At 34.2% G+C, this 57671-nt stretch carries 56 protein-coding genes, 1 riboswitch and 1 other annotated feature (1 of these 58 running past the window's edge); of the genes, 8 read left to right on the top strand and 48 right to left on the bottom strand.

Features of this window, described 5'->3' with window-relative positions:
• The 11 genes from EDD63_RS04545 to EDD63_RS04495 all read right to left on the bottom strand — a co-directional run.
• A protein-coding gene (locus EDD63_RS04545) for a glycoside hydrolase family 3 N-terminal domain-containing protein (protein ID WP_134168928.1) crosses the window boundary here: on the bottom strand, positions 1 to 1009 show its start. It extends 1904 nt beyond the left edge of the window; the window shows 1009 of its 2913 coding nt (coding positions 1-1009); it begins with the start codon at positions 1007 to 1009; its stop codon lies off the left edge, out of view.
• Positions 1010 to 1349: 340 nt separating this feature from the next.
• Positions 1350 to 1883 (bottom strand): ribosome hibernation-promoting factor, HPF/YfiA family, encoded by a 534-nt coding sequence (hpf, locus tag EDD63_RS04540; RefSeq protein ID WP_134168926.1) that lies wholly within the window; start codon positions 1881 to 1883, stop codon positions 1350 to 1352.
• A gap of 141 nt (positions 1884 to 2024) precedes the next feature.
• A complete protein-coding gene (locus EDD63_RS04535) occupies positions 2025 to 2684 on the bottom strand; it encodes an NUDIX hydrolase (protein ID WP_134168924.1) in 660 nt (219 codons plus the stop codon).
• Positions 2685 to 2736: 52 nt separating this feature from the next.
• On the bottom strand, positions 2737 to 3912 hold the full coding sequence (locus EDD63_RS04530) for an iron-containing alcohol dehydrogenase (protein ID WP_134168922.1): 1176 nt from the start codon (positions 3910 to 3912) through the stop codon (positions 2737 to 2739).
• 108 nt (positions 3913 to 4020) lie between these two features.
• Positions 4021 to 4995: a zinc dependent phospholipase C family protein gene (locus tag EDD63_RS04525; protein WP_134168920.1), complete on the bottom strand. Its 975-nt coding sequence runs from the start codon at positions 4993 to 4995 to the stop codon at positions 4021 to 4023.
• Positions 4996 to 5031: 36 nt separating this feature from the next.
• Positions 5032 to 6492, bottom strand: coding sequence for a DUF2779 domain-containing protein (locus EDD63_RS04520; RefSeq protein ID WP_134168918.1), 1461 nt, complete (start codon positions 6490 to 6492; stop codon positions 5032 to 5034).
• Between the two features lie 14 nt (positions 6493 to 6506).
• Positions 6507 to 7451, bottom strand: a complete 945-nt coding sequence (locus tag EDD63_RS04515) for a helix-turn-helix transcriptional regulator (RefSeq protein ID WP_134168916.1) — start codon at positions 7449 to 7451, stop codon at positions 6507 to 6509.
• A 21-nt stretch (positions 7452 to 7472) separates the two neighbouring features.
• Positions 7473 to 7832, bottom strand: coding sequence for an ankyrin repeat domain-containing protein (locus tag EDD63_RS04510; RefSeq protein ID WP_134168914.1), 360 nt, complete (start codon positions 7830 to 7832; stop codon positions 7473 to 7475).
• A gap of 92 nt (positions 7833 to 7924) precedes the next feature.
• On the bottom strand, positions 7925 to 8416 hold the full coding sequence (gene coaD / locus EDD63_RS04505; RefSeq protein ID WP_134168912.1) for a pantetheine-phosphate adenylyltransferase: 492 nt from the start codon (positions 8414 to 8416) through the stop codon (positions 7925 to 7927).
• Positions 8413 to 8964 carry a 16S rRNA (guanine(966)-N(2))-methyltransferase RsmD gene (rsmD, locus tag EDD63_RS04500; RefSeq protein ID WP_134168910.1) on the bottom strand — a complete coding sequence of 184 codons (552 nt, stop codon included), beginning with the start codon at positions 8962 to 8964 and terminating at the stop codon, positions 8413 to 8415. The genes coaD and rsmD overlap by 4 nt, the downstream gene beginning before the upstream one ends.
• The gene (locus tag EDD63_RS04495) at positions 8964 to 10133 is read right to left on the bottom strand and encodes an FtsW/RodA/SpoVE family cell cycle protein (protein ID WP_166667542.1); all 1170 of its coding nucleotides are present in this window, start codon (positions 10131 to 10133) and stop codon (positions 8964 to 8966) included. Before EDD63_RS04495 ends, rsmD begins: the two co-directional genes overlap by 1 nt.
• A gap of 156 nt (positions 10134 to 10289) precedes the next feature.
• Between EDD63_RS04495 and def the strand changes: the two genes are divergently transcribed.
• Entirely contained in the window at positions 10290 to 10850 is a 561-nt protein-coding gene (gene def / locus EDD63_RS04490; RefSeq protein WP_134168906.1) for a peptide deformylase, read from the top strand.
• A gap of 127 nt (positions 10851 to 10977) precedes the next feature.
• Positions 10978 to 12801, top strand: a complete 1824-nt coding sequence (locus EDD63_RS04485; RefSeq protein ID WP_134168904.1) for a ribonuclease J — start codon at positions 10978 to 10980, stop codon at positions 12799 to 12801.
• An 8-nt stretch (positions 12802 to 12809) separates the two neighbouring features.
• Here the strand turns inward: EDD63_RS04485 and EDD63_RS04480 are convergent, their stop codons facing one another.
• The 15 genes from EDD63_RS04480 to EDD63_RS04410 form a co-directional block, all read right to left on the bottom strand.
• Positions 12810 to 13361 (bottom strand): RNA polymerase sigma factor, encoded by a 552-nt coding sequence (locus tag EDD63_RS04480; RefSeq protein WP_134168902.1) that lies wholly within the window; start codon positions 13359 to 13361, stop codon positions 12810 to 12812.
• A gap of 176 nt (positions 13362 to 13537) precedes the next feature.
• A complete protein-coding gene (gene dapD / locus EDD63_RS04475) occupies positions 13538 to 14245 on the bottom strand; it encodes a 2,3,4,5-tetrahydropyridine-2,6-dicarboxylate N-acetyltransferase (protein WP_243833735.1) in 708 nt (235 codons plus the stop codon).
• Between the two features lie 11 nt (positions 14246 to 14256).
• Complete coding sequence (dapB, locus tag EDD63_RS04470; RefSeq protein WP_134168898.1) at positions 14257 to 14970, bottom strand: 4-hydroxy-tetrahydrodipicolinate reductase; 714 nt, start codon at positions 14968 to 14970, stop codon at positions 14257 to 14259.
• 1 nt (position 14971) lies between these two features.
• Entirely contained in the window at positions 14972 to 15847 is an 876-nt protein-coding gene (gene dapA, locus EDD63_RS04465) for a 4-hydroxy-tetrahydrodipicolinate synthase (protein WP_134168896.1), read from the bottom strand.
• The gene (gene dapF, locus EDD63_RS04460) at positions 15841 to 16650 is read right to left on the bottom strand and encodes a diaminopimelate epimerase (protein WP_134168894.1); all 810 of its coding nucleotides are present in this window, start codon (positions 16648 to 16650) and stop codon (positions 15841 to 15843) included. The genes dapA and dapF overlap by 7 nt, the downstream gene beginning before the upstream one ends.
• The gene (gene lysA / locus EDD63_RS04455; RefSeq protein ID WP_134168892.1) at positions 16647 to 17909 is read right to left on the bottom strand and encodes a diaminopimelate decarboxylase; all 1263 of its coding nucleotides are present in this window, start codon (positions 17907 to 17909) and stop codon (positions 16647 to 16649) included. The genes dapF and lysA overlap by 4 nt, the downstream gene beginning before the upstream one ends.
• Before the next feature lie 68 nt (positions 17910 to 17977).
• Positions 17978 to 18142: riboswitch (Lysine riboswitch) on the bottom strand.
• Positions 18143 to 18203: 61 nt separating this feature from the next.
• Complete coding sequence (locus EDD63_RS04450; protein WP_134168890.1) at positions 18204 to 18962, bottom strand: EFR1 family ferrodoxin; 759 nt, start codon at positions 18960 to 18962, stop codon at positions 18204 to 18206.
• Positions 18963 to 18993: 31 nt separating this feature from the next.
• Positions 18994 to 19494: a GNAT family N-acetyltransferase gene (locus EDD63_RS04445; protein WP_166667541.1), complete on the bottom strand. Its 501-nt coding sequence runs from the start codon at positions 19492 to 19494 to the stop codon at positions 18994 to 18996.
• A gap of 88 nt (positions 19495 to 19582) precedes the next feature.
• Positions 19583 to 19762 (bottom strand): hypothetical protein, encoded by a 180-nt coding sequence (locus tag EDD63_RS04440; protein ID WP_134168886.1) that lies wholly within the window; start codon positions 19760 to 19762, stop codon positions 19583 to 19585.
• Between the two features lie 100 nt (positions 19763 to 19862).
• Entirely contained in the window at positions 19863 to 20330 is a 468-nt protein-coding gene (locus tag EDD63_RS04435; RefSeq protein ID WP_134168884.1) for a MarR family winged helix-turn-helix transcriptional regulator, read from the bottom strand.
• Positions 20331 to 20443: 113 nt separating this feature from the next.
• Entirely contained in the window at positions 20444 to 21712 is a 1269-nt protein-coding gene (locus tag EDD63_RS04430; RefSeq protein WP_134168882.1) for a zinc-binding dehydrogenase, read from the bottom strand.
• Position 21713: 1 nt separating this feature from the next.
• On the bottom strand, positions 21714 to 22649 hold the full coding sequence (gene pfkB / locus EDD63_RS04425; RefSeq protein WP_134168880.1) for a 1-phosphofructokinase: 936 nt from the start codon (positions 22647 to 22649) through the stop codon (positions 21714 to 21716).
• The gene (locus EDD63_RS04420) at positions 22646 to 23359 is read right to left on the bottom strand and encodes a PTS sugar transporter subunit IIA (RefSeq protein ID WP_134168878.1); all 714 of its coding nucleotides are present in this window, start codon (positions 23357 to 23359) and stop codon (positions 22646 to 22648) included. The genes pfkB and EDD63_RS04420 overlap by 4 nt, the downstream gene beginning before the upstream one ends.
• Before the next feature lie 2 nt (positions 23360 to 23361).
• Positions 23362 to 25452, bottom strand: a complete 2091-nt coding sequence (locus tag EDD63_RS04415) for a BglG family transcription antiterminator (RefSeq protein WP_134168876.1) — start codon at positions 25450 to 25452, stop codon at positions 23362 to 23364.
• A 20-nt stretch (positions 25453 to 25472) separates the two neighbouring features.
• Complete coding sequence (locus tag EDD63_RS04410) at positions 25473 to 26861, bottom strand: PTS mannitol transporter subunit IIBC (protein WP_134168874.1); 1389 nt, start codon at positions 26859 to 26861, stop codon at positions 25473 to 25475.
• Between the two features lie 222 nt (positions 26862 to 27083).
• On the opposite strand from EDD63_RS04410, the gene EDD63_RS04405 reads away from it, so the two are divergent.
• Complete coding sequence (locus tag EDD63_RS04405) at positions 27084 to 27554, top strand: low molecular weight protein-tyrosine-phosphatase (protein ID WP_134168872.1); 471 nt, start codon at positions 27084 to 27086, stop codon at positions 27552 to 27554.
• Here the strand turns inward: EDD63_RS04405 and EDD63_RS04400 are convergent.
• The 13 genes from EDD63_RS04400 to parE form a co-directional block, all read right to left on the bottom strand.
• Positions 27549 to 28199, bottom strand: coding sequence for a DUF998 domain-containing protein (locus tag EDD63_RS04400; protein ID WP_134168870.1), 651 nt, complete (start codon positions 28197 to 28199; stop codon positions 27549 to 27551). The two genes, EDD63_RS04405 and EDD63_RS04400, sit on opposite strands and share 6 nt — an antisense overlap.
• Positions 28196 to 28822, bottom strand: a complete 627-nt coding sequence (locus EDD63_RS04395) for a TetR/AcrR family transcriptional regulator (RefSeq protein ID WP_134168868.1) — start codon at positions 28820 to 28822, stop codon at positions 28196 to 28198. The genes EDD63_RS04400 and EDD63_RS04395 overlap by 4 nt, the downstream gene beginning before the upstream one ends.
• A 353-nt stretch (positions 28823 to 29175) precedes the next feature.
• Complete coding sequence (locus EDD63_RS04390; protein ID WP_134168866.1) at positions 29176 to 30354, bottom strand: aminotransferase-like domain-containing protein; 1179 nt, start codon at positions 30352 to 30354, stop codon at positions 29176 to 29178.
• 63 nt (positions 30355 to 30417) lie between these two features.
• Positions 30418 to 30702, bottom strand: coding sequence for a DUF6506 family protein (locus tag EDD63_RS04385; protein WP_134168864.1), 285 nt, complete (start codon positions 30700 to 30702; stop codon positions 30418 to 30420).
• A gap of 74 nt (positions 30703 to 30776) precedes the next feature.
• Positions 30777 to 33167: a phenylalanine--tRNA ligase subunit beta gene (gene pheT, locus EDD63_RS04380; protein WP_134168862.1), complete on the bottom strand. Its 2391-nt coding sequence runs from the start codon at positions 33165 to 33167 to the stop codon at positions 30777 to 30779.
• Between the two features lie 8 nt (positions 33168 to 33175).
• Entirely contained in the window at positions 33176 to 34210 is a 1035-nt protein-coding gene (pheS, locus tag EDD63_RS04375; RefSeq protein WP_134168860.1) for a phenylalanine--tRNA ligase subunit alpha, read from the bottom strand.
• A gap of 35 nt (positions 34211 to 34245) precedes the next feature.
• Positions 34246 to 34442: a binding site (T-box leader), on the bottom strand.
• Between the two features lie 61 nt (positions 34443 to 34503).
• Positions 34504 to 34980 carry a pyridoxamine 5'-phosphate oxidase family protein gene (locus tag EDD63_RS04370; RefSeq protein ID WP_134168858.1) on the bottom strand — a complete coding sequence of 159 codons (477 nt, stop codon included), beginning with the start codon at positions 34978 to 34980 and terminating at the stop codon, positions 34504 to 34506.
• Positions 34981 to 35003: 23 nt separating this feature from the next.
• Positions 35004 to 35738: a TrmH family RNA methyltransferase gene (locus EDD63_RS04365; protein WP_134168856.1), complete on the bottom strand. Its 735-nt coding sequence runs from the start codon at positions 35736 to 35738 to the stop codon at positions 35004 to 35006.
• Between the two features lie 144 nt (positions 35739 to 35882).
• Complete coding sequence (locus EDD63_RS04360; RefSeq protein WP_134168854.1) at positions 35883 to 36827, bottom strand: hypothetical protein; 945 nt, start codon at positions 36825 to 36827, stop codon at positions 35883 to 35885.
• 25 nt (positions 36828 to 36852) lie between these two features.
• Positions 36853 to 37338 carry a GNAT family N-acetyltransferase gene (locus EDD63_RS04355; protein WP_134168853.1) on the bottom strand — a complete coding sequence of 162 codons (486 nt, stop codon included), beginning with the start codon at positions 37336 to 37338 and terminating at the stop codon, positions 36853 to 36855.
• Positions 37328 to 37852 carry a hypothetical protein gene (locus EDD63_RS04350; RefSeq protein ID WP_134168851.1) on the bottom strand — a complete coding sequence of 175 codons (525 nt, stop codon included), beginning with the start codon at positions 37850 to 37852 and terminating at the stop codon, positions 37328 to 37330. The genes EDD63_RS04355 and EDD63_RS04350 overlap by 11 nt, the downstream gene beginning before the upstream one ends.
• A gap of 2 nt (positions 37853 to 37854) precedes the next feature.
• Positions 37855 to 40350 (bottom strand): DNA topoisomerase IV subunit A, encoded by a 2496-nt coding sequence (parC, locus tag EDD63_RS04345; RefSeq protein ID WP_134168849.1) that lies wholly within the window; start codon positions 40348 to 40350, stop codon positions 37855 to 37857.
• The gene (parE, locus tag EDD63_RS04340; protein ID WP_134168847.1) at positions 40334 to 42280 is read right to left on the bottom strand and encodes a DNA topoisomerase IV subunit B; all 1947 of its coding nucleotides are present in this window, start codon (positions 42278 to 42280) and stop codon (positions 40334 to 40336) included. The genes parC and parE overlap by 17 nt, the downstream gene beginning before the upstream one ends.
• Between parE and EDD63_RS11800 the strand changes: the two genes are divergently transcribed.
• The 3 genes from EDD63_RS11800 (at position 42256) to EDD63_RS04325 (ending at position 44582) form a co-directional block, all read left to right on the top strand.
• A complete protein-coding gene (locus EDD63_RS11800) occupies positions 42256 to 43098 on the top strand; it encodes a DUF2238 domain-containing protein (RefSeq protein ID WP_481748723.1) in 843 nt (280 codons plus the stop codon). The genes parE and EDD63_RS11800 overlap by 25 nt on opposite strands.
• A gap of 108 nt (positions 43099 to 43206) precedes the next feature.
• Entirely contained in the window at positions 43207 to 43854 is a 648-nt protein-coding gene (gene plsY / locus EDD63_RS04330; protein WP_243833734.1) for a glycerol-3-phosphate 1-O-acyltransferase PlsY, read from the top strand.
• Between the two features lie 299 nt (positions 43855 to 44153).
• Positions 44154 to 44582 carry a MarR family winged helix-turn-helix transcriptional regulator gene (locus EDD63_RS04325; protein WP_134168843.1) on the top strand — a complete coding sequence of 143 codons (429 nt, stop codon included), beginning with the start codon at positions 44154 to 44156 and terminating at the stop codon, positions 44580 to 44582.
• Positions 44583 to 44629: 47 nt separating this feature from the next.
• On the opposite strand, the gene EDD63_RS04320 is transcribed toward EDD63_RS04325, so the two are convergent.
• The 6 genes from EDD63_RS04320 to gmk all read right to left on the bottom strand — a co-directional run bounded on the left by EDD63_RS04320 (position 44630) and on the right by gmk (position 50617).
• Positions 44630 to 46417, bottom strand: coding sequence for an ABC transporter ATP-binding protein (locus EDD63_RS04320; RefSeq protein WP_134168841.1), 1788 nt, complete (start codon positions 46415 to 46417; stop codon positions 44630 to 44632).
• The gene (locus tag EDD63_RS04315; protein ID WP_134168839.1) at positions 46407 to 48158 is read right to left on the bottom strand and encodes an ABC transporter ATP-binding protein; all 1752 of its coding nucleotides are present in this window, start codon (positions 48156 to 48158) and stop codon (positions 46407 to 46409) included. The genes EDD63_RS04320 and EDD63_RS04315 overlap by 11 nt, the downstream gene beginning before the upstream one ends.
• Before the next feature lie 29 nt (positions 48159 to 48187).
• Positions 48188 to 48883, bottom strand: a complete 696-nt coding sequence (locus EDD63_RS04310) for a transglycosylase domain-containing protein (RefSeq protein ID WP_134168837.1) — start codon at positions 48881 to 48883, stop codon at positions 48188 to 48190.
• Positions 48884 to 48897: 14 nt separating this feature from the next.
• Positions 48898 to 49677 (bottom strand): polysaccharide deacetylase family protein, encoded by a 780-nt coding sequence (locus EDD63_RS04305; protein WP_166667540.1) that lies wholly within the window; start codon positions 49675 to 49677, stop codon positions 48898 to 48900.
• A gap of 75 nt (positions 49678 to 49752) precedes the next feature.
• Positions 49753 to 49968 carry a YneF family protein gene (locus EDD63_RS04300; RefSeq protein ID WP_067423094.1) on the bottom strand — a complete coding sequence of 72 codons (216 nt, stop codon included), beginning with the start codon at positions 49966 to 49968 and terminating at the stop codon, positions 49753 to 49755.
• Between the two features lie 64 nt (positions 49969 to 50032).
• Positions 50033 to 50617 carry a guanylate kinase gene (gene gmk, locus EDD63_RS04295; RefSeq protein ID WP_134168833.1) on the bottom strand — a complete coding sequence of 195 codons (585 nt, stop codon included), beginning with the start codon at positions 50615 to 50617 and terminating at the stop codon, positions 50033 to 50035.
• A gap of 155 nt (positions 50618 to 50772) precedes the next feature.
• On the opposite strand from gmk, the gene EDD63_RS04290 reads away from it, so the two are divergent.
• Together EDD63_RS04290 and EDD63_RS04285 are read left to right on the top strand one after the other, a co-directional pair.
• Positions 50773 to 52425, top strand: a complete 1653-nt coding sequence (locus tag EDD63_RS04290; protein WP_134168831.1) for an Rqc2 family fibronectin-binding protein — start codon at positions 50773 to 50775, stop codon at positions 52423 to 52425.
• A gap of 49 nt (positions 52426 to 52474) precedes the next feature.
• Entirely contained in the window at positions 52475 to 54268 is a 1794-nt protein-coding gene (locus EDD63_RS04285; RefSeq protein ID WP_134168829.1) for a MutS family DNA mismatch repair protein, read from the top strand.
• A gap of 22 nt (positions 54269 to 54290) precedes the next feature.
• Here EDD63_RS04285 and EDD63_RS04280 read toward each other — a convergent pair whose 3' ends face one another.
• The 3 genes from EDD63_RS04280 to epsC all read right to left on the bottom strand — a co-directional run bounded on the left by EDD63_RS04280 (position 54291) and on the right by epsC (position 57446).
• Positions 54291 to 55157: a GNAT family N-acetyltransferase gene (locus EDD63_RS04280; RefSeq protein WP_134168827.1), complete on the bottom strand. Its 867-nt coding sequence runs from the start codon at positions 55155 to 55157 to the stop codon at positions 54291 to 54293.
• Positions 55158 to 55310: 153 nt separating this feature from the next.
• Positions 55311 to 56924 carry a putative manganese-dependent inorganic diphosphatase gene (locus tag EDD63_RS04275; RefSeq protein ID WP_134168825.1) on the bottom strand — a complete coding sequence of 538 codons (1614 nt, stop codon included), beginning with the start codon at positions 56922 to 56924 and terminating at the stop codon, positions 55311 to 55313.
• A complete protein-coding gene (gene epsC, locus EDD63_RS04270; RefSeq protein WP_134168823.1) occupies positions 56925 to 57446 on the bottom strand; it encodes a serine O-acetyltransferase EpsC in 522 nt (173 codons plus the stop codon).
• Between the last annotated feature and the right edge of the window lie 225 nt (positions 57447 to 57671).

Below are 57671 nucleotides of genomic sequence, written 5' to 3'. Positions count from 1 at the left end.
GTCCACCTTCACCAGCACCATCTCCTGGGAAGTGTTTAATCATTGCATTTACTGATGATAATCCCCAACCTAAGTCAGTTCCATCAGCTGCATATGTAGATTGTGTTCCATCTACATATGCTTGTGCCATCATTGTAGCTAATTCTGTATCTTCTCCAAATGTACCACCATTACGTAACCAACGTGGATCCGTAGCTAAATCAATTTGTGGTCCAAGTGCAGTAACAATACCAAGTGCACGATATTCTGCAGATGTTGCTTTTGCAAAATTGTACATGTGATCTTCATCAAATGTTGCAGCCATACCTAAATTTGATGGCCAAGATGAAATATCACTATTTTCTGCAGCACTTGAATATAAGTCTCCAGAACCTGCAGTAGAACGTGGATCCGAACTAAAGTCTACAGGCACGTTGAAGTCACTTTCTTCAACGAATGCTTGCATTTGGTTTGTCCAACCAACTGCGTTTTCTACATTATTGTCAGCTGAATCCGTAATGTTACGAACATACGAATCCGTTAAATATTGTTTCTGGCTTTCTGTTAATCCAGCTGCACTATTTCCTTCGTGTGAACTAAATAACATCAATCCAGCAATTTTTTTAATTCCAGTTTTATTTCCTTGGTCATCTGTTTCATTTACTAAATAATCAGCAAGATCTTCTGCTCTTTCATCAGTAGATAAACGCCAATCTTCGTAATCATCCAGTTGACCATTTCGGTTCATATCTTTAAATGCATACGTATACTCTCCGTCAGTTTCGGATAAAATGTATGGATTGTTTCCACTTCCATCAACATTATGCAATAAACCAAGTGTTGGCCCATTATTAGGGTTCGTTACAAAATCAACTTTAATTGTTTTTGCAACACTATTTTCAATTGCATGAATATCCTTTACGTCTACAGTATAAGTAAGATTTGTGTCATTTGCTTTTACAGGCGTTACATTGAATGCTCCCACAGCACACACTCCGACCAAAGCAAGATTTAATATTTTATTTTTCATGTTTCGTCCCTCTTTCGCTTACATGCTCATATTTCTCCCTTAGTAATAATCCCCACATGCTTCGTCCTATTTTTCCACTCACCTCCTTGAAAAGTGCATTACAAAAAGAAAAACCTATGCATATGCATCCTCAAAATGAGAATTTTGTTATACATAGGTTTAGCTTGCTTTTGCAATCACTATCCTGTTGCCACAATAGTAGCACTTTGCTTTTTTGTTTGCAAGCGCTTTCAGTCAATTTATTGCAAATTATATAAAATATATTAATTATATATACATATTTATTTACTTGTTTTAAATATAAAAAAGCAACCCTATTTTGGATTGCTTTATATCTGAATTATTCGGTTTCGATACAACCGTATCCACCGTTTTGACGACGGTAAACAACTGCTACATCTTGTGTTTCATTATCTTTATATACGAAGAATGAGTGCCCTAACATTTCCATTCTCATAATTGCTTCATCGATATCCATTTCATCTGGAATGATGGTTTTCGTTCTTACAACTTCTTCATCAATTACATCATCTTCAGGAATATCTTCTTCAATGAATGCCATTGCTAAACTATCTCTTCCTTTATTTCTTTGTAATCTTGTTTTTTGTCTACGAATTTGGTCTTCTAGTTTATCGATAACCAAGTCGATTGCAGCATATAGATCATCATCGACAACCTCAGCCCTTAAAACTGCAAACTTTGTTGGTATTGTAACTTCAATTTTTTGTCCAACAGGATACACTCGGATGACCACGTTTGCTGTAACATCATCATCTATGATGAAATACTTCTTCAAGAAATTGAGTTTCGTCTCAATCTTCTCGGCGATAGCCGGTGTTACGGTTACGTTTTTTCCATAAATTTGTACTTTCATATGCAAGTACCTCCTATTCTTTTGTTACTGTTATTATAGCCTATTTATGTGATGAACGCATTCCTAACGAGTGAAAACTATATGAAAAGTGGAAGAATTGGTTCATCAATTGTAAATAAAAAATAGAAAACGGATAAAAAGTTAATCTTCTCTACTTTTTCTTGTGAAATCGTACATGATATTTGCTGTTAACCCCCATATTAAAGCATCACTTGTTTGATAAAAATAAACTACTTGTTTCGCATTTCCCCACGGTTGTTGATAAGATTCAGGCAATCCTAGTTCTGCTGTTGGTAGTAGCTGCACTTTATTTCCGTGCTCATCAAATGTATATGGTTGAATTTCAACATTGCAGTAATACGCTTTTGGTTCGTGTTTATAAAAGTAATCCAATGGAATGGTAAATAGATGATCCACTTCCGCTTTGTTATACTGCAATGACTCCATTGATGTATGTAAAAAACCAGCATATGCATGAATGACCATACCACTAGCAAGTATAAGGGTATTTAATTTAGCTATGACTTCAATATCCTTTATACTACAGCCAAGTTCCTCTACCGTTTCTCGAATTGCTGTATCTAGTGGTGAAGGATCATCTTTTTCAATTCCCCCACCTGGAAAACTAATTTCTCCTGGCTGACGAATTGTATCCGTTCGTTTTTCAAACAAAACATGCAAGCTTCCATCAATATAGATTAGCGGAAGCAAAACTGAAGCATAAAAGTAATCTTCAATTCCACTATATCTAGTTTGTTCATATAAAGTATTTCTTAATTTTCTGATTTGTTTTTCGTTCATGTTTCTATTGTAGCATAGAAAAAACTGGAAACATCATTCCAGTCTTCATTTTCTATAAACACATTTTATAAATGTTGATAACATCTTCTTCGTTTAACGAAACAAAGCCACCAATTGTACCAGTACGCTTATTTCCATAGCATGCACTGTGTGCCATTGCAGGAATATCTTCTTCTTTAGCTCCGATTTGTGCAAATGTCGTTGGCATTCCAATGGATGCTAAATATTGTTGGAATGCATCAATTCCTTTATTTGCCGTTGTTTCTAAATCGGTAAAGTCAATTTCGACATTCCATACACGATGTGCAAGTTGTACAAATCGCATCAAATCATGATTCATGTTATAACGCATCACTTGGGGCATAACAACAGCCAATCCAGCTCCGTGTGTTACATCATAAGTTGCACTTAATTCATGCTCAATATCATGACTTGCCCAGTCTTGACTGCGCCCTACTCCACATGAGTTATTATGTGCCATCATACCAGCCCACATAATATTTGCTCTTGCTTGATAGTTATTTGGATTTTCAATAACTTTAGGACCCTCATGAATCATTGTTTTTAATAAACCTTCAATCATTCGATCGGTTACTTCTACATCTGTTGTATTTGTCATATAGCGTTCCATCAAATGTGCCATAATATCGGTAATTCCCGCAGCACTTTGATAAGCCGGTAATGTTTGTGTAAGTTCTGGATTTAATACAGAAAATTTAGGACGTAAGCCTTCTCCTGAACTTCCTCGTTTATACATTCCATCTTCATTTGTAATTACAGAATCAGGTGAACCTTCACTACCAGCGGCAGCAATTGTAAGAACAGTTCCTATTGGTAAAGCTTGGTTGACGCGTTTTCCTGTATAGTAATCCCAGAAATCACCATCATAGATTGCACCAGCGGCAATTGCTTTTGCTGAGTCAATAACACTACCACCACCAACAGCTAGAATAAAATCAATGGCATTGTCCTTACAAATATCAATTCCTTCATAAACAAGTCCACTTCTTGGATTTGGTTTCACTCCCCCAAGTTCCATATATGAAATTTCTTGTTCATCTAAACTTTTCTTTACGCGATCAAGTAGTCCAGAGCGAACTACACTTCCTCCACCATAGTGAATCAAAACCTTTGTTCCACCAAAGCGCTTTACAAGCTTTCCAACTTCATTTTCACTTTCTTTACCAAAGGCAAAATAGGTTGGAGCATAAAAACTAAAATTTTCCATCAATTTCTCCTTTTCACGTATTCGTAACGTTCTTCTTATCTATATCGTACGCTTTTTTCCTATAAATGCTATGTAGTTTTTCATACAAATGCAATAGTATTTTACGATTTACTTGCGATCGTAAATAGGATCTTTATATAAACGTGTTGCTTCACTAGGTTTCACTCCATTATTGTAAGTTTTATCACCTAAGAATTTCAAAAACGGTTTCATATCTTTACCATCAAGTGCATCAAAAAGTAAAGGTAATCCAATCTTTGCATCGTTCATTGCGCGAATAAATACTTCATCTTCACTTTCATTGCTTGGTTGACCGGTTGTTGGATGTAACCATGTTCGTTTTTTCACATTCATGACATCATAGCGTGTATCAATATCAGGGAGCACCACATTTCCACTTAGTCCAGGTTTACGCGCTATACGTTCATAACTTCGTAATAACCGATATTTCATTTTATGTGGATCATATAAATACTTTTGTGCTTTTTGCCAATCACGTAATGCTTGTATAATTTCATCACTTGTAATCTCTGTAGAAAAACAAGCATATACTGCAGGAATATAAACTTCAGCTATGGCACGATCTGTATATTTTCCACGATTTGTAATTTCATACGTTTTAAATGAGCGAATCGTTGTATTTCGATAGTTCTTTAAATTAATCGTATCCATCATTGATTCAAAACGATGGTGATACAGTGTTGCATATTCACTTTTAAAACCAGTATTGTATACAACATATGGATGCATTACAGAATCTAGTTGCCAGTGTAAATAGTGTCCAATAATATAACTAGCCATGGCTTTCTTAATTTTATTATTTGGATAATTCAAGTACGTTTCAATCGCACTTTTATAAAAGGCATTTACTTTTCCTCGATGCAACTTCGTACCAATTTTAGATATATGTACATCTGGTGTTTTATACAACGGAAAAACTCCATGAAAAAATAAGAAATCAGGTCCATTACTACCAATTCGATACTCTTCCATATGACTTGTGATAATGTCTCTATATTTCTTATTGTTTATGTCTTTTAATACTTCTTCACAGAAGATGTTGTGTGTAATTAAATTTGGCATACATTCACCTCTTGATATGAATAGTGTATCACAAAACTATTTGTTTTTCTTTCGTTTTGCCAGTTGTCGTAGTACCCAGTGATATACCAAAATCATTGAATATGTATCCATTGCACAATACTTCAATAAATTCTTGATAGTTTCTTCATCAGCTTCATCTAACTTTGCATAGGATTGCATAGCAGTAATTCCATCACCAATCGCTAATTCATCATACGATTTATTAGTAAATATTTTAACGAGTTTCTTTAATGAGTACATTCCTGCCATCTTATTGTCATAAATTAAACCACTTGAGAAAGGAATTGCTAAATCAACCATACGCTGCCAAATTTGTTCAAGTGCATCATGATATTTTGGAAATTGCGCAGCTAGTTGCTTTAAGCGTAACTTTTCAGCACCTTCTACATTAAAACACATGACAGATCCAGTTTTTGGAATATCTTCAATTAACTGTTTAATGAAATCTTCACGACAGTCTTTACGTCCTAAAAACTCTTTGTGACGTACATTATGCTTAGCATCTTCAATATGTAATGAATACTGAAATGTAAGTACATCATATGGCTTCATTCCATCAAAAGGTGGAAAGGCAAATGTTTCCCATTCAAAATCCAAATAACTGATTGGATATGTGACATCTCTAAAAAAATGCGAGACAGCAACTGCATCAAAAAACAGAGTTCCTGTTTTTGCGGCCATGTACTGTGCATATTGATGTCGTGTTCCCTCTACATCAGCAAAGTCGATTTGTGAGATTGTTTCAATTCCTTGAATGTCATGCAATTCAAATTTCTTTGATGAAGAGACTAGATTTAAAATACTCACATCTTTTTGATTTGGGAAACATACATCAAAGTATTCACATTTCCCTTTACGTGTACATATATTGGTACGAATTTTACGTTCTGGTTCCTCCTCCATTACTGTATCAATAGCTTCGAGGAATGGTGTAAGATCACGTTTTCTTTCATTGACTAATTTGCCAATACTATGTTTTGCTTTATTTTTGTCGTTATACAATTTCTTTTCAACAAGTAGCAATTGTTCTAAATCTAGTTCTCCTTGTCGGACATATTCTGGATTTAATCGCACAATAAAGCGATCGACTACGCGAATACCTAAATGATCTAAAACCCATTCTTGATCTGCATACGTTTGTGCTTCATGTTCTTTTGGATAACAATTTGCATATGGATAATACAATACAAAACCATCATGCACTTTACGCATGATTGGCATTTTAATACGTAAATCATTATATTCCAAACGTACACTAACAAATACATCGTACGCATCTATGTTGCTAAAGAAGCGCTCATTTGTATCATGAGGAGCTCCTTTAAAATATTCCTTCATGCCAAATAAACGCAAGGTTAATTCGTATATATTTTCATTGAACATTACATATCGTTGAAACGCTTGTGGTTGCTTTTTTGAAAGCCACAATAGACGATCACAGCGCTGTAATTTATTAATATCTGATAAATGTTTCATAATTCGCTTTTCAATTATAGCATATATTGACTCAGACTTTGTTGTAAACTGTCAATTAATTCATCTTTTAGTTCACTCGGTTCAAGTAAGATACAATCTGGACCAAGGGAACGAAGAAATTCTAAGATCTTTGCTTTGTTTTCCATCGTGAATTCAATAAGCAAACCATCATCAACTTTTTCCTTGCTTTCAAGTAAACCAATACTCCGCTCTTCTAGTAAGATTGCATGTAATCCAGTTACTTTAATTTTCACGCAATATGCTTCAGCAATCAGATTTTGTTTTCCAACATGTTCATCAATTTTAAAATCTGGATCACGTGCAAAACGAATCGAGGCAATTTCAACTCGTTTCATACGTACATCGGATAGTTTGAATGATTTATATCCTGGACGCTTTCCTTCTGTACGATCATAAGCTAGAACATAATTTCCGTCTTCAGAAACGATAAGTTCATATGGTTGCACATATCGTTCATCAAATGTTGTTGCTTGTAAAGAGCGATACAAAAAGCGAACATGCATACGTTTATCTCGAGCTTCTTGAAATAATGAAATCATTTTATGTTCCGTATGAGTAGTTTGTCCACTCCACAGATAATGAATATTCTTACTTTGGTTAGGTTCATGTAATGCATTTTTGATTTTCATTAGTGCATCGTTGTAACAAGTCAATTGATTGTAATTATACATTTGTAAGAAGGCACCTGCATCATGTAGAGATTCTATTTCTTTATCAGTTAAGGCAATGGTGGGAACTAGACTTGTTTCATCTAGTCGGTATCCCCCATCTTTACCTGTAATACTTTCAATGACATATCCTGCGACTTCTAATTCTTTTTTAAATTCGGAGATATTTCGTTTATTCGTCTCTAAATAACTTGCAATTTCATCACGCGAAACTACATCGTTTGCTTTTAAGTAATTTAACATTTTGATAACAAGTGCGCTTCGATTCATAGCTATTCTCCTTAATTATATTTATGCTTGCATACTTTGTAAGGTATGTCTTGGTAAACTAAAACGTTCTGGATGTGTACCAAAGCGTTCATCTACTTTAATTGCTTTAGGTACAATTCCTTGATATGCCAGTGGTTCTACCATTTCTCCTAGTCCAAACTCTAAGGCAAAACCAAGGGCTTCACCAACTTGACTTGCACCATGAGAAATCAATAATTCCACCATTTCTAAATCTCTTGTGTAAACGGCATGAACCAAAATTGGATATCCATTAAAAATCCAGTTGGCATCTGCACCATATGTAAGTGCGCGTTTAACAGCAGCGTGATCTACATCCCATACTCCATTTAATAATTCTTTTGCTAATAATGTATCTTTCATTTTTAGTTCCTCCTTGTATTTACCTAGAGTATATACAAGATTGTTACATCATTTATGTTACATTAAATTAAATGTGAGGTAAAGAAAAAGAACTACTTAGAGTTCTTAGTATCAAACTTTTCTTTTAGCTTCGTTATTACATATGGATCGACAAACTTACTGACATCTCCACCAAAGCTAGCAATTTCTTTAACTGAGCTACTTGATAAAAAAGAATATTCAGGTTTAGCCATAAAGAAACATGTTTCAACATCCGCATCTAACCACATGTTTGCAGTAGCATTACGAAGTTCATATTCATAATCTTGTACAGCACGTATTCCACGAATCATAACTTTAGCATTTTGTTTTTTTGCATAGTGTACAGTCAATCCTTCTCCAACATCAACTGTAACATTAGGAAGATTTGCACACGTTTGCTTAATCATTTCAATTCGTTCTTCAATTGTGAACAATGCCTTTTTATCCGGGTTTTTCATTAAGACAATCACGACTTCATCAAACACTTTACTAGAACGTTCAATAATATCGTAATGCCCCTTTGTTATCGGATCGAAGCTTCCTGGATAAATTGCTTTTTTCATTCACTTACTCCTTTATACATATGTATTTTTGATTTACCATATACTTTTTCTTTGTATTTTTCTAATGTACCTATACGCACTGGTAAATCAACTTTACTATCGCTTTCACAAATGACATATGCATCATCTGTTAACATTTTATTTTCTTGTAGATACTTCATAATTTCTTCATATACATGCATTGCATATGGAGGGTCTAAATAAACCAAACGAAACCTTTCGTTTTTTAAGCAAGGCAATACTTTGTGATAGTCTGCTTGCATAACACTTGTATTGGCTTGTTCATGTAAGATTTCTATATTCTTTTTAATTACTTGGATAGCTGCTTTATTCTTATCACAAATAAATGCATAATCCATTCCTCGTGATATAGCTTCCAGTGCCATTCCCCCACTACCACCAAATAAATCAAGCATAACTCCACCATCAAAGTATGGTCCAATACTTGAAAAGATTGCTTCTTTAACCTTATCACCCGTAGGTCTAGTAAGATCTCCTTTTAAAGACTCTAAACGTCTTGAGCCATGTTTCCCCGCACATACTCGCATTATCGTAATACCCTCTTTCTTTGACGTCGTATCAGTGAAATAATCGACTGGCACACACCCATTAATACCATAATAGATAGAAGTGAACTACCTCCACTTGAAATAAATAAGAGTGGAACTCCGGTTAGTGGTAAGAACGCACTTACACCTCCAACATTTAAAATAAAGTGAATTGATAAGTACACAGCAGTACCAACTAAAATCATTCGTGTTCCATCATCTGCTGCACGTTTTGCAAAATAGAAAAGACGATATAGTATAATCCCATATCCAATCACAATGACTAGTAAACCAAAAAGTCCAAGTTCTTCGATTGTTACTGGTAAAATGAAGTCCGTTTCTGCTTCTGGTAAATATCCATATTTTTGTGCACTTTGTCCTAGACCTAAACCAGTGATTCCCCCATTGGCAATCGCATACAAACTATAGGTTAAGTTATATCCAGTTCCAAAGATTTGCGTAAATGGATTATCCGCATTAATAAAACGCGCAAGTTGATAGTTATCTGCACCTAGTAATTTCTCTAATACGGTAATACCAAAATGCGTCATACTGAAAGCAAGACCAACAACAATACATCCTAGTGCAATTTTACATAAGGTTTGAATGCCACTTAGTTTAAAGTGGCTTGGTACAATATTACAAATCAAGAAAATCATTGTTAATACAACAATTGTACCAAAGTCAGGTTGCGCAATAATTAATAATGCAAACACGATAAAGAAAAATGTTGGTCGAAAAATAATTTGCATAAGCGTTTTTCTTTGTGGTCCAATATGATAGATATTTACTCCCATATACACGATTAAAAAAGCTTTAGCAAACTCACTCGGTTGAATTGTACCCAATCCTCCAGGTAGTTGAATCCATGACTTCGCTCCATTTACTGGTGTAGAAAATAGTACAACAAACACCAAAAGTGCTGCAACTAGTACACCAATAACATCAAGTACTTGTAAGAAATTCTTATTTCGTAGCCATACTTGAAAAACTCTAGCTACTTTTACCATCGCAAAATATGAGATAATTAAAAATAGCACTTGTTTAATAATCGTGTTTCTTACAATATTGGGAGATTGTGCACTCATCCCAACACTTGTTGAAACGACCATGATACTTCCAAAGAAGATTAATATAATAACAGCCGCATGGATCCATCGATCATACATAGGCGGCATCTTAAGACTAAATAACTTTCCTAATTTTTTCACTTTATCACCTGCACTACATTTTACACTATAAATACATATTTTTAAATTAATATGTCAAAATGCTTTGCAAATTTTAAAGAATTGCGTAAAATACAACAGTAGGAGAAATATTATATGCGATTAACAATAAAAGATATTATACTTGATTCAGATCCACGAATCCGTGAGGTGTCTGAAGAAGTCAGTTTCCCTTTATCAAAAGAAGATGAAGCGCTAATTCAAGCACTTTACCAATATGTATGTGAATCTACAGATGAAGAAAAGATAGAAAATGAGGGATTTAAACCAGCAGTTGGATTAGCTGCAATCCAAGTTGCACAAAAAAAGCGTATGTTAGCTGTCGTACTTCGAGGTGAAGAAGATGAAATTGTGGAACAATATGCACTGATCAATCCAAAATTAATCAGCCATTCAGAACAAGATAGCTACCTAGCAAACGGTGAAGGATGTTTATCCGTTGAAGAAGTACATCAAGGAATTGTCCCAAGACATGCACGTATCACCATCGAAGCATACGATTATCTACAAAAAAAGGATGTTCGTATTCGCGCACGTGGTTATACAGCTATCGTACTTCAACATGAAATGGATCACTTGGATGGTACCCTATTCTATGATCACATCAAAGAAAATCAAGGTCCAGAAACGTTACATGATCCAATTGTGATTGAATAAATCAACAATATAAAGCATGAGCTAGAAAACTTATGCTTTTTTTACGCAAAATTAGGCGAAAATCATGTGCAATTTGACAGAGTATGCTATAATACATGAAGTCAAAAGGTGTTAGAAGGAGAAGTAAATGAACGAAAAGAAACAAACACCGAAAACGCAATCCAAACAAACAAACCAACAAAACGATAATAGGTTTCATAAGATTAGAAATACTGACACCTTAGTGTACGCACTAGGGGGTTTAGGCGAGGTTGGAAAGAATATGTACTGTATCGAACAAGGTAATGAAATCTTGATTATCGATGCTGGAGTGCGTTTTCCAGATGAAGAGTTGTTAGGAGTGGATGCTGTCATCCCTGACTTTCAACACTTAGTCGAAAACAATAAGAAAAAGAAATATTTAATTATCACCCATGGTCATGAAGACCACATTGGTGGAATTCCCTATTTATTACAGCATGTGCAAATTGATGCAATATACGCACCACTATTTGCAAGTGCTTTAATTCAAAAGAAACTTGATGAAAGAAAATTGCGAAATGTGAAAATACGTCATATCAATAGTGATTCAAAAGTAAAGACAAAACACTTTACTGCTGGCTTCTTTGATACGACTCACTCGATTCCAGATTCACTTGGAATTATCGTAAATACGGATAACGGAAGAATTGTTACTACAGGAGACTTTAAATTTGACTTAACACCTGTCGGTACGAACTCAGAATATCAAAAGATGGCATACATCGGACAAATCGGTGTAGATTTATTACTTAGTGATTCTACAAACTCTGGAGTTGAAGGATTTTCAATCTCAGAAAAGAAGGTTGCTGGTCAAATCTTAGACATCTTTAAGAAAACTGATGGACGTATCATTGTAGCGACATTTGCTTCAAACGTTTACCGTTTAGCACAAATATTAGAAGCTGCTATCGCATGCGGACGTAAAGTTGCTGTATTTGGTCGCTCGATGGAAAATGTGTTAGAAGTTGCACGTAAACAAGGAAAGATCAAAATCAAAGATGCAAACTTGTTATCACCTGATCAACTCAATCACTACCCCGCAAGTAAAACATGTATTGTTTGTACTGGATCACAAGGAGAACCTCTTGCTGCTTTATCAAGAATTGCTGCAGGAACACATCGACACATTCGCTTGCAACCAAGCGACACGATTATTTTCTCAAGTAGTCCAATTCCTGGAAACAACCAAAGTGTTAATACAGTAATTAATAAATTGTATCGTCATGGTGCAAATGTACTGACAAATTCAATTTTAAATAACTTACATACTACAGGTCACGCATCAAGTGAAGAACAAAAATTAATGCTTCAATTGATGAAACCAAAATACTTTATGCCTGCACATGGTGAATACAAAATGTTAAAACAACATGCTGCTAGTGCAATGGAAACAGGTATTCCTAAAGAAAACATCTTTATATGTGCAAACGGTGATGTTCTTGTCTTACGTGATCACAAGATGTTTAGAAGTTCTTTACGCTTTGATGCAGATGATATTTACGTTGATGGTAATGATAGTTCTGGTATTTCTACAGCTGTCTTAAAAGACCGTCAAATCCTTGGTGATAGTGGACTTGTTTCTGTTATCATTCCAATTGATTCACGTAAAAACAAAATCATCTCAAAACCAGTACTAGTTACTCGTGGTTTTGTCTTCATTAAAGATTCACAGTCTTTACTAAAAGAAGCTGAACAAGTTGTATATGAAGCTTTAAAAGAATATATGCAAGGAAAAGTAAGCTTTGGTGGAATTAAGAATACGGTACGTCGTACTCTTGAACCATTCTTATATGAAAAAACACATCGTAATCCAATTGTAATCCCAGTTATTTTGAACTCGGTAGAAGCAATTGAAGAGATGCAAAATCGTAATAAGAATCCAAAACCGAAACGCAAACAACCAACAAAAAAAGCAACTACGCAGGCGTAGTTGTTTTTTTATGCATCATTGCGATTCATACTATATCCATGTTTATGCAGTTGGTATGATAAGTCCAACCGAATTCGATATAAACGTGAATGAATAGTTCCTAGTGGCACATGTAACAATTTACTGATCTCAATTGGTTCATATTCTTGAATATAATGAAGAAATGCAGTGGTCCGCAAACTATCTTGAAGACTTAAAATCAACATCTGTAAGGTATCCATAAAAAACTCATAATCCAATTTCTCTTTGGTGTAAGTTACGCATGCAAATTGTTCAATACTTTGTTCATAAAGTTCCATTATGTCTAATTTTTTCGCACGCTGTAAACGATGACATACATTTAAGGTAATGGAACGCAACCAAGAGTAAAAGGCACGTTCATCTTTTATTGTATCAATTTTCTCCCAAACAATGGTAAACACATCTTGAATCACATCAAATGCTTGTTCCCTATCTGTAAAGTAATAGTATGCCCAGTAGTATACATTTTCATTAAAATTCTCATACAATTGATTAAATGCCAATTCATCTCCTGCCTTTACTTGACTAACTAATGTCATTGTTTCATCTCGATCAATAATGATTCACCTCCCATAAATTCAAGTTTAGTGAATCTATTATAGCTTCTCATGTATCGATAAATTCATTGTTGTCATGAACTATACATTAAATGTTCTTAACATCACCTATGTTATAAATTATGTATAAAAAAAGACAAAATCATCAGTGATTCTGTCTAATCATTTAATGTGCGAAGTGCATCTTCCAAACCTGTTTTGCTAGCAGTTTTTGCATCGACTGCTTTGATTACTTTAGCAGGTGTTCCCGCAACCATCATTCCTGGTTCAACATCATGTAATACAACACTTCCCGCAGCAACAACGGCACCTTTTCCAATACGTACACCTTCTACAACGACAGCATTTGCTCCAATGAGCACATCATCTTCAACAACGACTGGTGTTGCACTAGCTGGCTCTACAACGCCAGCAAGAACCGTTCCTGCACCGATATGGCATCGATCACCAACAATGGCACGTCCTCCAAGAATGGCTCCCATATCAATCATTGTGTCCTCTCCAACGATTGCACCAATATTAATAATCGCACCCATCATGATGACTGCACGATCTTTAATTTCTACATGTTCACGAATATATGCACCTGGTTCAATACGAGCATTAAGATTTTTTGTATCTAATAAAGGTATGGCTGAATTTCGTCCTTCATTCTCAATATGTATATCGCAAATGAAATCCTTTATTGCTTCTAATTGTGGTTCAATCACATCCCACTGTCCAATAAGCGTTTGACTTACTGGTAAACCAAATGCTTGGCAATCATGAAAACTTACATCTTTTGTTGTATTGATATACACTTTGACATTTGTTTTCTTTTTAGCATCTCGTATATACTTAATAATTTCTTGTGCATTCATATTCATCTTCCCCATTCCTACTTACGAAATAACACGTCATGCATGTCATATAATCCCGCAGGTTTTCCTACTAAGAATTCTGCAGCTTTAATTGCTCCATTAGCAAACACATGCTTTGAGTGTGCTTCATGCTTAATTTCAAGCACTTCATCTTCACCAGCGTAAATTACACTGTGTTCACCAACAATACTTCCACCACGTACTGCGTGAATCCCAATTTCTTTTTGACGTTTCCCGTTTCCTTCACGTCCATAAACTTCTGCATAAATGCCATCTGGATTTAATGTTTCCACTAACATTTTTGCGGTACCACTTGGTGCATCTAATTTTTTATTATGATGCTTTTCAATCACTTCCATATCGAATGAATCTTCTAAAATTGGTGTAATTAAACGTAGTACTTCTTGCATTACAGTAATTCCAAGCGAGAAGTTTGCGGTATATACAACTGGCGAACGTAAAGCAGCATGCTTAATCGCAGCAACTTGTTCACTTGTAAATCCAGTTGTTGAAATAACTATCGGTGTATGATGAATTTCAACATACGCTAATAAACTTTCTAAATTGTCTGGATGCGAAAAATCAATAATTACATCGAATGGATCACGAATATCATTGATACTTTGTAACCGATCCATACTTACAATGCCAGCAATTTCATGTCCTTTCGCTAATAACTTTTGTTCGATGATTTTTCCCATCATCCCATATCCAATTAACGCTACTCTCATATTACTGACCAATCACTTTCATTTGCTCAATGAGTTTCATGCGATTTTCCTCACTCATAAAAGTTAATGGTAAGCGATATCCACCAACTTCCATTCCACGTAAATTCATTGCTTCTTTAATTGGAATTGGATTGGTTTCAATAAATAGCGCATTAATAAAATCTAAATATTTTAATTGTAAATTACGTGATGTATGAATATTACCAGCTAAATAACTTGCCACCATATCATGTGTTTCTTGTGGAAGAATATTTGCAACTACTGAAATAACACCACTAGCTCCTAGTGACATCGCAGGAACAATCATATCATCATTTCCTGAATATACTTGGAAGTCATCACTTGCAAGTGCACATACTTTAGCAAAATAGCTAATATCACCACTTGCTTCTTTGATTGCGGCAACATTTTCAAGTTTTGCTAGACGTTTTACAACACTCACTGGAATAGTACAACCAGTTCTACCTGGCACGTTATAAATAATTAATGGAATATCTACTGCATTAGCAACCATTTCAAAGTGTAAATACATACCTTCTTCATTTGCTTTGTTGTAGTAAGGAGCAATTACAAGTAAAGCATCCGCTCCCATATCTGCGTATTTTTTTGCATATGTTACTTGTGTTTTTGTCGAGTTTGAACCAGCTCCTACATATACCGGTAAACGCTTTGCAACTTTTTCAATTGTATATTTTACAACGGAATCATCTTCATCGTGTGTTAATGTAGGTGTTTCTCCAGTTGTTCCTAACACCAATATCGCATCGGTTTGATTAGCTACATGAAACTCAATCAATTCTCCTAGTTTATTAAAATTCACACTTCCGTTTTCATTAAACGGTGTAATTAAAGCAACAATACTTCCTTGTACTAACATGCCATTTCCTCCTTTAGTTCGACTTCACCTTTGGCAATAAAGGTAGCCGGCCCTCTCATCATAATTTCATTATCTTTATCGTGAAGATGCAGTGTACCTAACTGTAACTGAACATCCACACAATGATCTACATATCCTTTTTTACTTGCAATTGCAAAACTTGCACAACATCCAGTTCCACAAGCAAGCGTAATTCCTACTCCACGCTCATATGTCACAACTTTTAGTGTACGTTTATCAACTACTTGCACAAAATTCACATTCGTTTTTTCTTGAAATGTTGGATGGTTACATATATATTTACCAACACTTTCCACATCGTAATGGTCCACATCATCCACAAACATAACTGTATGAATGGTTCCTAGAAACACAGATGCTAATTCATATGCATCAATGCGATACGACAACAAATCAATAGATGTTTCCATGTGTAGTAATGTATGATCAAATTTTGGTTTTCCCATCGCTATTTCATATGTGTCATACTTTGAATCAACATGTAAGATACCTGCTCCAGTTACTACATCGAAACTGTCTGTATCTACTAAATGTTGATCTAAAACATATGCACTAAAACAACGTATTCCATTTCCACACATTGGTGCTTGTGAGCCATCTTGATTATAAAATATCATTTCCAGTGGATTTGTGGCTACGATAATAAGTCCGTCTGCACCTATACCGATATCCTTTGAACATAATTTTTTTGCCAGTGTTGTATAATTATACATCTTTACATCTTGTTGATTTACAATTACAAAGCTATTTCCACATCCATGATATTTACAAAAAGGAATCATAGTTCAATGTCCTTTTGTACATCCAATATCATTTGTGTTTCAAATGTTTCTCTAGCAATCACTTGTCTTGCTTTTCCATCTTTTACAAAAATGACAGCTGGACGATTCAAACGGTTGTAATTACTTGCCATGGAATAACCATAGGCACCTGTTGTAAACATCACAAGAATATCATTTGCTTCTACTTCTGGTAATAATGCATCGTGAATTAATATATCTCCACTTTCACAACACTTTCCAGCAATTTCATAAGTTCTAACTGCCGGTTGTTGGTCTTTATTTGCAATGATACATTCATACTTTGCATCATATAATGCTGGCCGAATGTTATCTGCCATACCACCATCAATAAATACAAACGTTTTATTTTGCGTTTGTTTTGTAAAACCGACTGTATATAATGAATATCCTGCTTCACCAACAATACTACGTCCTGGTTCCATACATACTTTATCCACTTGTATTTGTGCTTGAGCTAGTGCATTTTCTAATGCCTCAATTAGTGTTTGACACATAATATCTGTTGGGACTGGTTGATCTTCTTTTGTATAACGCACTCCAAATCCACCACCAATATTTAAAATAGATACATCAACATTGATATCTTTGATAAAACCAACCATTTTATCAATTGCTGCCATAAATCCTTCAGTTGCTAGAATTTGAGATCCAATATGTGAATGAAATCCTTTAAATGTTACATATGTACATGCATCAATTTTAGCAATCATATCTTTGATTTCATCGACAAGATCCATTGAGATACCAAATTTTGAATCTGGTGTTGCAGTTGCAATAAATTCATGTGTATGTGCTTCAACTTTTGGATTGATGCGAATAAGTACATCAACTGGTTGTTTTAATTTATCTGCAAGAGCAACTACACGTTCTACTTCATGCATATTATCAATAACAATTGTTTGTACATGATAGGAAAGAGCCATTTCGATTTCTTCATCTAATTTATTGTTTCCATGAAAATATATACGATTTGCAGGAAAGTTGGCTTGAATAGCAACATACAATTCCCCACCACTTACAACATCAATACTTGCACTTTCCTGTTCTAGTTTTTCTAACATTGCTGTACAAGTAAATGCCTTAGAAGCATAAACTACTTCCGTATCAAATACATTACTTTTAAAGTTATTTACATATGAGCGAATTTGCTCATCAATTTTATTTTCATCATAGACAACAAGTGGACTTCCACAAGTTTCTAATAATGTATCACATGCTACTCCAGAAATTTTAAACATAACTTTACCCCCATCTTGTATAAATAAAAGGTCAACAAGATTGTACTCTTATTGACCAATTTCTGGTTCATTAAGATAGCACAACTACTTGCGTAGACAGTCCTTAAGATATTCTCCTAAAGCCCATAGATACTGTTTGCCAACAGCTCTATTCGGCGACTATTCCTCTGGTAAGTGTCAAACGAATGCCTTCTATACATACCATAATAACAAATCGCGCCTCTATCATCTATTTATATTCATGTTTTATTTATTGTACCATAACTGTATATAATTGCCACTACTTTTTACTTGCTATATTACAGGATGGTGATATTGTCCATTTTCTTGTGTTTGATTTTTATATTGAATGGCAAACTTTGGACAATGATGCAAACAACGTAAGCACATCTCACATTTCTTTTTTTGCCATACTGGTTTTCCATCAATTAATTCAATCGCATGTACTGGACACTTTCTTTCACATAAAGCACAGTGTATACAAGAATCAAGTACATGAAAACCTTTGGTTTTAGTTAAAAAGGTTTGACCAAACAAAGTTACTGGTGCACTAAGTATACGTGGAAAACCCGTTTTGGCAAAATGACCAACCTCTTTTTGTTCAATTTTATGCATAATCTCTTTTAACTCAATAATCGCATGTTGATTTATTTGCATAATCTTTTGTTCATCATTTACATCATACATCCGTGTATAGTTATCAGGCATCAATAAGTCAAAAGCTGCATCAATCCCCAATCCCTTTTTTTGCAAGATTGCATTTGCTTTCTTAATGGATTGTCCTTGTTGTCCACCACATGTTGCAATGTAATATACATATGGTTTCTTTTCAAAGGTGATGGATAATTCCAATAAGAATTGTTCCACGATGTGTGGTAATCCATAAAAATATACAGGAAATACAAATCCAATACGATCTTGATCATCAATATTGAAATTGATACGCCCTGTATGTAACCATTCGTCTACACGAATCGCTTCATGATCATATGCTTTTGCTAAATGCTCCGCAACAAACGTACTATTTCCAGTACCACTAAAATAAAAAATCATCTTTGTCCCTTCCTTCTTCCTTTTATCCTATCTATAAATCTTTACGTAGGATCCAATCTGTCTCGATTAAATCACCCATCGTAAAGTCATGTTCCCCAACTCGATAGTATCCATACTTTTTATAAAATGCTTGTGCTGCATAGTTATGCTCCCAAACACCTAACCACATAAATGAACGTTTATTTGCTTTTGCAAGTGCAATCGCAAAATCCATAAAAAGTGAACCTATACGTAATCCTTTAAACTTTTTTGAAACATAAATCCTTTGCACTTCAAATCCTTCATCACCCATATCTTCTGTTTGACTATCATACATATTTACTTTTAAATACCCTGCCAGTGCATTATCATAATATGCAAAATACGTAGTTGATGAAACATCATCAAGTGATTGCAACAATTCCTCTTTTGTATATGCCTCATCTACGTAAGCTTGTAATACCTCCGTTTTTTCTTCTGTATAAAATGTTTCATATAAAGTTTGAATGGCAATGTCTCTAAGCAATTCTACTTGCTCTTTTTCTACTCTCACAATTTCTATCATATGCTTATTATACAATAAACAAATAAAAAACATCTACTATACGCAAGTAGATGTAAAAATTTATGCACATATACAACTAACTACAATATAAGTTTGTCATAGAATACATACTTACATGCATCGTAAAGTCATATACTTGATGTTGCAATTCTTTTTTTGACAATGTCGGTGCATGTACTTGCACTTGTTGCATGTATAACATAACTAGACAAATACCGATATACATTACTGACTTTATCAATAATTTAATGATCATCCCATCCTCCCAAATACCTATACTTGTATTAAATCATATCTGCATGTATATGAAAAGGATTTTAATTATATTTTATAATTTAACGGATGACTTCCTTGTTTTATAAACTATCAAATAATTCTTGTGTAACTGGTTTACGTTTTGCCTCTAATAGTTTATCTAAATAAATCGTTGATGCTGTTACTAAGTTTTGAATATCTGTATCATCTTCATCAACCATTTCATAACGCTTAATAATGAAACTACGTGATTTACGGATTAAATCCAATCCTTTCGCTGTTGGTTGGATGTAAATAATACGACGGTCATGATTTGCGACCACTTTCTTTAGTAAATCATCTTTTACCATTGCAGTTACTTTAACTGATAAATTTGTAGCTGCTCTATTTAAAGTTGCAGCAAGCGAATTTAATGTTAAATTTGGATTTGATTCCGCCTCATTTAGAATTGCTAACTGTAATGCATTAGTTCTAAATTTTTCATAAAATGGTTGTAAGATTTGTTGACTTACAGCACTGATTTCGGATTTCAATTTCTCCGATTCTCTAATTACTTCCCATTGGATCATAATAATCCTCCTATCTGTTATATATTACTTATATTAACATAGTTATCTTATTTCCTTTTGTATTAATAGTCAACGAAAGTGACTGACTTATTACGTTAAGAAAACCAACTGTATTACAGTTGGTTGACGTTAAAATGATTAAGTAAAATTTGTTCGGCTTGTACATTCCACAATCCATTATGTGCCTCACAGCTTTCATGTAATTTCGCAAATAATGGATCCTCTTTTGCTAGTGATTCAAAATCATCAATCGCAGTTAATGGAAGATCAATTTGTGTATAAATTAACTTCTTCCCTCCTGGGATATCTGGTAAGTTAATGGTTGTATCAACCACACTATCCAAACCACCAATATGTGTAACCATTAAAGATGGATTGATCTTACCTTGTTCAGATAAACGAAGTGCTTCAAGTAAATCATCATTTGTTCCTCCGGTAGTTCCCATGATGTGTGTACTTGTGTAGTGTACATCATATAAATTCACCATTGCAGAGAAGTTCTTGTCAGTTGGACCGGCAAAGATATTCATACATCCATCAAAAGCTAATAGTTTACTTGCTTGTTGCGCAAGACTTTCAACAGGAACATATACAAAGATATCATCATATCCTTTACCTTCACTGATATCGAGTAATGCTTGTGTATCATCTTCAAAATTATTTGGATTGAAATAAATCAATTCAATTCCTTTTTCCTTCATACTTGCTTCTGATAATACGCGTCTAGCCCGTTCGATTCTTTGTTCACTCAAATCCGTCACTACAACTCGTTTTGGTTTCTTATCACCAGCAGCTGCATAATCAATCGCTCCAAGTCCCATTGGACCCGTTCCACCCATGATTAATAGATTTCCACCTTCTTTAATTCCCATGTCATGTACATAGTTTTGTTTGTTTGTATGATAATTCGCTCGATATCCACCAATGATACAAGACATCGGTTCACCTAGACTTGCACTATAATAGCTATCTCCCTCATACACCATCAAACATCCTAGTTCCATTACTTCAGGTGGAATAATACAGTACGTACAATCTCCACCAAAATATGGATATGAGTACCCAGGTGAAGCTAAACTACCTTTATAGTTTAGTGCTGGTTGTTGAGCAAAGCGTTGACCTGCTTTAAATTGGTCTTGCCACTTCTTTCCAACTTTTACAATATCTCCAGCAAATTCATGTCCAATAATGATTGGATTTTTATCTACATCATCTGGAACACGTTTGTGGTTTTTTCCTTGTTTTACTGTTTTGTATGTTGACATACAAATACTATCACTTACTACTCGTACGAGTATTTCATCATCTTTAATTTCTGGAAGTTCGAATTCTTCTAAACGAAGATCATCTACTCCATACAGTCTAACTGCTCTGGTTTTCATTTTATACCTCTATCTTTTCTAGTACGACTTGTTGTACTAATGTATCTATCATTTCTTTACTTGCCGGTTCTGTACCACTTGTTGTACATGCCCCTGCACTAATTGCCATTGCTTGTATAGCTACTTGCTCTAAAGAAAGTTTATTTTCAATTGCATATGCAAGTGCTGCAACCATTGCATCTCCTGCACCTACTGTAGATTTCACATCAACCTGTAGTCCTTTTGCATAAATCACTTGATCTTCATACATAAACAATGCACCATCTTTTCCCATTGAAATTACTACCATAGCAATTCCAGTAGCCATTAATTCTTTTGCCATTTTTGCAAGTGTAATTGGATCATTTGTTTCCTTTACATTCATGTACTGGCAAAGTTCAAATGCATTCGGTTTGATTAGAAATGGAACTTCCTTAATGGCATGTTTAAAGGAATTTCCATCTGCATCAAGAATCACTTTTACACCTTTCTTGGCAAAATGTGAAATTAGTTTTGCATAATAATCACTATCCATACCTGTTGATAAACTACCAGCAAGGACTAGTAAATCAGAACACTGAATATTTGCATCTAATAATGCTTGCATCTCTAATTGCTTTTCACTATCAATATGTGGTCCACGCTCATTTAACTCTGTTAGGTGTGTATTTGCATCCATCACCTTAAGATTTGTACGTGTACTACCCTCTACCCAAACAGCCTTTGTTTCTAGTTGCATCTCAAGCAACGATTGTTCTATATACTGTCCAGTGTTTCCAGCTAAATATGCAAATACAACACTTTCTTGTTGGAGGGTATGTAAGGTTTTACTTACATTAATACCTTTTCCAGCTGCTGAGATTACAACATTTTCTAAACGATTTAATGCTCCAACTTGCAAACTTTGTAAGCTTGCAGTTTTATCGATAGCTGGATTACATGTCAATGTATAAATCATGCTTTTGTTAGCGTGGAATGAATATACTCAATATCACAAGAATTTACCAATTCTTCAACTTCACGCATATCTCCTAATTTCATTGCAATGTTACTTAATATTTCAATATGGTCACTATCTTTGGCTGCAATTCCAATAACAACACGTACTGGGTTTCCATTCCAATCAATTGGTTCTGGATAAATTTTAACCGCAAGTCCCGTTTGCTTTACAAAAGGCTTCACTTCATATTCCCCATGTGGAATTGCAATATCATTTCCAATAAACGTCGTTAATGATTCATCTCTTTTATGCATTCCTTCAATATATTCTGCTTCAATAAAACCTGCTTCAAGCAAAGTTTGTCCAATATCATCAATCGCTTGTTTACGATCCACTTTTTTACAATTTATTTCAATACAGTCTTTATGTAATATCATATGTCTTTTCAATTCCTCCATAATTTCTCGAACAATCCGTTCATAGGTTTGCTTTTCGGTGAATGAGATAAACGTAATCACCTTTGCATTTGTGTATGTTTCTTGCAATTGATTGTAGAACATACGATGCGTAATAAGTATATGTGCATCATTTGGTACTTCTGCAATACTGCAATTTTGTATTCGCAAATTAATATTTTGTTCCTTTAATTTCTTTTGAATGAGTGATGCTCCAAGTGCACTACTACCCATCCCTGCATCGCACACAACAAATATATTCAAATCCATCATTATTATTTCCTACTTTCACTTATGACTTCAAATACGTATTCTTTTAAAATCATTTCCAGTTTTTGATATACATTTGCATACGATTCACCCATACATGCTTGATAGAACAAATCATCTTCCATCAATTTTCGTGATAGCATGCTTAACATTTTCATTTGTTCTTTACTGCTGTTTTCAGGTAGATACATAACTAATACAAAGTAAATATTACTCAGTTCTTCATGAATAAATGCTTCATGATTGGGGCGAATCAACTTCACCAATCCGCGATCAACATAACTTCCTTGTCCATGAAATAATGCAAGTCCTAAATCTGAGAATACCGTCGTATTCATTTCTTCACGTTTTTGTAGTTGCTTTATGACTTCTTGTTGCTTACTTACATCATCACTTACAAGCGTTGCACATACATGCATTACATCTTGTTTGCTTGAGCGATAATCTACAACTTCAATACTAAAACTTTCTAGAACATCAAGTACCGTATTTGCTAGTTTATCAATTGGACTACCTTCTTTTCTTGTTTGACTTTTATAACGTGTCGTCATTCTCGTTTTGCTGATTGCATCTTTTACTTTGATTTCATCTTCAGGTGGCAATAATGGATTAATTAGTATTGCCTTTGTCGTATCAGGTAACGCCATAGTTGTCAGTAACAACTCACATGTGTAATCCTGAGCATGTACTTGATCCATACTTAATGTTTCTAAATGTACATGACTATCTACAATTTTTGCTAGTTTTGCTTGTAATAAAGCAGAAACACCGATTCCTGATGCACATACAATTCCAACATGAATCTCTTTAAACATTGGCTTCGCACGTTTACTTCTTTCAATTGCAGCACCTATATGCATTGCAATGTATGCAATTTCATCTTCAGGAAGTGTATATTCATATTTTTTTTCAAGAACCCTTCCTGCTTTTCTTGCATATTCATAGATGGTTGCATATTGTTTTTTTACGTCATCAAGTAATGGATTATAAATCGACATTTGATGTTTTAATCGAATAAGTGTTGGACGTAAATGCGCAATTAAGCCTGTAAGCAATTCATCATCATCTTTAAGCAATACATCATATGGTTTTGGCAAATGCATAATCATCTGATCAATAAGTGTTAATAATTCTTCTTCACTGTAATAAGATAATAATTCATTTGGTTCGCTGACCTGTCTCTTTGTTAGTTTTGCAGCTTTCATATGCATTGCAATAAAAGCAACTTCTGCTTCAGGCATTTGAATCGCAAAGGTTTCATCTATAATTTGCTTAAATTTCTTTGCTTGTTGATATGATGGATCATGCACCATCATTTCAACTACATATGTGTTCTCTTTAATTTCTTCATGCTTTTGAATACGATCAATAGCAACAACTAAATGTATCATCAAACCAATATACGAACTTTGTGCGTATTGAATTAAACCAAGTTGTTCTCCGTGTGTTTCAAATATTGCTAAGACTTTCGTAAGAATCTCTTGATTTAGTAATCCAAAAATACCTTCATCTTGAGTAAACACCTCATTTAGTAGACTTTGCGAATTGTACATATCTACTTGTGTATCATGTTTACTTGCAAGTGATTCGTTTAAAATAGCCGTGAGCGCTTTACGATAATTCAACTCATCACCTACAAGTTCAATACCTAATCCAGGTGTACGATGGATTTGTAAGTTAAAGTTTTCAAACCATGATTCGATACAATCTAAATCATTACGAATGGTTGCTTGAGAAACTTGGAATACATCTGCATAATAGTATAATTTTTGAACTTCATTTGCGCGTAAGATTTCAAGTATTAAAAGCTTTCTTCGATCTTCTTTAATTAGATAACTATGTTTTTGGCTTTGTAGTTGTTGATATAATTGTTCTTTGTTTTCTTTTTCACCTACAATTTGTAGTCCCAAACCAGTTTTTGAAATCATTTGTAATTGAAATGGTTCTAGGACATATGCAATATCTTGAATCTCGCGAAATAAAGTTCGTTTACTTATTTTAAGTAAGGAAGAAAGCTCATCCATGCTCATAAATTCATCAGTATCTTGTTCCAAACACAACTGTAGAATTTTGCTTAATCTTGGTGATACAATCATGTGCCTTCTCCCTTCTTATGTTATCGTTTTGCTATTTCTTCAACAATGCGATCGTATTCTTCTCCACCCATAAAGTTGGTGATTTCCATTACTGTCGCACTTGGTACAGTTGAACGTACTCTATCTGCTAAACTTTGATGTGTCACAATGATTTGTGCATCTTTAGGAATTTCTTCAATCGCGTAATGTTCTACTTTTAAATCCATTCCTGCATCTTTTAGTTTCTTTGTTAGTGTGGTTGCTCCCATTGCACTAGATCCCATTCCTGCATCACATGCAAATACAACTTTTGTAATTGTCGTTGATGCTTGTTGAATCCCTTTTGATTCAGCTTTACGGTCATTCACTTGTGCTTGTGCATCTTCTAAGTCAACATCTTTTCCATTAGTTAGTTTTAAGATAAATGCTCCTACCACAAATGTAACTACGCAACTTACAACAACACTTAATGCAACACCTAAGAAGCTACCTTTTTCAGCCATACCCATTATTGCAATAATACTTCCTGGGCTTGCTGGACCAGTTAATCCACTGTTGAAAATCACATTAATGAATACTCCACTAGCTCCTCCTGCCATCATTGCAACAATTAACAATGGATTCATCATAACGTATGGAAAGTAAATTTCGTGAATTCCACCAAAGAAGTGGATGATTGCCGCTCCTGGTGCACTTGCTTTTGCCATACCTTTTCCAAAGATAGAATATACAAGCAATAATCCAAGACCTGGACCAGGGTTTGCTTCAATTAAATAGAAAATTGATTTTCCTGTTTCTAGTACTTGTTCTGCTCCCATTGGGGTGAAAATACCATGATTAATTGCATTGTTTAAGAATAAAACTTTTGCAGGTTCAACGAAGATTGATGTTAACGGTAACATATTATTTTCTACCAATACATCAACTGCTGCTCCTAGAAAATCATTGATTGCTAAACTTACTGGACCAATTACAACCATTCCAATTAATGCTAGAATAAATCCAAGAATACCAGCTGAGAAGTTGTTTACCAACATCTCAAAACCACCTTTGACATGTCCATCTAGCATTGCATCCATTTTCTTAGTCAAGTAACCAGCAATTGGTGCAATAATCATAACACCTAAGAACATCGTTACGTTTTGACCTTCCCCTAATAAGTTAAGTCCACCACCAATAACACCAAGTGATGCAATAGCTGCTACAACACCACCACGCTGTTTGTAGATCATATGACCACCTGTATAACCAATTAGAATTGGAAGCAAGTATGTCAGCATCGGACCAACTAAAGCTGCAAACTTCGCATTTGGTAACCAACCAGTTTCAATAAATAAAGCAGTGATTAAACCCCAAGCAATAAATGCTGCGATGTTTGGCATTACCATTCCACTCAGGAATCGACCAAACTTTTGAATACCTTCTTTCATTTAAATCTCCTCTTTTCTGTCTAAGACTTCCTTTGACACTTTCATTGTAAAAGAGGCTTATCCATCTATCAATAAAACGAAAATCATGTTTGTCACACCCTTTAGTGACAAAATTACATAGGCTTTTATATCTCTATTATAGCAAATGCGAAATTGTATAGATAGTAAGCGATTACTTGATGAATTTCGTGTTAAAATATGAATGATAAAAAGGAGTTCATAATGGATAAAAAAAGAATTTGTTTTGTATGTCATGGCAATATTTGTCGTTCACCAATGGCTGAATATGTATTTAAAGACATGGTGAAAAAAGCAAACCTTGAAGGTTATACAATTGTTTCAAGAGCTACTAGCAATGAGGAAATTGGAAATGATATGCACCCTGGGACCAAACGCATTTTAAATGCAAAAGATATACCATACACTAGACATCAAGCAACCCGTCTCATAGCTTCAGATGCACAAGCATATGATTATTTTATATGTATGGATGATGCAAATGTGAATAACACAAAACGGATGTTAAATCTTAAAGATGATCGTGTTTTCAAACTATTAGATTTAACGTCATTAAAACGAGGTATTGCTGATCCCTGGTATACTGGTGATTATGAGACAACCTACGTAGATGTCGTTATTGGTTGTGAAGCATTGCTACAAAAACTAATGAAAAACAAAAGCAACGAGTTATAATACCCGTTGCTTTTTAGTTGGAAATTGAAACCCTCTATATAAATAATATCCAAGTACAGCATTAAAAAAAGTCGCTGATAAAACGCTGAACCGTTCAGGAATTCCAAAGAATTCTGAAGGGACAATACCTACTCCGATTGCTCCAAACGTCATAAATAGTAGCGAAGTAGCAGCCCATCTAGATAAATTGATATAGGTTTTATCTTTATATCCACCTATGATAATACATATCAACGACGTAATAGACAATAAAACAACAAGTAGTGTAACTACATATGTATGCATGAAGTCCGTAAATGTACCTGCATATCCTTTTTGTGATAATGGAAATAATTGATAGCCTATACAAGAAATCCAATTCATTAAAGTGAATAATCCGATACCTAATTGAATCCATTGATTTAACTTATTTTCTATATACACATAAACAAGTGTGATACTAACAATTCCACTTGCCATATATACAATGGTTAGTTGATTCCACAAACCAAGAGCAGGAGAATCTAATGCAAATAAATCGCTTACTGCTTGTGACATCCAATTATAATTAGGATAAGCAAAAGTTGAACATGTAATTGTCATAACATACGCTATAAAACTCACAATACCCATAAGCCCAAAATATTGAATTCTTCTACGTTTCATAATTGATGCTCCTCTACTCTATATAACGCATTGAACTGTTGTAAGTGTTGTTCTAGTAATACAAGCGCTTCATTTTCAAATTGAGCATCTGAATCGCATAGATCAATTAACTGTTTTATAGGTGCATAAAAATGCATAGCAATAATTTTTGCATTATATACATGCATTTGATTGTTATCCATCATTGATGAAAATAATGACTCCAAATAATTAAGTGGATCCTTGAAATACTGATTCGTATAATGCTGTGCAATATCTCTATTATGAAACTGTTCCAAAACAAGTAACTTTCGATACTGTTGTATCCACTCATCATGTATAAAGAACGAAAAGAGGTATTTCCCGATATTTGTAAGTTGTTCATTGGAAATGATAGATAATTTTGAAACATCCATTAAAGCATCACTTCCACTGATATTTAGTTTATGCATAGTTTTTATGTAACGACAATTCATTTCATCAACAATCGCATCAAGTATTGCTTGTTTTCCTTTGAAATGTTTATAAAGTGATGGAGCTTTAATACCCACATTTTTTGCAATTTCTTCAACACTTACAGCACTATATCCTCTTTTAGAAAATAGTTGTAATGCACATTCAACAATTCGATCTTTTGTATTCATACATCCTCCAAGCTAATTATCATTAGCTACATCCATTATAGGCTAACAATCATTAGCCGTCAATAAAATATAAAAGTCACAGAGTATTCTGTAACTTTATATAATCGATTTACTTAGTCAGCTTACAATACTTAGTTGTTTGCACTTGTTTTACATGAGTAGCCTTTATATGTTAAATATTCTTCAAGTTCATGTAAATCAAGATCAGTAGCTCCTTGATATTCAGGAAGAAATCATATAATCTTAACTTGCAAGCACTTATTTCCTTCGTGATTTCATTGCTAAGAAGTACATATATTAAAAAGGTTTTCCATTACGCAATGCGTGTTTAGAAAACCTTTTATTATGTTTTGTTATACAAATTGATTAAGAATATCTCCTAGTTTTGTAAGACCTTCTACTATACGGTCTTCACTCATATTTGAGAAATTGATTCGAAACGTATTTTCATGTCCACCGTTTGGAAAGAATGAGCCACCAGGTACAAATGCAATATTTGATGCTAAACAAGTATCTAACACATCACGTGCATTAATATGTTCTGGTAACTCTACCCATGCAAACAATCCACCTTCAGGTTCTGTAAAATGTACATTCTTTGGAAATGCTTGATGCATTGTTTGAACCGCTAAATCACGTCGTCTTTTATATACTTTAGTGATGGTTTGAATATGCGCATCAAGATCATATAATTCAACAAACTTTGCAATCGCTAATTGGGACATCGTATTACACTGTAAATCCGAACCCTGTTTAACAAGAACATATTGTTTAATTAAATCACTATTTGCTGCAACCCATCCAATACGATATCCTGGACAGTATGTTTTTGAAAATGTTCCAGTTACAATACATGTTCCCTTTTTATCAAATGATGCAATTGAAGGCAAATATTCACCTTCAAATCGTAACTCACCATATGGATTATCTTCGATAATTGGAACATCATACATATTAGATAGTTGGGCAATTCGTTTACGTTTTTCTAGACTCCAAGTTCTTCCTGTCGGATTTTGAAAATCTGGGATGACATATATATACTTAATCTTTTGGTTTTGTTTTAACTGCTCTTCTAAGGCATCCATATCCATTCCTGTATCATCACAGTCAATCTCTATGAACTTTGCACCATACATCTTAAATGCACTAATTGCAGCTAAATAAGTAGGACTCTCACAAACTACATAATCACCTTCATCTAAGAATACTTTACCACTTAGATCAAGTGCTTGTTGCGAACCGTGTGTAATCAGTATTTTATCTGCATCAAAACTAGTTTGTAAACGTTTTTTCATACGGTTTGCTATCCAAGCTCGTAGTGGTTGATATCCTTCAGTTGTTGTATATTGCAGTGCCTTTTGTCCATCTTCTTCTAAAACAATTTCATTAATTCGTTTAATTTCTTCAATTGGAAATAACTCAGGTGCTGGAAGTCCCCCCGCAAACGAAATAACCTCTGGATTCTCAGTTATTTTCAATATTTCACGTATTTCTGATGCCTTTATATGATTCATTCGTTTTGCGTATTTCATAATGTATCCCCCAAAATAATTTTTCTAATTATATCACCCAATGAGTGAAGATACTAGGAATATTTAGCGTGAAAAAACTTTATCGTATACTTCATTTTGATCTTCATCATGTATTACATAGCCAATAGCTATTTCGCCATTTGTTGCTTCTATAACTTGTCTAGCACCTTTTTGTGTAAATGCACCGCATAGTTCAATACAACTAATTCCTTCTTTTTGTAGACGCTTAGCAACTGCACATCCTTCTTCTACAGTACTCACACCAATAATTCTGGCCTTTTCATTGTGAATAGTTGCATGATCCACATCACTTTGAAAAGGTCCCATAATAATATATGCAAATTTCATGTTTTTAGTCCTCCTATGTTTTGTTTATATAAAAAGCTACAGGAAGTATTAAGACATTTCCTGTAACTTATATTTTATCCTCTTAACTCTGCGTTAAATTTTTGTTTTACTACATCTCTTGCTTGATTATACAAGTTTGTAATCTCCTCATCGGTTAACGTGTGGTCTTTTGCTTGGAAGGTAATCGAAATCGCTAATGATTTCTTTCCAGCTTCCACATGTTCTCCACGATAGTCATCAAACACTTCAACATCTTGGATTACATTTTTACCTGTGGTTTTAATTGCTTTGATAATTTCTCCAGCAGGTGTTTCTACATCAACTACAAATGCTAAGTCACGAACTACATTTGGATATTTCGAAATCGCTTCGAATTTAACTTTACTTGTTTTATTTTTTAGAATCACTTCAAGTTTTAATTCTGCCATTACGGTTGTATCTACACCATATGCTTTTGCCATAGTTGGATGAATGACTCCAATAATACCTAATAAGTCACGACCAATGTATACAGCAGCACTTTGGTATGGATGGAAATGTGTTGTATCTACATCATTTTCTTTAATCATAACACGACTTGCATTATAGCCAAGTTTATCTAGTAGTGCTTCAATTAAACCCTTCATTGTATAGAAATCAGGTTTGATTTCATAATGTAAATGACGATTTTGTTGAAGATCTCCTTGAATTGCAAGTGCTAGACGCTCTTCACTATCTTCATTTGAATATACTTCAGAGATTTCGAAGAATGCTACATTTTTTACACTACGCGCTTTATTATAAGCAATACAGTTTAACATGCTTGGTAAAATACTACCACGAATAGTTTTACGATCTTCACTCATTGGTGAAGCAACTGCAACATTTGTAGCTTGTGGCATAATTGCATCACGATTCATATCATCACTAATTAATGTATAAGTAACGACTTCTTGTAGTCCTTGTGCACATAATGTATTGCGTAATAAACGACGAAGTTGTTGGCGTTTATTTAACTTCCCTTCTGTTTCAGGCATTAATGGAAGAGTTGATGGTAAATCATCAAAACCAATTAAACGTACGAGTTCTTCAGCAATATCTGCTTCAATTTTAATATCTGTACGGTAACTTGGAATGACAACGTGAATCATATCCCCAGTTTTTGTTGGTGCAAAATCTAAGCGTGTAAGTACTTCCATAGCTTTTTCTTCGCTGATTTCTAATCCTAACAATTCATTGATTGCTTGTAAATTTACATCAAATGCCGTATCTTCATAAGCTACATCTGCAGAATATTTTGTTTCTTCAATACCTTTTGCATCTGCGTATTCAACAAGTAGTTGAACTGCACGATCCATTGCTTTATAAGGAGCTAATGGTTCAATACCTTTTTGGTAACGAATACTTGCATCTGTATTTAGATTTAAACGACGTGCTGTATTTCGAATACTTACATGATCAAAACTTGCTGTCTCGATTAAAATTGCAGTTGTATCATCATCAATTTTTGAATCATCACCACCCATGACTCCACCAATTGCTACTGGCTTATCATTAATCGTAATCACAATATCCTCTGGTTCTAATTGGTATGTAATTCCATCAAGAGCAGTATATGTTTCATGCAATCCATCTTTAACGATAATTTCTTGTTTTTCTAGTTTTGATAAGTCAAAGAAATGTAGTGGTTGTCCTGTTTCTAGCATAACTAAGTTTGAAATATCAACTACATTATTAATCGATTTAATTCCACTTGAATGTAGTAGTTCTTGCATCCATTTTGGACTTTCTTTAATTGTTAGTGAATTGATAATCTTTCCTGAATATAGTGGACATTTTTCTGTTTCACTTTTAACTACAAGTTGTGATGCATCTCCACCATTTGCTGCTCCTTCATAAGAAGGCAACATAACTGGAGTATCTAGGATTGCTCCTGCTTCTTTTGCCATTGAAAATGCTGCTAAACAATCATTACGATTAGGTGTAAGTCCAATATCTAATACTTCATCATCAAGACCTAAATAAGCAAGCACATCTGTTTCACCAACAATAGCATCGCTATCTAATTCTTCAATTCCAGCTTTTTGTTGTTCCGTTAAACTTTTTGCATCTATTCCAAGTTCAAGTAAACTGCAAAGCATACCATTACTTTCGACACCACGGATATTTCCTTTTTTGATTTCGATTTCTGGAAGTTTTGCCCCTACTTTAGCAACGATTACTTTTAAACCTTTGCGAACGTTTGGTGCTCCACAAACAATTTGTAACACTTCATCCTTTACATCGACTTTTGTAACAGATAAATGATCACTATCTGGATGAGGATTACATTCAATAACTTCCCCTATTACTAAATTTGTTCCACTTGCAAGGACTTCAATTCCTTCGACTTCAAGACCTGCAGCAGTAATTTTATCAGCCAACTCTTCAATGGTATATGCTTGAATATCCATATATTGGCTTAACCATTTTCTACTTATTAACATGAATCCTCCTACTCAAAACGACTGAACGTTTTTAAGAAACGAACATCGTTTGCATATAAATGACGGATGTCATCAATTCCATATTTCAGTAATGCAACACGTTCCATTCCAATTCCAAAGGCAAATCCACTTGCTGTTTTTGGATCATATCCAGCCATAGATAATACATTTGGATGTACCATACCTGCTCCAAGTATTTCAATCCATCCGGTTCCTTTACATGTTGGACATCCTTTACCACCACAGATATGACAACTTACATCGACTTCTACACTTGGTTCTGTGAATTGGAAATATGATGGACGGAAACGAATCTTTTTATCATCACCAAACATCTTTTTAGCAACAAGTTCAAGTGTTCCTTTTAAATCCGATAAACGAATCTTTTCACCAACTACCAATCCTTCAAGTTGTGTAAATTGGTGAGAATGCGTAGCATCGTCATCATCACGACGATACACTTTTCCTGGACAAACAACTTTAATTGGTAAACTTGGTGCTTTCTCTTCTAAAACACGCATTTGTACAGCTGTTGTGTGTGTACGTAATAAACGATCTGCATCAATATAGAATGTATCTTGCATATCACGTGCAGGGTGTCCTTTTGGAATGTTGGCACGTTCAAAGTTATATAGATCAAGTTCTACTTCTGGACCTTCAGCAATTTCATATCCTAATCCAATAAATAAGTCCTCTAATTCTTGTTGGACCATAATTAATGGATGTAAATTTCCTAGATTTGGTTTCAATCCACTTAATGTAATATCAATTTTTTCATTGATCAGTTTTTCGTTAACCTCTTTTTCTTCAAGAATTACTTTTTTCTCTTCAATTTTTGATGCCAATAACTGTTTGATTTCATTTACTTGTTGTCCAAACTTTGGTTTTTCCTCAGGACTTAAATCCTTCATCATTTTCATTACTTCTTGTATTGGACCTTTTTTTCCTAGATACAATACACGTACATCTTGAAGTTCTTTTGTTGATGTACAAGCTTCAATTTTCGCTATACCTTCTTGGCGTAACGTTTCTAATTTTTCCATGATTCTTTCCTTTCTGCATAAAAAAAACAAGTTGATATAGGAACGCTATTGCGCGGTACCATCCTATTTCATCTTGCGACACACTTAATTAACCAATAACCGTGGTAACGGGAGAGTATTAATCTCACTCCTAGGTGAATTCCTATTTACTTTCTTAAGTTGCTTACAGTCAAGGCAACTATTCCCTATTAAGAAAGCGTACAACAGTACTAGTCCTAATCAACGTTTTACCACGTTATTATAATACAAAGCATACACTTAATCAAGGATACAAAAAAAGATGACCTAGTCTTCTAAGTCATCAAATCATAATACGTTTGTAAAAACTCATGAACAATAAATTCATAGATATGTAAGTTGCTATAGAAACGTCCTCGCTCTGCTCGAAATTCCAAAATACAAAAGGAAGGATCATTAATACCAAGTTTGAAATATTCATCATCTTGGCTTTCATAATATTGAATGGATTCTTCATGTCCCAATACACGCATAGACCCTTGTAACATCAAGGTGCGTACAAAGTTAGCATCATAAAAATGAATCGCCGCTTTTGGATTATTCAAGTAATTCAATGTACGAAGTGCATTTCTAGTTGTCGCAAAATAAAATGTTTGAATACAATCATGACAACGTGCTGGACGCATCGTCTTAATGGTAGGATATCCATCGTCGCCAACAGATGAAATGGTTGTTTCATCTGCATGATCAATTAAGTAATTCATTGTCTTCATTGCCCTTTTTACGTCGCTAAAGTGTTCTTGTGTAAACATAGTTCCCTTTCCTATTCCCTGCTTTAGTGACTAAATTCGTACATGCAAATACCAGCTGCAACTGCAACATTCAATGATTCAAATTGTTTCATTTCAATCATCACTTTTGTATTTGCTTGTGCCAGAATTTCTGGACAAACCCCACTTCCTTCATTTCCAAAGACTAATGCAAATGGTGTCGACACTGCAATACTTGATAACATTTTTGCCTGTTTGTCCAATGCGGTTGCATACACATGCACACCATGTTCTTGGTGTATTGACATCATCTCAAGTAAATTGCCTCTTATAATCGGCATATGAAAGAGCGCCCCTTGGGTTGCCCGTATCACTTTTTCATTGTAGAGATCCACACTTGTATCACTCATATAAATCGCATCATATCCTAGTGCATACGCAGTACGAATGATTGTTCCAACATTTCCTGGATCTTGTATATTGTCCAAATAAACAATGCGATCTAAGGACTGCGCTTTATGTGTAAGTTGCTTACATATCCCAATCATAGATACACTTGAAACATGAGTAGACAGCTTATCAAGGACTTGTTGACTTACTTCAATACACTCTACTCCTTGATTACATGTCACTTCTTTTCCCTGCAAAACAAGTAATGTTTCTAATACATTTGCTTGCAATGCCTCCTCAATCAAATGTGCTTCTTCAACTAAAAAGCGTTGATCTTGATTGCGATATTTCTTTTTTTCATATTTCTTCCACTGCTTCACGCGCGGATTATTTACTGATAGTATTTCCATATAGATAGTATACCATAAAGTAGTATATCTTTCTATATCATTATGAATTAATAACTATATAATATCAATTCATATAAATGAAAAATGTAAAAAAGAAAACGATGGGTAAACCACCATTTGTTTAAATTCTATATTGTATACAACTTAAATAAGTGAGGTTGATAGATCATGATGCACTAAAGCATTTGAATGTTCATCTAGTAACTGACGAGCATAATATCTAACATCATCATAAATTAACTTCCATGATGTTTCATCTATCACTGCACCCTTTGCGAAGAATTTATTTATTAGTGCATCGATTAGTACTTTATTTGCATACCCATGCGGATGATTTGGATCACTACTTTGTTGGTTTACGAAGATTAATAAACGTGTTTCATCTGTACCATAAATAAGTTCTACTAGTTTTGCACGATATTCCAAATCTGTACTTTTCATATTTGGATACATTTGCAAATCATAGAAGTGTTGTCCTTCATGCTTCAATAAACTAACTTGAAACTCTTCAGATTCGATATCATACATATCTTTAAAGTAGTATGCACCATCATCACTAACCCAACCTGCGGCACCGCCATGTTTTAATGCTAGATAGTGATACCAACCATGACTAAGTACATCATCCATTTCATATACTTGCATTTGTACATTTCCATAAGGCAATGAAACATTTTCTGTACGTTTTCTTTGTGTTTTCCATGCATACAAATCAGGAAATGGTGGGGTTACTCCAAAAAGTGCATAATAGCCTTTATCTTCAAAAAACTGAACAACCTGTTCTTCTAGTTGTTCCCAAGTAGAAACATTTGGAAATTGTGACTGTAACTTATCAAATAGAAAAGCTTTTCTTTGTTCGATGCCTTCTTGATGTGTAAATGCATGCCATAAGTATGTTTCATAGCTATGTAAAAACATGTTGATTTCTACATCATCGTGTTGCCATACATACTGCTGTTTTTGAAAGATATCATCATATTGTTTCTTTATATCATCAGCATCACTTACATCTTGTAAATATGTACTGATTTCATTATAAGACCCACTATGACATACACTTTTAAATACTGTTTTATCAAATGTCTTCATACATCCCTCTTTTGTTGAGCTATGACTATTTCGCTAATTGTTGTAATTTCGTTGTCGTCAGTCGATATGTACTCCAAGAATCCATTGCTTTAGCCCCTAAGGAAAGGTAGAAATCAATACTTGGCTGATTCCAATCCAAACAGCACCATTCCATGCGTCCACATCCTCTATCTAAGGCAATCGTCGCAAGTTGTTGAAATAGATACTTACCAATTCCCTGTCCACGATATGCTTCAAGGACAAACAGATCTTCTAAGTACAATCCTGCTTTTCCAACAAATGTTGAAAAATTATGAAAAAACAAGGCAAATCCAACTTCTTTATTGTCTACAACCGCAAAGATGACTTCTGCTGTCTTTTTTTCAAACAACCAGTATTCCAGTTCATTCTCAGTTGTAACTACTTCATCAAGCATTTTTTCATATATAGCAAGTTCACGAATAAAGTATAGAACTTTACTTATATCCTCACGCGTTGCAAAACGGTAAGAAACTTTACATTTACTTGTCATAAGACTTTAAATCTGCCACAACTTCAAGCAAACGTTCATCACGAACTTCACTTTCAAGAACATTTTGCATGTTTTGTGGATACTCTCTCATTGTTCTGCGACCTTGTAAACCAAGATTGATAAGAACCATAATCGCAATTAAACCCAATACATAAAGAATTGGTAATTTAAGTAAAAATAGCATTACTACAAACAATACAATACTCATTACGACATTCACCATGACCAGTTTTTTAAACAAACTTTTCTTATTGCGTTCAACAAACGCAGAATGTTCTACTGCGTGGTCTGTCAATACTTCATCATCATAAAAATATGCACTATTGCGTAGTGCTAGAAAACAAAAACCCGCTTGTTTCTTATCTTCTAAATGTTCAAAGTGCAAACCATACGCATATACGATATACGGTTGATCTTGTTTTCTGTGTTCTCCATGTAATAAATCATAAGCAAGAGAATAAATCTCTTGCTTGTATGCATAATTATTTGCTTCAATTAGTTGTTTTAGTTCCATGATTATACCTTCAATGTAAGTTCTTCAAACTCTTTATCTTCGCTTACTCCACTGTATGGGTGATCTTGCACTTCATACAAACCTTTCATTAAGTAGAAATGTGGTTGTAATTTGATTGAATTTGAGAAACTTGATTCACGATTCATAATACTAATTTCTGTACTTTCGATGTGTTGTACTTCATCATCAACAAACGTTAATGACTCACTTGCATCTAAAATGCGCATGTAGCGTATATAGTTTGGATTACTTTTCACTTGTTTGTGTAATAACAATCCTTTTACTGGACGATTCATAAGTGAAATTTCATCTAATTTAATACGTTTTGTTGCTCCTGCAGTCGTTACTAGAAGTAAGTATTTAGAATGCATATTGGCAATTTGACCACCTACAATTAAATCATCATTTAGATTCATCGCTTTTACACCTTTTGATTTTGGTGCACTTGCTGGAACTTGATCTAATTTATAGTGTGCTCCATATCCATTGTAAGTTGCTACATACACTTCATCATCTGCATATGCAAGTACTCCGCTAACAAGCTCATCTTCTTTATGAAGATTCATACATGACATCGTCTTATTGTTTCTACTTACTTCAAAGTCAGTGATAGCCGTTTTCTTCATCATTCCATGTTTACTTGTGAAAACAAAGTATCCATCTTGCTTAAAGTTAGGAAGAATGTATGCATTTACTAGCTTTTCATCACCCTTCATCTTAATCTTAGTATTTAAATGTGTACCGATATCTTTCCACTTATGTTCTTCAAGTTCATACACTGGTAAATATCCATACGTTCCTTTATTTGTGAAGAAAATTAATGTATCAAGGTTATTACATTCGTGATAGCCAATAATATGGTCACCTTCTTTACAACCTGTGAAGATATTTTCACTTGCTCCATAAGAACGTAAACTTACACGTTTTGCATATCCATCTTTTGACACTGTAATTACATAACGATCATTGCTAATCATTTGTACTTTATCAATCTTGATTTCTTCAATTTCATTTTCAATTTTACTCTTACGTGGAGTAGCAAACTCTTTTTTTACTTCCTTTAATTCTTTAATCATTAAACGACGTAAGCTACGTGGATTATCAATAATGTCACGAAGTTCTTCCATTTCATTTAATAATTGTGCGAATTCTTCACGTAATTGTGTAACATCCGTATTTGATAAACGATACAAACGTAAAGTTACGATAGCTTCTGCTTGTGCTTCACTAAATTGGAATGCTTCAATTAAGCCGCGTTTTGCATCAGCTTTATCTTTTGAACTACGGATAATTGCAATTACTTCATCAAGTACAGAAATAGCTTTAATTAGACCTTCTAAAATATGACATCTAGCTTCTTTTTTCTCTAAGTCATATTTTGAGCGACGCATAATTACTTCATCACGATGTGCAATAAATGCATCAAGTGCTTGTGCTAAACCAAGTTGTACAGGACGTTTATTTACGATTGCTACCATGTTGTAGTTGAATGACACTTGTAGATCTGTATGTTTATAGAAGTAATTTAAGATAAGATTTGCATCTGCATCTTTTTTTACATCAACCACAATACGTAATCCATTACGGTCAGATTCATCACGAACATCAATGATTCCATCAATGTCTTTATTGATACGTATTTCATCCATTTTACGAACTAAGTTACACTTAATTACATCATATGGAATTTCTGTAATAACTATTTTTTGAATGGTCTTAGTTGGTTCAATATCTGCTTTTGCACGAACCATGACACGACCTTTCCCACTAGAAAAGGCATCTTTAATTCCTTGCAACCCTTGAACAATCGCACCGGTTGGAAAATCTGGACCTTGAATGTATTCCATTAATTCATCAAGTGTACAATGTCCATTTTGAATACGATAAATTGTTGCATCGATAACTTCACCCAGATTGTGCGTTGGAATATTGGTTGCATAACCTGCAGCAATCCCACTAATTCCATTTACAAGCAAGTTTGGATAACGTGCAGGTAATACCGTTGGTTCCTTTTCTGTATCATCAAAGTTAGGTGCAAACTCCACGGTATCTTTATCGATATCTTCAAGCATCATTTGTGCAATTTTTGATAGCCTAGCCTCTGTATAACGCATTGCGGCAGCTGGATCATCATCAATCGAACCATTATTCCCTTGCATATCAATCAATGGTACACGTGTCTTCCAATCTTGTGACATACGTACCATCGCATCATAAATACTACTATCCCCATGTGGATGATAGTTCCCCATAATCAAACCAACTGATTTTGCTGATTTACGATATTTATTTTTATGAGTGTTTCCTTCTTCATTCATACAGAATAAAATCCGGCGTTGTACCGGTTTTAATCCATCACGAGCATCTGGTAAAGCACGCTCTTGAATAATATATTTCGAATAACGACCAAAACGGTCCCCAAAGATTTCTTCTAAAGGTGCAACAATTATTCCACTTTTATTTTCGAGTGTTTCTTTTTGTTTAGAGTCTCGACTCATCTTGTACCTCTCTTTCAAAATCATCTTCCATGGTAAAAGAGACATTCTCTTCTATCCAATCACGTCTTGGTTCTGCTTTATCTCCCATTAAAATACTAACTCTTCTTTCCGCAACCATCGCATCATCAATACTTACTTGTATTAATGTACGTGTTTCCGGGTTCATCGTCGTATCCCAAAGTTGATCCGCATTCATTTCCCCAAGTCCTTTATAACGTTGAAGTGCATACCCTTTATATTGGCTTGCTTTCTCACTTAATTCTTTTTCATCCCAAATGTATACTTGTTCCTTACCACGTTCTAGTTTATATAGTGGTGGAAGTGCAATATACACCATTCCTTCTTCGATTAATTCACGCATGTAACGATAGAAGAATGTTAATAATAATACTTGAATATGCGCACCATCCGTATCAGCATCGGTCATAATAATAACTTTATTGTAGTTTGAATCACCTACAGTGAAGTTAGCACCAACACCAGCACCTATTGCATGAATGATTGTATTTAACTCTTCATTTTTTTCAATACTTTGAATACTTGCTTTTTCTGTGTTCAGTACTTTTCCTCTAAGTGGCAAAATCGCTTGATATTTACTATCACGTCCTTGTTTTGCACTTCCTCCGGCACTGTCCCCTTCGACTAGATATAATTCTTTTTTACGAGAATCTTTACTTTGTGCATTGGCAAGTTTTCCAGAAAGAATCTTTTCCGTTTTTCCTTTATTCTTTCCATTACGTGCTTCGTTTCTTGCTTTTCTAGCAGCTTCGCGAGCTTGAGCAGCACGTTGCATTTTCTTTACTAAAGAGATTGCTAGTTCTTTGTTTTCTTCTAAGAAGAATGTCAACTTCTCACTTACAATAGCATCAACTACACCACGCGCTTCTGGTGTTCCTAGTTTTCCTTTGGTTTGTCCTTCAAATTGAAGTAAATTCTCTGGAATTCCTACAGATAGAATAATTGTTAGTCCTTCGCGAACATCACTTCCATCAAAGTTTTTGTCTTTTTCTTTTAATAATCCATTACGTCTTGCGTAATCATTAAATACTTTTGTAAATGCAGAACGTGCACCAACTTCGTGTGTACCACCATCTTTTGTTCGCACTAAGTTAACAAAACTAAAAATATTTTCTTGATACTCATCTATATATTGGAATGAACAATCTACAGTAATTCCATTGCTAGAAGCACCAGCAAAAGATACTGGTTTATGGAATACTTGTTTATCTTCATGTAGATAATTCATGAAGTCTTCCAATCCTTTTTCAAAATGATATGTTTCTTTTTTGTCCTTACGCTCATCTTCAATGTTAATCGTAATTCCTTTTAGTAAGAATGCACTTTCTCTAGCACGCTCACAAATTTGTGAAAATGAGAAATCAACAGTTGAGAAAATCGTATCATCTGGTAAGAATGTTACTTTACTTCCCGTTTGCTTTGTTGTTCCGATTTGTTTTAATTTCGTGACTTTACTTCCTCCATCACTGAAATTCATTTCATAACGTTTACCGCCTACACATACTTCTACACGAACCCAGCGACTCAATGCATTTACAACACTCGCACCTACTCCATGCAGTCCACCAGAGGTTTTATATCCACCTTCTTCAGAGAATTTCCCTCCAGCATGTAAAATGGTAAATATTACTTCTAATGCGGATTTTCCAGAGGCATGTTTATCTACTGGCATACCACGACCGAAGTCTTCAACACAAATAGAACCATCTTTATAGATGGTTATGTTAATGAGATTTCCATATCCGTTAATTGCTTCATCAATTGCATTATCGAAGATTTCCCATACTAAGTGATGAAGTCCCCTTGCATCGGTCGATCCAATATACATCCCTGGACGTTTCCGTACTGCATCCAAACCTTCCAATATTTGAATACTACTTCCGTCGTATGTTTTACTTGCTTTATCAGCCATTATTTACACCCTTTCTACTGCTTCTTGTCTTTAACTTTACTTATGATACCAATTTTATCACGCTTTTTCAATTTATGAATGAACGAATGAAAAATTTGTTTTTTTGTGTGTTTAACTGTTTCTTTACCACTAAGTCGTTTATAATACGTTACATGAAAAAGAATCATATCATAAACAAAAACGAAAACCTACCTACTATATTACTAATCTTTGCTTCTTGTATTTTAGCTGTTGATATTTTTTGGTATATACAAAAACCAAACAGTGCAAATATAATGGTTATCCTTCAGTGTATATCAGGTATATTTCTAATCTTTGTTCCAATGCTTATCACGAAGCTATTTAAAATCCAACTTCCAAGAATTGTAAAAAACTATTACTGGTTTTTCCTTAGTATCTCTATATTTATGGGAACCTGTTTACATTTTGTGAATCTATTTGTATGGTGGGATAAACTACTACATTTCTTAAGTCCAACCTTATTAAGTATGGTTGGCTATATACTTGCGATGCAACTTAGTAAGAAAAAGGAAATATCGGTTTCTTTAGTTATCTTGTTTGGATTTTGTTTTGCTGCATTTTGTGGAATCATCTGGGAGTTTTGGGAATTTAGTTGGGATGGACTGCTAGATATGAACTTACAACGCTATCGCTCTGGTGCAACTTTACTTCAAGGACGAACTGCTCTATACGATACAATGCTAGATTTACTTACAAATACACTAGGTGCGATTGTTTGTCTTATCTATACATATGGCAAAGCAAAAAAGAATACTGCGTATATAAAACAGTATCAACTGACTACTACCAATACGTAATTTTCACATTCGTTTATCTTTTTATATCCTTCCATCAAATTTTAATGATTTACTATACGCAATGATTTTATTTTATGTTACAATAATTTTCTTGTTAGGAGGCATGTTATGGATATACTAAACAATTTACATCCAATGTATATAGGAATTATCGTTTCTTCTATTATTGGATATTTATTAGGATCAATCCCCTTTGCCTTAGTCATTGGTAAAGTATTCTATGGTACAGATGTGCGTGAACACGGAAGTGGAAATCTTGGTGGAAGTAATGCCGGACGTGTACTTGGTAAAAAAGCAGCGATTTCAGTTATCGCTTTAGATGTCTTAAAAGTAGTTGCCGCTTCAGGTATTAGTGCTCTACTATTTGACCCTATGGTTTCGATTTGGGCAGGATTATTTGCGGCAGTCGGACACTGTTATCCTATCTTTGCAGGATTTAGAGGTGGTAAAGCAGTGGCTACAATGTTTGGATTCTTACTATCATGTGCAATCTTTACATTCCAAGATCCTTGGATGTTATTAATTCCACTAGCAGTATTCGTAGTGATTCTAGTTATCTTTCAAATGGTATCACTTGCATCAATCTTTGCATCTATTACCCAAGCAATCTATATCTACTTTATTACAAGTGCGGAAAGCATTCATGTTGCAAGTATCTTACTTGCTGTACTAGTTATATTTAGACACCGTAGCAACATTAAACGCATCATTGATGGAAATGAAAATAAAGTCAGTTGGCTTAGAAAAAACAAGTAAACCTCAATCGAGGTTTTTTTTATTCGTTTATTTAATAGGAAATCGTATCGTATATAGTGTATAATCGGATAGCAAATACAAGTAAAAACCTATATACAAGCCAATTGTATTTGTATATACTTACAACAAGCATATATTTTTTGTCAAGAGCAAGAACAGAAGCACATAATATGCACACTAATAACAAAAAAATGATGAAATACCTATGTATTCCTATTGATTCATTATGAATTAATCAGTATAGTAAGTATAAGAAATATGGTTTACATAGTAATCTATAATTATAAAGGGGACATTATATGGATAAAAAAGTAATACAAGAAGTAGAAGAAATGACAATGCGTCTACAAGAAGATGGATTAAAATGGATGGTTCCATTTTATGAAGAACATGAAATTTCATTCAACGAATTGCGTATCTTACGTATTATTGATGAAAGCGGACGTTTAACTTTAAACCAACTTGCTCAACATATGCGTAAAGCAGCAACAAACCTTTCAATTGCCGTTAGCAAACTTGAAAAGCGTGGTTTATTAATTCGTGAAACATCAAAAACGGATAAACGTATCATTTTCATTGAAGTAAGTGAAAAAGGACATGAACTTTCTAAAGGAAGTTATGAGTACTTTTTACAACTAATCGAAAATAACGTTGAAGATGAAATGATTGCTTTACATAAAGCACTAAAAGATTACTCGGAAAAAATGGCATCTTTAAATCTTGGATAAAAGCAAAACAACGTCTAACCATTATGGTATTGACGTTGTTTTTTTTCTTATTGTGCCCCACTTTTTTGTAGTTGATACATCGCATAGTACACGCCATGTTTTTCAATCAAACTCTCGTGGTTTCCTGCTTCAATAATTCGCCCATTATCCAACACAAGAATTTTATTCGCATCTTTGATTGTGGATAAACGGTGCGCAATTGCAATGCTCGTACGACCTTGTTTGATTCTTGAAAGTCCTTCTTGAATCAAACTTTCGGTTTCTGTATCAATGTTTGCAGTTGCCTCATCTAAAATTAATATCTTTGGATTTGTGACTATTGTTCGTGCAAATGCGAGTAACTGTTTTTGTCCGGTTGAAAAACTTGCTCCTCTTTCACTCACTTGATACTGATATGTATCTGTTAGTTTATCAATAAATTGGTCAGCTTGGACAAACTTACAAGCCTCTTTAATTTCCTCATCACTAATCTCTTTATTTTTCAAACGAACGTTATCTGCAATCGTTCCATAATACATAAATGGATCTTGTAGTACCAGTCCTATACGTTTGCGTAATTCATCCATTGGATATTCTTTGATGGAAACACCATCAATAAGGATTTCTCCTTTGGTGAACTCATAAAAACGCATCATAACATTAATAATACTACTTTTCCCACTACCTGTATGTCCAACTAGTGCAAGCGTTTCTCCTGGTTCAATCACAAAGCTAATATCTTTTAATACTTCATGTTTTCCATCATAAGAGAAAGAAACATTTTTAAATTCAATTCTTCCTTCTGTGATTTTTGCATCCTCTTTTTCATCTTGCATCGGTGCAACTTCTTGATGATCTAGAATAAAGAATACACGATATGCTGCAACGATTGCTTGTTGGTAAATACTTAAACGATCCATTATTTGAAACATTGGATCAAAGAAACGATAAATATACTCAATAAAAGCAACTACCATCCCAACAGATGCTAAACCAGCAAATGACTGAAATCCCATGTACGTCAACATCAGTGCTAACGCTAAGGCAATTAATAAGTGAATTGTTGGTGATAACAACAATCCATCCAATCGCACATTTTTCATACTTGCTTCGTAGTACTCATTATTTGTATTTGCAAATTCACTAGCAATTCGTTTTTCTTGATTGAATATTTGGATGATATTCATTCCTGAAATCGATTCTGCAAGTCGCGTGTTTAACTGTGATAGTTTTTCTCTAGCAGTTAAATAATAACGAGTTGATAATTTTTGGTAGTAAAACATAATTAGAACAGCCACAGGCACAAAGCATAAGCAAAATAGTGCCAAACGCCATTCCATAAAGCTCATCGCAACGACACAACCAATAATCATTACGACACTTGAAACAATCACCGATAGAACTTCATTTACCATCTCTTGAATCGCTTCAGTATCATTGGTAACACGTGAGACCAAACTACCTGCAGGTGTTTGATCGAAGTAACGCATTCCCATTCCTTCTAACTTCGCAAAGAGTGTATCACGTAAGTCTTTACATAATTTAAACCCCAAACGTTTTAGTTGGATTAACTGAAAGAAACGTAAAATCGCATATAGTGAACACATCAAAGCATATAACAATGCTCCTTGGATAATAATATCCATATGTACACTATTTCCGGTAAGTCCATTATCTACTAACCAACGCATAATAAGTGGTGCAATTACAAAACATGTAGTTGCAAGCACTGTCGTAAGCAATGCGATAATCAGTGGTTTTGTATATGGTTTTAAATACGACAATAAGCGTTTTAAAATCACTTTTTGTTCGCTACTGGTGAAGGTTTCTTTATAAAAATCATTCTTATGATTCATAAGATGTACCTCCTTGATAGGTTTCTTGTAATTTATATATTTCTGCATACCAACCATTTCCAGCAGCCAATTGATCATGAATACCACGTTCTGTGATTTTTCCTTGATCCATAACAATGATTTGATTTGCATGTTTAATTGCACTAAATCGATGTGCAACAATAATTGTAGTTTTGTTGTTTCGTACTTCTTTTAATGAAGCCAAAATTCGCTCTTCTGTTTTTGCATCAACTGCACTTAACGAATCATCTAGGATAAGCACTTCAGGATCTAGTAATAAAGCTCTAGCAATTGCAATTCTTTGCTTTTGTCCTCCAGATAAAGAAACACCACGTTCCCCTACCATCGTTTCATATCCTTCCGCAAATCCTTCAATATCTTCGTGTACACTTGCGAGCTTTGCAGCTTGTTTTACTTCTTCCATGGTAGCATCGCTTTTCCCAAAACGAATATTATCTGCAATACTCATAGAAAACAAAAATTGATCTTGTGGAACATATCCAAAGGCTTGATGATACATACCTAAATCATAGCGATATGTCTCATAATCACCAAAATATATACTTCCTTTAAAACTGTCACTTTCACGCAAAAGCAGTTTGATTAACGTGGTTTTTCCTGCACCTGTTTTCCCAACAATTCCAAGTGTCTCTTTTGGTTTTACACTAAACTGGACGTGATCAATCACTGGAGATGTACTATCTTCATAACGAAAATCTTGTACATCAAATGTGATATCACCAGTTGGTACTTGTTGAATCGCGTTTTTCACATTACGTACTTCAGGTGTTACGTCAAACAGTTTTTGAATTCGATCATAACTTACATTTCCACGTTCCACATTATTGTATAAAAATCCTAATGCTAGCATTGGCCAAATCAGTAAGTTCATATAACTTACCATTGCTGTCAATTGCCCCACACTTACTTGATGATTTTCAATCATAGTAGCTCCTGTAATAAATAACAAGATATAACAAATCACCACAATGATTTCAATAAGTGGGTCAAAACCAGCATCCCAAGGCACATATGCCATATTCTTTTTGTAGACATCTTGTGTTTCTTCTTTAAATGATGCTACTTCTTCTTTTTCTTGTCCAAATGTTTTTGTGACTTTAATTCCATTAATACTTTCTAAAGTTCTATTATTTAGATTTGAGAATGCATCTTGTGCTTTATGGAATGTCGTATGTAATTTCTTACTTAACATTTGTGCACCAATGATCATAAATGGCATTGGTATTAGTGTAATCAACGTCAACTTTAAATCAACGAAGAAAATCATTGCAACTAGTGTAGATAGTCCAGAAATAAGTGCATCTGCACCTTGTAAAACTCCTATACCAGCAACTCTTTGTACGCTTTTCAAATCATTGGTTGCATGAGCCATTAAGTCTCCGACACGGTTTTCTTTAAAGAAACTCGGTGACATCTTCGCAAAATGTTCAAATAAACGTAGGCGCAATAACCTTTCTAAACGAAAGGATGCACCAAAAATACAAATACGCCAAACATAGCGCATCGCAAAAATGATTGCAGCATTTATGAAAAGACCAACGACTAGAAGCAATAAGGTTTGCACCGTTAATGTTCCATTTGTCATTTCATCAATAATCGTAGCTGTAATCATCGGTGGTATTAAATTAAGCACAGCTATTACTGCAAGAGAAAGTATCCCCCAGATATAACTAGCTTTTTCTTGCTTCATAAACCAAGAAAGCTTGATAAATATTTTCATAATCCCCTCATACATGTACAATGGCAGATTTATATGCTGTTTATCACTGCCTCGTACTCACTTTGATTAATATATTTATAATCCAACATTGCCTTTAGCACCATTCTTTGGCGTTCTTGCGTTTGTGGATTATGATTACTTAGTGCATACACACTTGGTGCCTGTGGAAGACCCGCTAGCACACTTGCTTGCGCTAAGTTTAATTCACTTGGTAATACATTATAATAACCCGTACTTGCTTCATAGATTCCATAATGATTATCACCATAATATACGATGTTTACATACATCTCTAAAATTTCATCCTTACTGTAGTTATCTTCAAGAGCTTTCGCAACATAAGCTTCGCTTATTTTCCGCAAACTAGTGTTATCTTCCATAAAATAGAAATTCTTTGCAAGTTGTTGTGTAAGTGTACTTCCCCCTTGATTACCTGTTCCGCTTAGATTTACTACAACGCTACGCATAAGCGCATAATAATCAATTCCACCATGGTCATAAAAACGATGATCTTCAATAGCAACCACTGCATCTTGCATTGGTTGTGAAATTTCATCAAGTGTGACATACGTGTCTTGACTACGTAATTGATTTACTTTTTCCTCGATACTCACCTTATCTACAACATCTTTATAACCAACATATCCGATAAGAGCAAAAGCTCCAACAACTAAAATGGCAATGATGATAAGTGTAAGTATAACTCTTCTTATAAATTTCAACATAGGTTTATTATACGTTAGGATACTAGCCAAGTAAAATAGGCAAATGGCATCCTTGCAAACATGAAATAGCGAGGCAACAAGTAACGGTTGTCTTCTCGTATCATCTTGCGGTTTTGATTATAGCCAAAGGCTAATTTTACATCATACGATTGTAATATTTCTTCAATACCAGCTTTTGTTCTTCCATATGGAAAAGCAAAATAACTTTGATCAATCACACCTTGATTTGATTGAAAATCATCTGCAATATCGGCTAAAGATATGACATCAATTTTCTTACGATCAAAGCCACTGGCTTTATGATGTAAATCAAAAGAGTGCGAATAAAATTGCATGGTTTCATCATTTTGGATATCACTTAGTTTTAAATATCCATCTAGATTTGATGTTACTTTTTTTCCAATAAGAAAGGTTGTTGCTTGCAAGTTATATTTTTGTAAGATTGGATATGCATTCGTAAGTACATTTTCATATCCATCATCAAAAGTGATGACAACACTTTTCTTTGGTAGTTGATAGTTTTTATCTTCAACATACCGATACAATTCATCCATTGATAAACTATGATATCCATTTTTTGCTAAATATGACATTTGTTCATCAAATTCACTGACACTCATTTTGTAAGGATCGTTTGTGTAGATGGTTTTCTTTTGTTCATCACTAACAACTCCGTGATACCCTAAAATCGCAACACCATCTGTACGCGTGTAATGTAGAATTACTGTTTTAAAAGTAATTAGACTGAATAGGCTAAGGCATACGACAAGTAAACTTTTAAGAAAACGGATCACATGTTTCATATAAAAAAAGAAAGAGGAATCACGTTATTGGATTCCTCGTTTTTAATATGAAGTGTAATGTAAATCCTAACGATTCGCATTTACAGATTTCATAATCTGTTTAATTTGTGCTTCAGATGGTTTTCTACCCATTTGAAGGAACATGGCACGGATCATTTTTTCATTAATTGGTGGATTTTCTTTTAATTCTTTTTCGAATTTACGTTTTGTTAAATAAAAACCTAAGAATCCTCCAATAAGTAAACCTGCGATTAAACTTCCAATTGAATACCAAAAGTTCATAGTTTTGCCTCCTACATACTATATCATTATACAAATTTCATGCGTATATTACAACACATTTGTTTTACTGAGCTAAAGTTTCGTTATCATTCATGTGTCGTTTTACAATTAAGCCAATATACTGTGCAGCTAGTTCAGGATCATCATTACAAACTACATATTTATAGTCTTTGATAAGTTCCATTTCCTTCTCTGCTTTTGCTAAACGTTCTTGTACAACTTCTTCCGCTTCACTTTTGCGTCCACGAATACGTTTTGCAAGTTCTTCCATCGTTGGTGGAATCATAAAGATACTAATCGCATCAGGAACTTTATCTGCAACTTGTTTTGCTCCTTGTACTTCAATTTCAAGCAGTACATTTTTCCCTTCGTTACGAAGTTTTTCTACTTGAGACATCGGTGTCCCATAATAGTTTCCTACAAACTCTGCCCATTCGAGCAATTCCCCATGTTCAATTGCTTTTTCGAAGTCTTCTTTCTCAACAAAAAGATAATCCACTCCGTCTTGCTCACCGGCTCTAGGTTTTCTTGTTGTCATTGACAACGAGTATGCTAAATTAAGTTCTGAATCTTGCATAAAGTACTTACGTACTGTACCTTTTCCGACACCACTTGGGCCACTTAGTATAATCAACAAACCTTTTTTCATATTACTCTCCCACGATATTGTTATCATTATAGCATTTTTATCGTACTTGTGAATAAGAAACTTATATAGATTATGCTATAATAACTAGAGTTTGAAAACTTTGCTGATTCTTAATCGCAAAAGCATGAATAATTAGTCAATGGAGGGCATTATATATGGCATTAGATGGATTAGTCTTACATAGAATATTACATAAGCTACAAACACTTACACCTGCTAAAGTAAATAAAATCCAACAAATTTCAAATGATGAGATTTTAATCAACTTACGCAGTGAAAGAACCAATCATAAATTGATGATTTCTTGTCATAGTGCATACAATCGAATCCATATTACAAATCGCGATTACCAAACAATGGAAAGTCCAAATAATTTTGTGATGGTCCTACGTAAATATATTGATCGTAGTATTGTAAAAAGCATTGAACAAGCAGGACTAGATCGTGTCATTTGTTTTACCATCGAGGTAAAAGATGACTTAGGTGACTACAAAGAATATAAACTTTATATCGAACTTATGGGTAAATATGCAAATATGATTTTAGTAAATGAGAAAGATAAAATCATTGATGCTTTAAAACGCATTCCAGCATTTGAAAATAACGCAAGAACCATTCACCCTGGAGCAATGTATACACCAGTAAGACCTCATGAAGGAAAAATAGATCCCTTTGTTGCGACAACATTTGATCGTGACCAGTCTCTTGTAAAACAATTCCATGGGTTTTCTCCTCTATTAAGTGATGAAGTTTTATATCGCACCAATGCAGGAGAAAGTTTTGTGGATATAATGAAAGAGATTGCAAATGGAAATACTCTATATGTGCATGAAAAAGGTAAAGATACCTACTACCACCTGATTGAACTTAAACACCTAGATGCACCATTTCATGTATACCCAATCATGGATGCGATGGATGAAATGTATTATCAAAAGGAAGAAAAAGTTCGTATTAAACAACAGTCTGGAGATATTGAACGCTTAGTAAAACAAGAATTGAAGAAAAATGTTCGTAAACTTGATAAACTTGAAAAAACAATCAAAGCTGCTGAAGAATTAGATACTTATCGTATGTATGGAGACTTGCTATATGCATATCCTGAAAACTACGAAAAACATCTACAACAAATTCAACTCCCCTCTTTTGAAGATGAAACGCTTATCGATATTCCATTGGATGCAAAAATTTCAGTAAAACAAAATGCAAAGAAATACTACCAAAAGTACAATAAAAGTAAAACTGCACTTGTGGAAGTAGCTAAACAGATTGATAAAACACAAACTATGATTCGCTACTTTGAAAATCTTGAAGTACAACTACAAGACATACGTGTACAAGATGCATTAGAAATTAAAGAAGAACTAGCAAATCTAGGTTTTACAAAGCAAATTCACTATAAAATCCGCAAAAAGAAAAAACAGGCCAAACCAAACTTTTTAACACTACATATTGATGGAACGCATATTTATGTTGGGAAAAACAACATACAAAATGATTACATCACATTCGAACAAGCACGACGTGATGATACGTGGTTCCATGTTAAAGATATGCACGGAAGTCATGTTGTAGTCAGTGGAAATGATTTGAGTGAGTCAATTATTCGTACAGCGGCGATGCTTGCTGCCTATTACTCTCAAGCAAAGCAATCAAGCAGTGTACCAGTAAATTACTGTCTTGTGCGACAATTAAAACGTCCAAATAAAGCTGCGATGGGATTTGTGACACTAACAAATTATAAAACGATATATATCGACCCAGAAAAAGAAGCTATTGAAGAAATTCTAGCAACATATGAAGTCTAGCATGTAGAAATTCTACATACTCTTTTTATTACGTGCTATAATAAAATCTATGAAACATACATATACAAAAGAAATCGCGATTTGCAAAGAAGATCTAGTGGCTTGTAATCGCCCAATTATACTATTAGGTACACTTAAAGTACTTACATTCTTTGCGATTCCAATAACATACTTTATCGGTTATTCACAAGGAATTACCCTTTTGCCAACAACTTTAATAGCTCTTGTTTGGCTTATCCTATTTCTATATGGAAGTAAAAAACAAGAACAATATAAAATTAGAGAACGAAAAAACAAAGGTTTAATCGCAATTCATGAAGCAAATCTACAACGATTAGACGGTTCATGGAATCAATTTATCGATACTGGAGCAGAGTTTGTTGATTATGAGCATCCATATGCAATGGACTTAGATATCGTCGGTGATTCAAGTTTATTTCAGTATTGCAATAGTACGCATAGCTATTTTGGTCGTAAACAACTTGCACATGATTTACTAGATGCAAACTATGACAAAGATGCAATCAAATTGCGCCAACAAGCAATTGCAGAAATCTCTGATATGTATCAGTACACTTCTACGGTTGAATATGCCTGTTCAAGTATTCAAAATAGCAAAGTATTTAGACAACTTACTAACCAACTGCAACAACAAGAGCCGTTTTTCAAAAAAAAGAAAACCTATAGTCTCTTACGCATCTTATGTGTAACAACAATTATCGTATGCCTTATTGCTGCATTCACTGAAATTAATTATTTGATTTTGTTAAGCGCCTTACTATTAACACTTCAACTAGGTATCTGGTTTGTTCTACATAAGAAAGCTGAATCCTATGTACATGTCGTAAAGGAAGTTAGTAACTCTATAGAAGCATATGTTCCTGTAATAGATGCAATTCTTGGTACAAGTGTGAAAAGCAAGAATCTACAAAACATTCATACACAGTTTATCAAATCAAAAGAGATAGTTAGTAAACTAGCTAACATTGCAAGCAACATTAACCAAACACAAAATGCTCTGGCGAGTTTTATTCTCAATTTATTCTGGCTCTGGGATATTAAGAATGCACATGATTTAGCTAAGTGGAAGCAATTAAACAGTAAGCAGATGGCTTTATGCTTTGATGCAGTAGCAACTTATGAAACCTATGTAAGTTTTGCGAATATTAAACGAAATGTTGATCACGCTTGTCTGCCAACAATAGAAATAAACAGCAAGAAAATGCATGCTACACAAATCGGTCACCCACTAATTCTTAATAAGAAACGTGTGTCAAACGATTTTCATTTAGATGATGAAATTATGATTATTTCAGGATCCAACATGTCTGGTAAGACAACCTTTTTACGTACTGTTGGGATTAATATGGTTCTAGCAAAAGCAGGTAGCTATGTAGTAGCTGATCACATGAACTGCCCACTTGTCCAAATACTTACTTCCATGCGGATACGCGATGATTTAAATGCAGGTGTCTCAACCTTCTATGCAGAATTACAACGAATTAAAATGATTATTGATGCAAGTAGTAAAGAAGCGAATACATGTTTCTTTATTGATGAAATATTTAAGGGCACAAACAGTGTAGATCGCTTATATGGGGCAAAAGCTGTATTGAAACAACTAAATCAAGATGGTGTTATTGGATTTATTAGTACACATGATTTAGAGGTTTGCAGTTATGAAAAGCACTATCCTCGCATCATCAACTATAGTTTCAATGAAACATACACAAAGGATACGATGTCCTTTGATTACACTATAAAACCAGGCATTTCAAAAAGCACCAATGCACAGTTTTTACTCAAAAAAGTAGGCATTGTAAAAGAACCCGTAATGACGTAATACGGGTTCTTTATTTTGTAAGTTAATCTTCATTGTAGACAAGTACAACTTCTTTACAACTATATGTGAAATTTGCATACTTTAAAGCATGTTGCATAGGAATATTATGAATATCTGTATCAGCAATTAGTAAGTCATATCCATGTTCTACGCAGTAATTTGATGCTATAAGTAAAAGCATGGTTGCATAATGCTTTCCACGATATTCTGGGAAGACACCAATATAAGATATTCCAGCTTGTGTACGTGTCAGTTGACTAACAATTACAAATCCAACACAGTGTCCATCCACTTGCGCACAAAGCCATGCAGCTTCATCTGGTTGATTTACTAGCAACACTTCATAAAGTATTTCACTTGCACGTTTTATACCATATCGATCCATGTCTCTTTGCATACTTGCATCAAGATGATTGCTACCTACACGAATAAACATATCTACCCATGTTTGCTTATTGTGATTGGAACATGGATACGCTAAAAGAGTATGTGAATTGATTGTTGGATGCAACGTGTAACTGTACTTTTCTTGTTGTACATTAAACCCAGCAGAAATTAATGCATCAAAAGTAAATTGATAATTTTGCTTATCACTATATAAATGCAACTCAATTTCTTTTTGTTCTACTTTGCTTATACATGCTTGTAAGAAATATATAGCATCATCATATTGTATTTCATCTTCAAATGTCAAAAGATACATTCCATGTTTCATACATAATGCACGAGCTACTACCTTATTATGTAACACAGCAATCATAACTTGATTCAAATCAATCGTATGATTTTCTAGTTGTTCTACTAAAAACTGATTTTGATCATCACTACTTGCTTTCATATGTGTTACTTGTTCAATTTCTTGTTTTGTTTCAATGTGTTTAATTCTCATTTGACCTTTCCGCCCACTTGAGTGTTACACTGATTTTATGTTGATTTGGATGTGGACTTCATAAAAACAGGTTCTCTTATTTTTCATCGTATATTTCATGAAACCACCTCCTTCGTTATGTAAATTGTATCAAAAAAAACTGCAATTTGCAGTTTATTTTAATAATTGAGCAATTTTAGGTACGATTTGCTTCTTACGTGAAACTAAACCTTCCATGTATCCGCCTTCTTCATGACCAATCATAAAGGCAGTATCAATCGCATTACTAAGCTTTCCAGTATACATGAATTTACTTCCCTTACCTTCGACATTTGAAAATGCCATCATCAATAAATCATATTTTAAGATTTCATTTTCTTGGTCTAAGAATTTTTGGAAGTCTTCTTCAACCGTACTTAATGTAGACATATCATAGATATACGCTTGTCCGATTGCAATTTGCTTACCAGCAAGATCATATTCTTTAAAATCTGTATACAATATATCACGATTACTTTTATCATCAATATTTGCACTTGCTTTAAACATAGATGTTGCTAGTTCAGGCAAATCAATTTCATGCAAAGTTGCAAGTTCATTTGCAATATCAATATCTGTTTGTGTACAAGTTGGTGAATTGAAATTCATCGTGTCTGAAATGATTGCACATAATAGGGCTCCAGCAATTGCTTTTGATGGTTGTTTTCCCTTTTCTTTATACATTTGCGCAACAATCGTACATGTACTACCTACTGTTTGCGCACGGAAACTAATTGGTTGACTTGTTTCAATATCCCCAATTCTATGGTGATCTACAATCTCCAAAATATTCCCGTATTCAATATCATCAATACTTTGACTGCGTTCGTTGTGATCCACAAGAATCAATTTCTTACGATTGTATTTAAGCACGTGGTAACGTCCCATACTGCCAACAAGCACTCCATTCATGAATACTGGATAATTACGATAACGCTTTTGAAGCATCATTCTTGCGACATCTTCAACGTACTCATTTCCATTGAATTTCTGAATTGCATCTGCAGGTGTCATAATCATTCCCACTGGAATCGCACGATAAATCATTTGTAAGATTTTCATGATGTTGTACTGTGTACGAATTAAGGTAACACCTAATTCCATTGCTTTATTGATAATTTTATCTGTTGGAATGTAGCTTTCTGCAATTGCGATAACCGCACATCCTTTTTCCATACATGTCATCATAATATCTTCATTATCGCTTAATACCATAATGTTTCCAGTGATATCACGTTCCATTAATTTCTTATCAGCGATACGAACAAACCCACTACGTTCAAGTGTTCCTTTATAAATAAAGTCACCCTTCAGTGATTGGACAAGGTTTTCTAATGGTGTTTCTTTTAGTAAATCTTTTGTAATATTCAAATCTTGCATTTGAATTTTCGATATATCCGATAATGTAGTCAATCCTAACATTTGATTGTTTTCATCAACAACATATACCGTATGCGTGTTGTATTCCAAACACAAGTCCCATGCGCGACGTAGTGTTGTATGTAAATCAACACGTACAGCACAATCTAAATCAATATCTCGCAATGCTGCTTTTGCACTAATCATTAAATCAGGTTCATCAAGTTGAAACTTCTCAAGTATGAATTTTGTTTCGTTATTAATCTTACCTAATCTTGTCGCTCTTGCTTGTATGCCACATTGATTTTTTAAATCAGCATACGCAATCGCCGCACAAATAGAGTCACTGTCTGGATTTTTATGACCTGTGATGTATACGATATCTTTCATTTACGCTTCCCTCTTTTTCACTTCTTTTGCTGGTATTCCAACAACGCTTGTATATGGTGCAACGTCCTTTGTAACTACGGCGTTTGAACCAACTTTTGCATGACTTCCGATAGTGATATTTCCAAGAACTTTAGCTCCTGCTCCAACCATGACGTGGTCTTCAAGTGTTGGATGACGTTTGCAGTGTTCTTTTCCAGTTCCCCCAAGTGTTACTTGATGATAGATGGTGCAGTAGTCTCCTACTACGGCCGTTTCCCCAATGACAACTCCCATTCCATGATCAATAAGCAATCCTTTTCCAATTGTCGCTCCTGGATGGATTTCAATTCCTACCCACCAACGAGCAATATTAGATGTAAGTCTTGCTAGAAAATACAAATGTATTTTATAAAAGAAATGCGCGATTCGATAGAAAAACAATGCTTTCATATGTGGATATAAAACAATGATTTCAAATGCACTACGTGCAGCTGGATCGGCTTCTTTTGTATGTCGAATTTGTGCTCTTATTCCTTCAAACATATTTTCTCCTGACTATACTTAAACTATTATGCCATAAGACATAGATATATTATAGCAAAAAACACACCTTATTTCTTAAAAAAAGAGGATTTGGATTTAAAATCCCAAATCTTCTTTCACTAATAATAAACGGGAGTTTGACAGGTCAATTATCTAGTAAATTACACAGCTCATTTATTTATGGGCTTTTTTTAATGCAAATTTGTCAAATTTCATGATATTTAG

The sequence above is a fragment of the Breznakia blatticola genome (genome assembly GCF_004365815.1).
GTDB lineage: Bacteria > Bacillota_I > Bacilli_A > Erysipelotrichales > Erysipelotrichaceae > Breznakia > Breznakia blatticola.
This window is presented reverse-complemented; position numbering and strand designations above follow the sequence as displayed.

Excerpts from the sequence above, each read along its gene's own strand:
- EDD63_RS04285 (WP_134168829.1), top strand. The coding sequence starts at position 52,475 with ATGAAACATACATATACAAAAGAAATCGCGATTTGCAAAGAAGATCTA.
- EDD63_RS04420 (WP_134168878.1), bottom strand. The coding sequence starts at position 23,359 with ATGATGGATTTGAATATATTTGTTGTGTGCGATGCAGGGATGGGTAGT.
- pheS (WP_134168860.1), bottom strand. The coding sequence starts at position 34,210 with ATGGAAAAATTAGAAACGTTACGCCAAGAAGGTATAGCGAAAATTGAA.
- rsmD (WP_134168910.1), bottom strand. The coding sequence starts at position 8,964 with ATGCGAGTATGTGCGGGGAAACATGGCTCAAGACGTTTAGAGTCTTTA.
- EDD63_RS04280 (WP_134168827.1), bottom strand. The coding sequence starts at position 55,157 with ATGAGAATTAAACACATTGAAACAAAACAAGAAATTGAACAAGTAACA.
- def (WP_134168906.1), top strand. The coding sequence starts at position 10,290 with ATGCGATTAACAATAAAAGATATTATACTTGATTCAGATCCACGAATC.
- hpf (WP_134168926.1), bottom strand. The coding sequence starts at position 1,883 with ATGAAAGTACAAATTTATGGAAAAAACGTAACCGTAACACCGGCTATC.
- EDD63_RS04315 (WP_134168839.1), bottom strand. The coding sequence starts at position 48,158 with ATGAAAATATTTATCAAGCTTTCTTGGTTTATGAAGCAAGAAAAAGCT.
- EDD63_RS04320 (WP_134168841.1), bottom strand. The coding sequence starts at position 46,417 with ATGAATCATAAGAATGATTTTTATAAAGAAACCTTCACCAGTAGCGAA.
- EDD63_RS04450 (WP_134168890.1), bottom strand. The coding sequence starts at position 18,962 with ATGATTTTTTATTTTAGTGGTACTGGAAATAGTACGTTTGTTGCGGAG.
- EDD63_RS04440 (WP_134168886.1), bottom strand. The coding sequence starts at position 19,762 with ATGATCATTAAATTATTGATAAAGTCAGTAATGTATATCGGTATTTGT.
- EDD63_RS04530 (WP_134168922.1), bottom strand. The coding sequence starts at position 3,912 with ATGGAAAATTTTAGTTTTTATGCTCCAACCTATTTTGCCTTTGGTAAA.
- EDD63_RS04360 (WP_134168854.1), bottom strand. The coding sequence starts at position 36,827 with ATGAAGACATTTGATAAAACAGTATTTAAAAGTGTATGTCATAGTGGG.
- EDD63_RS04275 (WP_134168825.1), bottom strand. The coding sequence starts at position 56,924 with ATGAAAGATATCGTATACATCACAGGTCATAAAAATCCAGACAGTGAC.
- epsC (WP_134168823.1), bottom strand. The coding sequence starts at position 57,446 with ATGTTTGAAGGAATAAGAGCACAAATTCGACATACAAAAGAAGCCGAT.
- EDD63_RS04520 (WP_134168918.1), bottom strand. The coding sequence starts at position 6,492 with ATGAAACATTTATCAGATATTAATAAATTACAGCGCTGTGATCGTCTA.
- EDD63_RS04325 (WP_134168843.1), top strand. The coding sequence starts at position 44,154 with ATGGATAAAAAAGTAATACAAGAAGTAGAAGAAATGACAATGCGTCTA.
- dapF (WP_134168894.1), bottom strand. The coding sequence starts at position 16,650 with ATGATTCCTTTTTGTAAATATCATGGATGTGGAAATAGCTTTGTAATT.
- EDD63_RS04310 (WP_134168837.1), bottom strand. The coding sequence starts at position 48,883 with ATGTTGAAATTTATAAGAAGAGTTATACTTACACTTATCATCATTGCC.
- plsY (WP_243833734.1), top strand. The coding sequence starts at position 43,207 with ATGGATATACTAAACAATTTACATCCAATGTATATAGGAATTATCGTT.
- EDD63_RS04290 (WP_134168831.1), top strand. The coding sequence starts at position 50,773 with ATGGCATTAGATGGATTAGTCTTACATAGAATATTACATAAGCTACAA.
- EDD63_RS04495 (WP_166667542.1), bottom strand. The coding sequence starts at position 10,133 with ATGTATGATCGATGGATCCATGCGGCTGTTATTATATTAATCTTCTTT.
- EDD63_RS04390 (WP_134168866.1), bottom strand. The coding sequence starts at position 30,354 with ATGAAATACGCAAAACGAATGAATCATATAAAGGCATCAGAAATACGT.
- dapD (WP_243833735.1), bottom strand. The coding sequence starts at position 14,245 with ATGAATATGAATGCACAAGAAATTATTAAGTATATACGAGATGCTAAA.
- EDD63_RS11800 (WP_481748723.1), top strand. The coding sequence starts at position 42,256 with ATGTTTTACTTGCTTTATCAGCCATTATTTACACCCTTTCTACTGCTT.
- parE (WP_134168847.1), bottom strand. The coding sequence starts at position 42,280 with ATGGCTGATAAAGCAAGTAAAACATACGACGGAAGTAGTATTCAAATA.
- EDD63_RS04385 (WP_134168864.1), bottom strand. The coding sequence starts at position 30,702 with ATGAAATTTGCATATATTATTATGGGACCTTTTCAAAGTGATGTGGAT.
- EDD63_RS04435 (WP_134168884.1), bottom strand. The coding sequence starts at position 20,330 with ATGATCCAATGGGAAGTAATTAGAGAATCGGAGAAATTGAAATCCGAA.
- EDD63_RS04430 (WP_134168882.1), bottom strand. The coding sequence starts at position 21,712 with ATGAAAACCAGAGCAGTTAGACTGTATGGAGTAGATGATCTTCGTTTA.
- pheT (WP_134168862.1), bottom strand. The coding sequence starts at position 33,167 with ATGTTAATAAGTAGAAAATGGTTAAGCCAATATATGGATATTCAAGCA.
- dapA (WP_134168896.1), bottom strand. The coding sequence starts at position 15,847 with ATGTTAGTACAAGGAAGTATTGTTGCTTTAATTACACCGTTTAATGAA.
- gmk (WP_134168833.1), bottom strand. The coding sequence starts at position 50,617 with ATGAAAAAAGGTTTGTTGATTATACTAAGTGGCCCAAGTGGTGTCGGA.
- EDD63_RS04535 (WP_134168924.1), bottom strand. The coding sequence starts at position 2,684 with ATGAACGAAAAACAAATCAGAAAATTAAGAAATACTTTATATGAACAA.
- dapB (WP_134168898.1), bottom strand. The coding sequence starts at position 14,970 with ATGAGAGTAGCGTTAATTGGATATGGGATGATGGGAAAAATCATCGAA.
- parC (WP_134168849.1), bottom strand. The coding sequence starts at position 40,350 with ATGAGTCGAGACTCTAAACAAAAAGAAACACTCGAAAATAAAAGTGGA.
- EDD63_RS04395 (WP_134168868.1), bottom strand. The coding sequence starts at position 28,822 with ATGAATACAAAAGATCGAATTGTTGAATGTGCATTACAACTATTTTCT.
- EDD63_RS04525 (WP_134168920.1), bottom strand. The coding sequence starts at position 4,995 with ATGCCAAATTTAATTACACACAACATCTTCTGTGAAGAAGTATTAAAA.
- EDD63_RS04400 (WP_134168870.1), bottom strand. The coding sequence starts at position 28,199 with ATGAAACGTAGAAGAATTCAATATTTTGGGCTTATGGGTATTGTGAGT.
- EDD63_RS04370 (WP_134168858.1), bottom strand. The coding sequence starts at position 34,980 with ATGTTTACACAAGAACACTTTAGCGACGTAAAAAGGGCAATGAAGACA.
- EDD63_RS04510 (WP_134168914.1), bottom strand. The coding sequence starts at position 7,832 with ATGAAAGATACATTATTAGCAAAAGAATTATTAAATGGAGTATGGGAT.
- EDD63_RS04485 (WP_134168904.1), top strand. The coding sequence starts at position 10,978 with ATGAACGAAAAGAAACAAACACCGAAAACGCAATCCAAACAAACAAAC.
- EDD63_RS04365 (WP_134168856.1), bottom strand. The coding sequence starts at position 35,738 with ATGGAAATACTATCAGTAAATAATCCGCGCGTGAAGCAGTGGAAGAAA.
- EDD63_RS04515 (WP_134168916.1), bottom strand. The coding sequence starts at position 7,451 with ATGAATCGAAGCGCACTTGTTATCAAAATGTTAAATTACTTAAAAGCA.
- EDD63_RS04300 (WP_067423094.1), bottom strand. The coding sequence starts at position 49,968 with ATGAACTTTTGGTATTCAATTGGAAGTTTAATCGCAGGTTTACTTATT.
- EDD63_RS04410 (WP_134168874.1), bottom strand. The coding sequence starts at position 26,861 with ATGAAAGAAGGTATTCAAAAGTTTGGTCGATTCCTGAGTGGAATGGTA.
- pfkB (WP_134168880.1), bottom strand. The coding sequence starts at position 22,649 with ATGATTTATACATTGACATGTAATCCAGCTATCGATAAAACTGCAAGC.
- lysA (WP_134168892.1), bottom strand. The coding sequence starts at position 17,909 with ATGTTTAAAATTTCTGGAGTAGCATGTGATACATTATTAGAAACTTGT.
- EDD63_RS04415 (WP_134168876.1), bottom strand. The coding sequence starts at position 25,452 with ATGATTGTATCACCAAGATTAAGCAAAATTCTACAGTTGTGTTTGGAA.
- coaD (WP_134168912.1), bottom strand. The coding sequence starts at position 8,416 with ATGAAAAAAGCAATTTATCCAGGAAGCTTCGATCCGATAACAAAGGGG.
- EDD63_RS04405 (WP_134168872.1), top strand. The coding sequence starts at position 27,084 with ATGGATAAAAAAAGAATTTGTTTTGTATGTCATGGCAATATTTGTCGT.
- EDD63_RS04480 (WP_134168902.1), bottom strand. The coding sequence starts at position 13,361 with ATGACATTAGTTAGTCAAGTAAAGGCAGGAGATGAATTGGCATTTAAT.
- EDD63_RS04355 (WP_134168853.1), bottom strand. The coding sequence starts at position 37,338 with ATGACAAGTAAATGTAAAGTTTCTTACCGTTTTGCAACGCGTGAGGAT.
- EDD63_RS04350 (WP_134168851.1), bottom strand. The coding sequence starts at position 37,852 with ATGGAACTAAAACAACTAATTGAAGCAAATAATTATGCATACAAGCAA.